This window comes from Campylobacter sp. RM9333, from assembly GCF_020137705.1.
Classification (GTDB): domain Bacteria; phylum Campylobacterota; class Campylobacteria; order Campylobacterales; family Campylobacteraceae; genus Campylobacter_E.
Map to the genome: position 1 here is coordinate 1 of NZ_JACGAY010000007.1, position 57,671 is coordinate 57,671.

General features: G+C 26.8%; 56 protein-coding genes and 1 pseudogene (1 of these 57 running past the window's edge). 29 read left to right on the top strand and 28 right to left on the bottom strand.

Annotated elements, in window-relative coordinates; translation table 11 throughout:
• Nucleotides 1-454 (top strand): autotransporter outer membrane beta-barrel domain-containing protein (locus tag AVBRAN9333_RS03905; RefSeq protein ID WP_336609461.1); only part of this gene is annotated, 454 nt, incomplete at its 5' end.
• A gap of 32 nt (nt 455-486) precedes the next feature.
• On the opposite strand, the gene hemW is transcribed toward AVBRAN9333_RS03905, so the two are convergent.
• Together hemW and AVBRAN9333_RS03915 are read right to left on the bottom strand one after the other, a co-directional pair.
• Complete coding sequence (gene hemW, locus AVBRAN9333_RS03910; RefSeq protein ID WP_336609462.1) at nt 487-1,518, bottom strand: radical SAM family heme chaperone HemW; 1,032 nt, start codon at nt 1,516-1,518, stop codon at nt 487-489.
• Nucleotide 1,519: 1 nt separating this feature from the next.
• A complete protein-coding gene (locus tag AVBRAN9333_RS03915) occupies nt 1,520-2,101 on the bottom strand; it encodes a hypothetical protein (RefSeq protein WP_214119918.1) in 582 nt (193 codons plus the stop codon).
• Between the two features lie 122 nt (nt 2,102-2,223).
• Between AVBRAN9333_RS03915 and AVBRAN9333_RS03920 the strand changes: the two genes are divergently transcribed.
• The 17 genes from AVBRAN9333_RS03920 (at nt 2,224) to AVBRAN9333_RS04000 (ending at nt 17,762) form a co-directional block, all read left to right on the top strand.
• Nucleotides 2,224-2,691 carry an RNA pyrophosphohydrolase gene (locus tag AVBRAN9333_RS03920; RefSeq protein WP_214117753.1) on the top strand — a complete coding sequence of 156 codons (468 nt, stop codon included), beginning with the start codon at nt 2,224-2,226 and terminating at the stop codon, nt 2,689-2,691.
• A complete protein-coding gene (locus AVBRAN9333_RS03925) occupies nt 2,685-3,887 on the top strand; it encodes an aspartate kinase (protein WP_214117752.1) in 1,203 nt (400 codons plus the stop codon). The genes AVBRAN9333_RS03920 and AVBRAN9333_RS03925 overlap by 7 nt, the downstream gene beginning before the upstream one ends.
• The gene (locus AVBRAN9333_RS03930) at nt 3,887-4,414 is read left to right on the top strand and encodes a HobA family DNA replication regulator (protein WP_214117751.1); all 528 of its coding nucleotides are present in this window, start codon (nt 3,887-3,889) and stop codon (nt 4,412-4,414) included. Before AVBRAN9333_RS03925 ends, AVBRAN9333_RS03930 begins: the two co-directional genes overlap by 1 nt.
• A complete protein-coding gene (locus AVBRAN9333_RS03935; protein ID WP_214117750.1) occupies nt 4,411-4,989 on the top strand; it encodes a DNA polymerase III subunit delta' in 579 nt (192 codons plus the stop codon). Before AVBRAN9333_RS03930 ends, AVBRAN9333_RS03935 begins: the two co-directional genes overlap by 4 nt.
• On the top strand, nt 4,976-6,085 hold the full coding sequence (gene folP, locus AVBRAN9333_RS03940; RefSeq protein WP_214119920.1) for a dihydropteroate synthase: 1,110 nt from the start codon (nt 4,976-4,978) through the stop codon (nt 6,083-6,085). The genes AVBRAN9333_RS03935 and folP overlap by 14 nt, the downstream gene beginning before the upstream one ends.
• Complete coding sequence (ligA, locus tag AVBRAN9333_RS03945; RefSeq protein ID WP_336607221.1) at nt 6,082-8,013, top strand: NAD-dependent DNA ligase LigA; 1,932 nt, start codon at nt 6,082-6,084, stop codon at nt 8,011-8,013. Before folP ends, ligA begins: the two co-directional genes overlap by 4 nt.
• The gene (gene tlyA / locus AVBRAN9333_RS03950) at nt 8,010-8,705 is read left to right on the top strand and encodes a 23S rRNA (cytidine-2'-O)-methyltransferase TlyA (RefSeq protein ID WP_336607222.1); all 696 of its coding nucleotides are present in this window, start codon (nt 8,010-8,012) and stop codon (nt 8,703-8,705) included. Before ligA ends, tlyA begins: the two co-directional genes overlap by 4 nt.
• Complete coding sequence (locus AVBRAN9333_RS03955) at nt 8,668-9,546, top strand: bifunctional riboflavin kinase/FAD synthetase (RefSeq protein WP_336609463.1); 879 nt, start codon at nt 8,668-8,670, stop codon at nt 9,544-9,546. Before tlyA ends, AVBRAN9333_RS03955 begins: the two co-directional genes overlap by 38 nt.
• Nucleotides 9,536-10,246 carry a carboxy-S-adenosyl-L-methionine synthase CmoA gene (cmoA, locus tag AVBRAN9333_RS03960; RefSeq protein ID WP_214117745.1) on the top strand — a complete coding sequence of 237 codons (711 nt, stop codon included), beginning with the start codon at nt 9,536-9,538 and terminating at the stop codon, nt 10,244-10,246. The genes AVBRAN9333_RS03955 and cmoA overlap by 11 nt, the downstream gene beginning before the upstream one ends.
• A gap of 276 nt (nt 10,247-10,522) precedes the next feature.
• Complete coding sequence (locus AVBRAN9333_RS03965; RefSeq protein ID WP_214117744.1) at nt 10,523-11,473, top strand: methionine ABC transporter ATP-binding protein; 951 nt, start codon at nt 10,523-10,525, stop codon at nt 11,471-11,473.
• Nucleotides 11,470-12,210, top strand: a complete 741-nt coding sequence (locus tag AVBRAN9333_RS03970; protein ID WP_336609464.1) for a methionine ABC transporter permease — start codon at nt 11,470-11,472, stop codon at nt 12,208-12,210. Before AVBRAN9333_RS03965 ends, AVBRAN9333_RS03970 begins: the two co-directional genes overlap by 4 nt.
• Before the next feature lie 9 nt (nt 12,211-12,219).
• Nucleotides 12,220-12,990, top strand: coding sequence for a MetQ/NlpA family ABC transporter substrate-binding protein (locus AVBRAN9333_RS03975; protein WP_214117742.1), 771 nt, complete (start codon nt 12,220-12,222; stop codon nt 12,988-12,990).
• 9 nt (nt 12,991-12,999) lie between these two features.
• A complete protein-coding gene (locus tag AVBRAN9333_RS03980) occupies nt 13,000-13,761 on the top strand; it encodes a MetQ/NlpA family ABC transporter substrate-binding protein (RefSeq protein ID WP_214117741.1) in 762 nt (253 codons plus the stop codon).
• A gap of 62 nt (nt 13,762-13,823) precedes the next feature.
• Nucleotides 13,824-14,915: an ABC transporter substrate-binding protein gene (locus AVBRAN9333_RS03985; protein WP_336607224.1), complete on the top strand. Its 1,092-nt coding sequence runs from the start codon at nt 13,824-13,826 to the stop codon at nt 14,913-14,915.
• Nucleotides 14,902-15,948, top strand: coding sequence for a FecCD family ABC transporter permease (locus AVBRAN9333_RS03990; protein ID WP_336607225.1), 1,047 nt, complete (start codon nt 14,902-14,904; stop codon nt 15,946-15,948). The genes AVBRAN9333_RS03985 and AVBRAN9333_RS03990 overlap by 14 nt, the downstream gene beginning before the upstream one ends.
• A complete protein-coding gene (locus tag AVBRAN9333_RS03995; protein WP_336607226.1) occupies nt 15,941-16,735 on the top strand; it encodes an ABC transporter ATP-binding protein in 795 nt (264 codons plus the stop codon). Before AVBRAN9333_RS03990 ends, AVBRAN9333_RS03995 begins: the two co-directional genes overlap by 8 nt.
• An 85-nt stretch (nt 16,736-16,820) precedes the next feature.
• A complete protein-coding gene (locus AVBRAN9333_RS04000; RefSeq protein WP_214142811.1) occupies nt 16,821-17,762 on the top strand; it encodes a GGDEF domain-containing protein in 942 nt (313 codons plus the stop codon).
• 79 nt (nt 17,763-17,841) lie between these two features.
• On the opposite strand, the pseudogene AVBRAN9333_RS04005 reads toward AVBRAN9333_RS04000, so the two are convergent.
• The 9 genes and pseudogenes from AVBRAN9333_RS04005 to murJ all read right to left on the bottom strand — a co-directional run.
• A pseudogene (locus AVBRAN9333_RS04005) lies at nt 17,842-17,985 on the bottom strand (RIP metalloprotease RseP); the annotation flags it as partial.
• Nucleotides 17,986-18,105: 120 nt separating this feature from the next.
• Nucleotides 18,106-19,206 carry a M50 family metallopeptidase gene (locus AVBRAN9333_RS04010; RefSeq protein ID WP_336609465.1) on the bottom strand — a complete coding sequence of 367 codons (1,101 nt, stop codon included), beginning with the start codon at nt 19,204-19,206 and terminating at the stop codon, nt 18,106-18,108.
• Entirely contained in the window at nt 19,203-19,742 is a 540-nt protein-coding gene (gene pgsA, locus AVBRAN9333_RS04015; RefSeq protein ID WP_214117756.1) for a CDP-diacylglycerol--glycerol-3-phosphate 3-phosphatidyltransferase, read from the bottom strand. The genes AVBRAN9333_RS04010 and pgsA overlap by 4 nt, the downstream gene beginning before the upstream one ends.
• Nucleotides 19,742-20,524, bottom strand: a complete 783-nt coding sequence (locus tag AVBRAN9333_RS04020; protein WP_214117735.1) for an enoyl-ACP reductase — start codon at nt 20,522-20,524, stop codon at nt 19,742-19,744. Before AVBRAN9333_RS04020 ends, pgsA begins: the two co-directional genes overlap by 1 nt.
• Complete coding sequence (gene dapA, locus AVBRAN9333_RS04025) at nt 20,524-21,417, bottom strand: 4-hydroxy-tetrahydrodipicolinate synthase (protein WP_214117734.1); 894 nt, start codon at nt 21,415-21,417, stop codon at nt 20,524-20,526. Before dapA ends, AVBRAN9333_RS04020 begins: the two co-directional genes overlap by 1 nt.
• Entirely contained in the window at nt 21,414-22,643 is a 1,230-nt protein-coding gene (locus AVBRAN9333_RS04030) for a M16 family metallopeptidase (protein ID WP_336609466.1), read from the bottom strand. The genes dapA and AVBRAN9333_RS04030 overlap by 4 nt, the downstream gene beginning before the upstream one ends.
• Nucleotides 22,644-22,653: 10 nt before the next feature.
• Entirely contained in the window at nt 22,654-24,408 is a 1,755-nt protein-coding gene (locus AVBRAN9333_RS04035; RefSeq protein WP_214119930.1) for an ABC transporter ATP-binding protein, read from the bottom strand.
• A complete protein-coding gene (gene cysS, locus AVBRAN9333_RS04040) occupies nt 24,405-25,751 on the bottom strand; it encodes a cysteine--tRNA ligase (protein WP_336609467.1) in 1,347 nt (448 codons plus the stop codon). Before cysS ends, AVBRAN9333_RS04035 begins: the two co-directional genes overlap by 4 nt.
• Entirely contained in the window at nt 25,738-27,150 is a 1,413-nt protein-coding gene (gene murJ, locus AVBRAN9333_RS04045; protein ID WP_336609468.1) for a murein biosynthesis integral membrane protein MurJ, read from the bottom strand. Before murJ ends, cysS begins: the two co-directional genes overlap by 14 nt.
• Before the next feature lie 62 nt (nt 27,151-27,212).
• Between murJ and AVBRAN9333_RS04050 the strand changes: the two genes are divergently transcribed.
• Genes AVBRAN9333_RS04050 through AVBRAN9333_RS04090 form a run of 9 tightly spaced genes read left to right on the top strand, consistent with a single transcriptional unit; the run spans nt 27,213 to nt 35,538 of the window.
• A complete protein-coding gene (locus AVBRAN9333_RS04050) occupies nt 27,213-29,096 on the top strand; it encodes a flagellar assembly protein A (RefSeq protein ID WP_336609469.1) in 1,884 nt (627 codons plus the stop codon).
• Nucleotides 29,093-29,647: a Holliday junction branch migration protein RuvA gene (gene ruvA / locus AVBRAN9333_RS04055; protein WP_214117728.1), complete on the top strand. Its 555-nt coding sequence runs from the start codon at nt 29,093-29,095 to the stop codon at nt 29,645-29,647. The genes AVBRAN9333_RS04050 and ruvA overlap by 4 nt, the downstream gene beginning before the upstream one ends.
• Before the next feature lie 9 nt (nt 29,648-29,656).
• Nucleotides 29,657-30,673, top strand: a complete 1,017-nt coding sequence (locus AVBRAN9333_RS04060; protein WP_214117727.1) for a D-alanine--D-alanine ligase — start codon at nt 29,657-29,659, stop codon at nt 30,671-30,673.
• A complete protein-coding gene (locus tag AVBRAN9333_RS04065) occupies nt 30,673-31,167 on the top strand; it encodes a thermonuclease family protein (protein ID WP_214117726.1) in 495 nt (164 codons plus the stop codon). Before AVBRAN9333_RS04060 ends, AVBRAN9333_RS04065 begins: the two co-directional genes overlap by 1 nt.
• Nucleotides 31,164-31,316: a hypothetical protein gene (locus AVBRAN9333_RS04070; RefSeq protein WP_214119933.1), complete on the top strand. Its 153-nt coding sequence runs from the start codon at nt 31,164-31,166 to the stop codon at nt 31,314-31,316. Before AVBRAN9333_RS04065 ends, AVBRAN9333_RS04070 begins: the two co-directional genes overlap by 4 nt.
• Nucleotides 31,289-31,732: a hypothetical protein gene (locus AVBRAN9333_RS04075; RefSeq protein WP_214117724.1), complete on the top strand. Its 444-nt coding sequence runs from the start codon at nt 31,289-31,291 to the stop codon at nt 31,730-31,732. Before AVBRAN9333_RS04070 ends, AVBRAN9333_RS04075 begins: the two co-directional genes overlap by 28 nt.
• Before the next feature lies 1 nt (nt 31,733).
• Nucleotides 31,734-32,621, top strand: coding sequence for a polyprenyl synthetase family protein (locus tag AVBRAN9333_RS04080; RefSeq protein ID WP_214150441.1), 888 nt, complete (start codon nt 31,734-31,736; stop codon nt 32,619-32,621).
• The gene (gene hemA, locus AVBRAN9333_RS04085; protein WP_336609470.1) at nt 32,621-33,847 is read left to right on the top strand and encodes a glutamyl-tRNA reductase; all 1,227 of its coding nucleotides are present in this window, start codon (nt 32,621-32,623) and stop codon (nt 33,845-33,847) included. Before AVBRAN9333_RS04080 ends, hemA begins: the two co-directional genes overlap by 1 nt.
• The gene (locus AVBRAN9333_RS04090) at nt 33,844-35,538 is read left to right on the top strand and encodes a proline--tRNA ligase (RefSeq protein WP_214150443.1); all 1,695 of its coding nucleotides are present in this window, start codon (nt 33,844-33,846) and stop codon (nt 35,536-35,538) included. Before hemA ends, AVBRAN9333_RS04090 begins: the two co-directional genes overlap by 4 nt.
• Nucleotides 35,539-35,587: 49 nt before the next feature.
• Here the strand turns inward: AVBRAN9333_RS04090 and AVBRAN9333_RS04095 are convergent, their stop codons facing one another.
• The 15 genes from AVBRAN9333_RS04095 to ileS all read right to left on the bottom strand — a co-directional run bounded on the left by AVBRAN9333_RS04095 (nt 35,588) and on the right by ileS (nt 54,302).
• Entirely contained in the window at nt 35,588-36,217 is a 630-nt protein-coding gene (locus AVBRAN9333_RS04095; protein WP_336609471.1) for a hypothetical protein, read from the bottom strand.
• 45 nt (nt 36,218-36,262) lie between these two features.
• Nucleotides 36,263-36,769, bottom strand: coding sequence for a hypothetical protein (locus tag AVBRAN9333_RS04100; protein WP_336609472.1), 507 nt, complete (start codon nt 36,767-36,769; stop codon nt 36,263-36,265).
• A gap of 305 nt (nt 36,770-37,074) precedes the next feature.
• Complete coding sequence (locus tag AVBRAN9333_RS04105) at nt 37,075-39,171, bottom strand: peptidase domain-containing ABC transporter (RefSeq protein WP_336609473.1); 2,097 nt, start codon at nt 39,169-39,171, stop codon at nt 37,075-37,077.
• Between the two features lies 1 nt (nt 39,172).
• Nucleotides 39,173-40,438, bottom strand: coding sequence for a TolC family protein (locus AVBRAN9333_RS04110; RefSeq protein ID WP_336609474.1), 1,266 nt, complete (start codon nt 40,436-40,438; stop codon nt 39,173-39,175).
• Entirely contained in the window at nt 40,435-41,733 is a 1,299-nt protein-coding gene (locus tag AVBRAN9333_RS04115; RefSeq protein ID WP_336609475.1) for an HlyD family type I secretion periplasmic adaptor subunit, read from the bottom strand. Before AVBRAN9333_RS04115 ends, AVBRAN9333_RS04110 begins: the two co-directional genes overlap by 4 nt.
• A gap of 71 nt (nt 41,734-41,804) precedes the next feature.
• Nucleotides 41,805-44,591, bottom strand: coding sequence for a VWA domain-containing protein (locus tag AVBRAN9333_RS04120; RefSeq protein ID WP_336609476.1), 2,787 nt, complete (start codon nt 44,589-44,591; stop codon nt 41,805-41,807).
• Nucleotides 44,588-45,649 carry a hypothetical protein gene (locus tag AVBRAN9333_RS04125; protein ID WP_267523974.1) on the bottom strand — a complete coding sequence of 354 codons (1,062 nt, stop codon included), beginning with the start codon at nt 45,647-45,649 and terminating at the stop codon, nt 44,588-44,590. Before AVBRAN9333_RS04125 ends, AVBRAN9333_RS04120 begins: the two co-directional genes overlap by 4 nt.
• Before the next feature lie 117 nt (nt 45,650-45,766).
• Nucleotides 45,767-45,916, bottom strand: coding sequence for a hypothetical protein (locus tag AVBRAN9333_RS04130; protein WP_336609477.1), 150 nt, complete (start codon nt 45,914-45,916; stop codon nt 45,767-45,769).
• Nucleotides 45,917-45,936: 20 nt separating this feature from the next.
• The gene (locus AVBRAN9333_RS04135) at nt 45,937-46,965 is read right to left on the bottom strand and encodes a hypothetical protein (RefSeq protein ID WP_336609478.1); all 1,029 of its coding nucleotides are present in this window, start codon (nt 46,963-46,965) and stop codon (nt 45,937-45,939) included.
• 129 nt (nt 46,966-47,094) lie between these two features.
• The gene (locus AVBRAN9333_RS04140; RefSeq protein WP_336608735.1) at nt 47,095-47,226 is read right to left on the bottom strand and encodes a hypothetical protein; all 132 of its coding nucleotides are present in this window, start codon (nt 47,224-47,226) and stop codon (nt 47,095-47,097) included.
• Between the two features lie 12 nt (nt 47,227-47,238).
• On the bottom strand, nt 47,239-47,817 hold the full coding sequence (locus AVBRAN9333_RS04145) for a hypothetical protein (RefSeq protein WP_336608734.1): 579 nt from the start codon (nt 47,815-47,817) through the stop codon (nt 47,239-47,241).
• Nucleotides 47,818-47,956: 139 nt separating this feature from the next.
• On the bottom strand, nt 47,957-49,087 hold the full coding sequence (locus AVBRAN9333_RS04150) for a hypothetical protein (RefSeq protein WP_336609479.1): 1,131 nt from the start codon (nt 49,085-49,087) through the stop codon (nt 47,957-47,959).
• An 87-nt stretch (nt 49,088-49,174) separates the two neighbouring features.
• Nucleotides 49,175-49,795 (bottom strand): hypothetical protein, encoded by a 621-nt coding sequence (locus tag AVBRAN9333_RS04155; RefSeq protein WP_336609480.1) that lies wholly within the window; start codon nt 49,793-49,795, stop codon nt 49,175-49,177.
• A 318-nt stretch (nt 49,796-50,113) separates the two neighbouring features.
• On the bottom strand, nt 50,114-51,475 hold the full coding sequence (gene gatA / locus AVBRAN9333_RS04160) for an Asp-tRNA(Asn)/Glu-tRNA(Gln) amidotransferase subunit GatA (RefSeq protein ID WP_336609481.1): 1,362 nt from the start codon (nt 51,473-51,475) through the stop codon (nt 50,114-50,116).
• A gap of 94 nt (nt 51,476-51,569) precedes the next feature.
• Complete coding sequence (gene ileS / locus AVBRAN9333_RS04165; RefSeq protein WP_336609482.1) at nt 51,570-54,302, bottom strand: isoleucine--tRNA ligase; 2,733 nt, start codon at nt 54,300-54,302, stop codon at nt 51,570-51,572.
• 75 nt (nt 54,303-54,377) lie between these two features.
• Between ileS and AVBRAN9333_RS04170 the strand changes: the two genes are divergently transcribed.
• Both AVBRAN9333_RS04170 and AVBRAN9333_RS04175 read left to right on the top strand, forming a co-directional pair.
• Nucleotides 54,378-55,463: a CinA family protein gene (locus AVBRAN9333_RS04170; RefSeq protein ID WP_336609483.1), complete on the top strand. Its 1,086-nt coding sequence runs from the start codon at nt 54,378-54,380 to the stop codon at nt 55,461-55,463.
• Nucleotides 55,460-56,125 (top strand): uroporphyrinogen-III synthase, encoded by a 666-nt coding sequence (locus AVBRAN9333_RS04175; RefSeq protein WP_336609484.1) that lies wholly within the window; start codon nt 55,460-55,462, stop codon nt 56,123-56,125. The genes AVBRAN9333_RS04170 and AVBRAN9333_RS04175 overlap by 4 nt, the downstream gene beginning before the upstream one ends.
• Here the strand turns inward: AVBRAN9333_RS04175 and AVBRAN9333_RS04180 are convergent.
• Both AVBRAN9333_RS04180 and lepA read right to left on the bottom strand, forming a co-directional pair.
• Complete coding sequence (locus AVBRAN9333_RS04180) at nt 56,122-56,961, bottom strand: DUF535 family protein (protein WP_336609485.1); 840 nt, start codon at nt 56,959-56,961, stop codon at nt 56,122-56,124. The genes AVBRAN9333_RS04175 and AVBRAN9333_RS04180 overlap by 4 nt on opposite strands.
• Nucleotides 56,961-57,671 carry the end of a translation elongation factor 4 gene (gene lepA / locus AVBRAN9333_RS04185; RefSeq protein ID WP_214117702.1) on the bottom strand. Its footprint extends 1,077 nt past the window's final position, so 711 of the gene's 1,788 nt are visible here — the last part of the coding sequence; its start codon lies off the right edge, out of view — the gene reads right to left on this strand; it ends in the stop codon at nt 56,961-56,963. Before lepA ends, AVBRAN9333_RS04180 begins: the two co-directional genes overlap by 1 nt.

The following is a 57,671-nucleotide window of genomic DNA, read 5'->3' on the forward strand; positions in this document are numbered from 1 at the left end:
TACTACTAATTACTTAGACTTATATCAAATAGGTTTAGGCTTAGGACATAGATTTAGTATAAATAATAATTACTTAGAGCCTAATATTAAATTAATAGCTACTAGATTTAAGGACTTGGACTTAAAAGGAACTAATGCAAGTATAGAAACTAAAAAAGGTCTTCAAGCTAGTATAAAAGCAGGAGTTAAAGCAGGGGTTGAGTTTAACAAAAACTTTAGTTTAGTTACTGAATTACAATACTTTAAAGACCTAAATGCTCTTTCAAAAAGTAAAGTAGTAGCTCTTTTAGAAAACAATTTTAACAATATCCAAGATAGTGGCTTGAATGCTAAAATAGGATTTTTAGTAAAACCAAATTCTAATTTAGACATTAATGCTGATTTTACAAAGAATATTTCTAATGAGTTTGATACAGGATATAGATTAAACTTAGGATTTAGCTATAAGTTTTAATTAGAACTTTATAAGTTCTAATTAACTTAGCTTTATTCTAAATACAAAGCTATTTCATCTGATATTAAATAGTTTTTATTAAATACTTTATTATCTTTTATAAAAACCAAATCTTTTAAATCATCTAATTTCTTTTTATTTTTAATAAGATTAATATCTACTCCTACATTTGATCTAAGTCCTAGAAAAATGCTTTCTAGTCTAATGTCATTTGGGCTTAAACTTTCTTTAATTCTAAAATATGGATTTGCTATATATTCATTTAGGTTTGAACTTGCTGTATAGCGAATATTATCGCTAGTGCCAACGCTTGAAAGTCCAATGCCTAAGTAATTTTCTTTACTCCAATAAGCTTTATTATGAGAGCATTCATATTCGCTAGAACTTGCAAAATTACTTATTTCATAAGCTTTTAACCCGATTTTTTGCAAATTTTCATAAAAATAGCAATTTAACTCATCATCTTTTTGAATATATTCGGTTTTATTTTGAAAAGGGGTATTATCTTCTAAAATTAAAGTATAAGCACTAAGATGATTTAATTCTAGGCTTTTTATGACTTTTAATTCATCATTTAGCATATTTAAATCATCTAAATAAGTGCCATAAATTATATCTATACTAAAAGATATTTTTTCATTTTTTAATAGTTTGATTTTTTCTATAGCTTGTTTGCTAGAATGAGCTCTGTTTAAAAATTTTAATTTCTCATCATTAAAGCTTTGCACCCCAACGCTTATGCGATTTAATCCATAATTACGCATAGTATTAAGCCAATTTAAGCTTAAAGAATTTGGATTTGCTTCAGCACTGATTTCTGTATCATTATTAATATAAGGCTTTAATAATTTAAAAATATTTTCATAGTATTTTGCGTCTATAAAGCTTGGAGTTCCACCCCCAAAATATATGCTTTTTATATCTTTAGAAAATGGTAAAAACCTTGCTAAATCTAATTCTAAGGCTTTAAAATATTCGTTTATTTTTTGCTGATTTGTAAAACTAGCAAAAGAACAATAAGAGCATTTGCTAGCACAAAATGGAATATGAATATAAATTCTCATTTTATGCTTTGAAATTTAATAAATTTTCGCCTAGTTTAGCGATTTGCTCATCTATCATTTTGATAGCATTATCAAGAGTTTTATTAGCTAAACTCATATAATCATCACCGAAATTAAATCTTTTTAATGCTTCATTAAAGCCACTTAATAATCCATCTTTACCTAATCTTAGTTTATTAGCATCATTATTTGCATTTTTTAGGATTTGCTCTGCCATTCTTTTTGCAGTATTTTTTGAACCAAATTCTGCATTATCTAATAATAAATTTTTAGCACTATTGCTATCTAAATTATCATTAACTAAATCTTTAAAATTATTTAAAAATTCTTTAATATTACCCCTATTATTTGCAATTTCGTTTAAATTACCTTGAATGCTAATTTCTGTGATACTAATCTCAAAACTCATTGCAAAAAAACTATCATTTTCGCCTTTTGCTGTGAGTTTGTCTAATTCTTCGTTGCTAAGATTTACGCCGTAGTTTTTTAAGCTATCTTTAATGTTTTTTTGTGCTTCATCTTTACTACTAAAAGAAGCTGCTGCTTGATAAGATAAAGTTATATTTCTAGCACTTATTTGCATTTTTTCTCCTTGAAAATCATAAGCTTCATATCGGCAAAAAATAATTATTTCTTTAGTAAAAATGTTGCTTTTAATTAAATTTTTCTTGATAGTATCGTGTGAAATTAATTTTAGGTTATTTGATGAAAAAAAGATTTAGAAAAAATGTAGCAGCTATTGTTTTGTCTCAAGAATACCCATTAAATTGTAAAATTTTAGTGGCTTTAAGACTTGATATTGATGTTTGGCAATTCCCGCAAGGTGGGATTGATGATGGAGAAAGCCCAAAAGAAGCATTAATAAGAGAGCTTGAAGAAGAATTAGGCACAAAAGAATTTGAAATCATTGCTGAATATCCTGAATGGTTAAGCTATGAATTTCCTAACGAAGCTGTTAAGAAAAAATATAATTTTGATGGGCAAACTCAAAGGTATTTTTTAGTTAAAGTAAGAGATAATAACTTGATTAATTTAAATACCAATGAACCTGAGTTTAAAGAGCATCTTTTTGTGGATTATAAGGATATAAACCCTTATATTAATCATTTTAAAAGACCACTTTATACCAAAGTTTTAAAGTATTTTCAAAAAGAAGGATTTATAGGATGTTAGTTGTTCAAAAATACGGAGGCACAAGCGTTGGCAACCTTGAACGCATAGAAAATGTTGCAAATAGGGTTATTAAGTCTAAAAAGACTTATAAAGATATAGTTGTGGTAGTTTCTGCAATGAGTGGTAGAACAAATCAATTAATTGATAATGCTAATTTTTATTCAGAAAGTCCAAATAAAAAAGAATTAGATATGTTGCTTTCTTGTGGTGAGAGAGAAACTGCTGCTTTACTTGCTATTGCACTTATGTCAAAAGGATATGATGCGATTTCTTTAAGTGGTAAAGAAGCTGGGCTTTTAACTACAGATGATTATACAAACGCAAAAATCATTGATATTGATGCAACTAGAATTAAAAAAGAACTTTCAAGTGGAAAAATAGTTGTAATAGCTGGTTTTCAAGGGTATGCAGCAAATGGAAATACTACTACACTTGGTCGTGGGGGAAGTGATTTGAGTGCTGTTGCTTTTGCAGGGGCTTTAAATGCTGATTTGTGTGAGATTTACACAGATGTTGATGGGGTTTATACTACTGATCCAAGAATTGAGCCAAAGGCTAAAAAACTTGATAAAATTTCTTATGAAGAAATGTTAGAACTTGCTAGTTTAGGTGCTAAAGTTTTACAAAATAGAAGCGTTGAATTAGCAAAAAAATTAAATGTAAAATTAGTTACTAGAAGTAGCTTTAATGAAAATAGTGGAACAATTATAACAAGCGAGGAAAAAATGGAACAAGCATTAGTTAGTGGAATAGCATTAGATAAAAATCAAGCAAGAATAGTTTTAAGAAGAATTGAAGATAAGCCAGGAATTGCTGCTAGTATTTTTACAACTTTAGCAAAAAAAGACATTAATGTTGATATGATTATTCAAAATGTAGGTCATGATGGAACTACTAATTTGGGTTTTACCGTGCCACAAAATGAATTAAAAAATGCAAGTGAAGCTATGAGAGAGCTTTTAGGTAGTGATGTAGTAATAGAAAGCGATAGCGATATAGTTAAGGTTTCAGTAGTTGGAGTTGGTATGAAAACTCATTCAGGTGTTGCTAGTGCTGCATTTGAAGCATTGGCAAATGAAGGCATTAATATACAAATGATTTCAACAAGTGAGATTAAAATTTCTATGATTGTTAGCTCAAAATATGCTGAATTAGCAGTTAGAACACTACATAAAGTTTATAAGCTGGAAGATTAATGCAGGATTTTTTAAGTTTTGTAAAAGACTTTATCCAAAAAAAAGGTATGCTTTATAGTTGGCTAGATAGCGAAAGGTTTAAGATAAGCCCTTTGCTATCTTCTAGGCTTAGCTATTTACTAGATGGGAAAAATTTTATAGTAATTTGCGATGATGAAAGAGCTTGGTTTGAGGAGTATTTTTTAAGTCTTGTAAATGCAAAAAGTGCTAGACCATTGTTGCCATTTTTTAGCTTAAAAGGTTTTAAACTTGATAATTATGATAAGAATGAAGATTTACTTGATGATGTTTTAAGTCTAGCATATCCTAATGGTTATATTTATATTTATTTTGGTAAGGATAGTTCAAAAATGGCAAAACTTGCTAAAAATAAAAAAGATAGCTTAATGTTTATATTAGATGAAGAATATGATAATTCTTTTTGTCTTAAGTCAAGTGATGAACATTTAGATATTAAACTAATAACTATTGCTCAATTAATTAACGCTTGTTTAGACGCTATTATTTTTGCAAAGGTTAAGATTTGAGAAGTGAGATAATAATCACTCAAAGCCCTGATGATTTTATAAATGATTTAAGGCAAAAAACCAAAATCTGCAAGGTTTTTAGTGGTGATGAGTTTTTATTAGATGATGCAAAAGCGATTATGCAAAATGCTTATTTGATTGAAGAATATGACAAATATTTCGTATTATCATATAAAGAATATAGCATACAAGCTCAAAATTATATGCTAAAACTACTAGAAGAGCCACCTGCTAATGTGTATTTTAAGATTTTAGTTAGTTCAAAAAATCTTTTATTAGCAACTATTAAATCAAGATTAATTTCAAGAAAATTAGAAAATTATAAAAATAATTATGAGATTAAATTAAATCTTAAAAATATGTCGTATTTAGATATTGTAAATTACGATGTTGATAAAGCGAGTTTGAGTGAATTTATAAGTGCATTAGCTAAAGAATGCTACAAACAAGGCATAAATATTAGTAGTGATTTATTAGAAGAATTTTATAAATGCTATGAATTATCAAAGCTTAATTCAAATTCTAAAATTATAATTTCAAGGTTATTATTAGGAATAATGCGTGAGAGAAGCTAGTTTTTATTTACTAGATGAAAACTCGGCTAAAGATATTAATTCAAGTGAGTTTGCACTAGATAGATTTTTAAAAAGAAGTAATCATCAAATAATTTATATAAAAAATATAAGCACAACCGCTGCAAATATTTTAAAACAAGACGCAATTAGCGTAGGTGCAATTGTTTTAAATCACAAAAATACAATTTTAGGCGGAGAGTATAAATACGATAGCATTTTGCTAGTTGATAGCATTAATGCAAAGGATTTAGCTAATAAGCTTAAATTGCAGCAGTTTTCTTGTATAAGACTTAGTAAATTTTTAAACGAATTAAAAATAAGCAAAAAATATCCAAAAATTATGGGTATTATGAATATTAATGATGATAGTTTTTATGAAAGTTCTAGGATTAGCGAGAAGGAATTTTTAGCTAAGGCTTATGAGTTTATTGAAAATGGTGCAAGTATTATTGATATCGGTGCTATGAGCTCAAGACCTAATTCTACTTATTTAGGAGCGAAATTAGAGCTTGATAGATTAAAGCCTATTTTTAATTTAATAAAAGAACATAAATTATGCGATAAGATAGATTTTAGCTTGGATAGTTTTGATGAGATTTGTTTAACAAATGCTCTTGATATTGGCTTTAAATATATAAATGATATTAGTGCTAATACTAAGCTATCAAAACTAGCTTTAAAATACGACGCTACTTATATTTTAATGCACTCACAAAATAATTATTTTGATAATTATATAAATAATACTGGCTTAAACAACTCAAATTCTAATTCTAAATTCTTTATTTTAGATAGCGTTTATGAGTTCTTTTTAAATAAATTAAGCGAAATAGAAAGTAAAGTAATAATTGATGTTGGAATAGGTTTTGGCAAAAGTGAGTATGAGAATTTAGTTTTAGTAAAATATCTAAATCATTTTAAGACCTTAAATAAACCTATTTTATTGGCAGCTTCAAATAAAAGATTTTTAGGTGAGCATAAAGAAGCTTTAAGTTTAATCACTCACGCTAATTCAAATGCTGATTATATTAGAGTTCATGATGTAATAGGGCAAAATGCAATGATAAATTATCTTAAAAAAATGGAAAGTATATGAAAGAGTATTTAGAAAATATTAAATTAGCAAATAAATGGGCAAAGGCTTATTATTTAGGAGAAAATCCACTTGCAAGTGATGCTGAATACGACGCACTTATGAAAAAAATAAAAGATTATGAGAGTTTAAATCCAAATGATATAAGCCCTGATTCTCCAACACAAAAAGTATTGCCAATCAATCTAAAAGATGTAAATGATGGCTTTAATAAATTAGCTCACCTTAGCAGAATGTATTCTATGGAAGATGTTTTTAATGAAGATGAATTACGCGCTTGGATAAAAAGAGCAAAGGCAGAAGATGAAGAATTTTTCATTGAGCCAAAATTTGATGGAGCTAGTTTAAACTTAATTTATGAAAATGGTAAATTAATTCACGCAATTACTCGTGGAGATGGTAGTGTAGGCGATGATATTACTCTAAATGCTATGCAAATTACTTCAATTCCTAAGAGTATTGCTTATAAAGAATTGATTGAAATTAGGGGCGAAATTGTTATTTTAAAAGATGATTTTTTGAAGTTAAATGAAATAAAATTAGCAAATAATGAAAGCTTATTTTCAAATCCAAGAAATGCTGCAAGTGGTTCATTAAGACTTAAAGAACCAAGCGAAGTTGCAAAGAGAAATTTACAATTTTATCCGCACGGAATAGGGCAAAACTCACTAAGTTTTACAAAACATAGCGAAGCAATGGAATTTATTAGAAGTTTAGGTTTTTTAAAAGATGATTTTTGCAAGGTTGTTAGGGCTAATAAATTGCAAATTGAGTATGAGAATTTACAAAATGATAGATTAAATAAAAAAATGATGTTAGATGGTTTTGTTTTAAGGATAAATGATTTAAGCAAATGCACTGAATTTACAAGCAAATTTCCAAAATTTATGGCTGCTTATAAATTTGAACCTTTAGAGCAAATTACAAAATTAATTGATGTTAGTTATCAAGTAGGAAGAACGGGAGTAATAACCCCTGTTGGAACACTTGAGCCTACTAATATTGATGGAGCTATAGTTAAATCAGTAACTTTACATAATTACGATGAGATAACTAGGCTTGATTTGATGATTAATGATAGCGTTAGCATAATTAGAAGTGGAGATGTTATACCAAAATTAACTCGTGTTTATAAAGAAAGAAGAGATGGCACACAAATTAAAATTCCAAAGCCAATAAATTGTCCATCTTGTAATGAAACTTTATTAGATGATGGAGCTTTAATTAAATGTATAAATCTTAATTGCAAGGCAAAAATGCTAAATCAATTAATATATTTTGCGAGTAAAAAATGCCTAAATATAGATGGTTTAGGGGATAAAATTATTGAATTGTTATTTAAACTTGAAAAAATCAGCACATTTGAGTGTATTTATGAGCTAAAATACGAAGATTTTCAAGGTCTTGAGGGTTTTGCTGATAAAAAGATAACTAATATTTTAACTTCTATTGAAAAATCAAAAGATTGCGAATTAGCAAGTTTTATAAATGCTTTAGGATGTGAGCATATTGGAGAAGTAGCTGCTAGCAAGGTTGCTAGTGAATTTGGATTTGATTGGTATTTAAAAGATGAGATTGATTATTTAAAATTAGATGGATTTGGAGAGCAAATGGCTAAATCTATTGCTAATTTTTGCGTGATTAATAAAGAGCTAATTATTAGATTTTATGAGATTTTAAGGCTAAAAAATACAAATATAAAATCTAGTGATAAATTTGCAAATACGACTTTTGTAATAACTGGCACACTTAGTAATCCAAGAGAATATTATGAAAATATAATCAAAGAAAACGGCGGAAAAACTAGCTCAAGTGTTAGCAAAAAAACTTCTTATTTATTGTGTGGAGATGATGCAGGAAGTAAGCTTACTAAAGCTAAAGAATTAGGCATTAAGATACTTAATGAAGATGAGTTTAAGGCACTTTTATGAGAGCTGATTTATTCGTAGCAAATAAATTAAATATAAGCCGAAATAAAGCTCAAGAATTATTAGAAAATGAAAAAGTATTAATCAATAATGAAGTAAAAAAGGCAAGTGATAAGATACTGCAAGATTATGAATGTAAATTATTAGATGAAGTTTATGTTAGCAGGGCTGCTTATAAATTAAAAGGATTTTTAGAAGAATTTGAATTAAAAATTAGCGGAATTGATTGCTTAGATGTTGGCTCTAGCACGGGTGGATTTACCCAAATATTACTTGAAAATAATGCTTTAAGTGTTACTTGTGTAGATGTTGGAGATAAACAATTGCATAATAGCTTAAGAGCAAATCCAAAGGTAAAAGCATTTGAAAATACAGATATTAGAGATTTTAAATCAGCTCCGTTTGAAATAGTAGTGTGCGATTTAAGTTTTATATCAGCTAGATTAATTATAAATGATTTAATAAGACTAAGTAGCAAGTATTTAATTATTTTATTTAAACCACAATTTGAAGTGGGAATTAATGTAAAGCGTTCTAAAAATGGTGTGGTAAAAGATGAAAAAGCTGTGCTTAAATCTTGCGAAGAATTTGAAAAAGAAGTAATAAGATTAGGTTTGATTTTACTTAAAAAATCAAAATCAAAACTTAGCGGAAAAGATGGAAATTATGAATATTTTTACGCTTTTTCAAAATGAAATAATAAAAGCAAAAAAATGTGATTTAGAAAATATTACAAGTTTAGCAATAGGGTGTTTTGATGCTTTACATTTAGGGCATTTTGAGCTTATAAAAAGGCTTGATGATAATGGAGCTTTATTAATAATATATAAAAAAACAAGAGAATTAGTTCCGATAATTTATAAGCAAGAATTGCTAAATTGCAAAATATTTTTTGTAAATCTTGATGAGATAAAAGATGAAAATGCGTATAATTTTACACAAAATATTATGTATAATTTTACACAACTTAAATATTTTGTAGCAGGATATGATTTTCATTTTGGTAAAAATAGACAAGCTCACGCAAAAGAATTGCAAGAATTTTCTGGGTTACGATGTATTATCGTAGATGAATTTAAAATAGATAATATAAGCGTTCATTCAAGTTTGATTAAAGAATGTTTATTGAATGCTGATTTAGAAAGTGTGAATAAATTTTTAGGTAGAAATTATTTCATTCAAGGAAGACAAATCAAAGGTCAAGGTTTAGGAGCTAAATTTTTTGTCCCTACTATTAATGTAGATTATGATAATTATTTTTTACCAAAAGAAGGGGTTTATTTTACTAAGGTTTATTTAGATAATGAGTGTTATTTTGCAGCTACTTTTTTAGGCAAACGCTCAACTGATTTAAATACGGCTTTAGAAGTGCATATTTTAAATAGTTCAAATTCCTATTTTAAATTCTACAAAATTAAAATAGAGTTTTTAGAATTTTTTAGAGAGAATAAAAAATTTGATAATTTTGATAGTTTAAAAGAACAAATCAACTTAGACATAAAAGCTCTAAGTTTAAAGGCTAAAGATGAAAGATGAAGTTTTTAACGAAGAATTAATAAAACAATTTGAATTTGATGAAAAAGTGGTGCGTGTGTTTGATGATATGGTTACTCGTAGTGTGCCGTATTATTTGCAAAATCAAGAATTAATTTTTAAAATTCTAAGTCAGATTTTGCCAAAAAATGCAAAGGTTTTAGATTTAGGTTGCTCAACTGCAAATACACTTTTAGCACTTTCAAAAAGAGATGATTTAGAGCTTTTTGGGCTTGATAATTCAGAGCAAATGCTAAATAGGGCTAGAATTAAGGCTAGTGATTTAGGTGTTAAAATTAATTTGATTAATAAAAATATAGAAGATATTTTAAGTCTTAATGATAGTTTTGATGCGATAATTTGTTCTTATACCTTGCATTTTATTAGACCACTTTTAAGAGAAGATTTATTACAAAAAATATATAAGTTATTAAATAAGAATGGGATTTTTATTTTATGCGAAAAAGTGCTTTATGAAAATAAAATTTTACAAAAAAATATAATTGATATTTACGAAAATTATAAGGAATTGCAAGGATATTCAAGATATGAAATAGCTCAAAAAAGAGCTGCTTTAGAAAATGTTTTAATACCTTTTACTTATGATGAAAATATAAAAATTTTAAGCAATGCTAATTTTAAGCAAATTGATTGCTTTTTTAGGTGGGCAAATTTTTGCTCTTTTATAGCTTTTAAGCTTTAAATGTTACGAAATGTAACAAATAATATAAAATTATTTTAAAAATATCTTGACATCAAAAATATTTTTTGCTTTAATCAACAAATATTTTTAAACAAAGGATTTTAAATGATGATGCAGATGCGCTAGCGTCTGGCTTTTAAAGACTTTCTTTTTTAGCTAGACGCAAATTAATTATATTAAAGCAAGCAAGCTAAAAAAGAAAGATAAAATATTTTTGCAACTTACAAAACTCTCAAAAATTTTTATTTTTCTTTAAATTAAATTTTAAGGAAAGTTATGATTGAAATTAAAAATCTTAAAAAGTATTACGGAAATACTTGCGTAATAAACGATGTAAGTCTTGATATTAAAAAGGGCGAGATTTATGCTATTGTCGGACAAAGTGGAGCTGGTAAAAGCACACTTTTAAGATGTATAAATGCACTTGAAAGCTATCAAGCAGGTTCATTAAAAGTATTTAATCAAGAAATTAAAGACCTTAAAGAAGAAGAGTTAAGAAAATTAAGAACCGAAGTTGGAATGATTTTTCAACATTTTGCTTTAATGGGTAGAAAGAGTGCTTATGAAAATATTGCAATGCCTTTACTTTTACATAAAAAAGATAATGTGGATAAAAGGGTTAAAGAATTGCTTGATTTGGTTGGATTAAGCGATAAGGCTAATTCATATCCTGCTAATCTTAGTGGTGGCCAAAAGCAAAGAATTGCAATAGCAAGAGCACTTGCACTAAATCCTAAGATTTTATTAAGCGATGAAGCAACTAGTGCACTTGATCCTGCTACTACTAATCAAATCTTAGATTTATTAAAACAAATAAACAAAGATTTAGGCATTAGCGTTGTATTAGTAACTCATGAAATGGACGCTGTTAAAAGAGTAGCTGATAAAGCTTGCTTGTTAAGTGGTGGAGAAATCATTGGCAATGGAGAAATTAGCGAAATATTTTTAAAACCAAGTAAGAAGATGAGAGAATTCTTAGATGAGAGTGATTGTGTGCCAGAAAGTGGGCTTAATATAAGATTAATTTTCCCTAAAGAAGTAGCACTTGATGGAGTAATTTCTAAAATGGCAAGAGAGCTTAATATTGATTTTTCAATAGTTTGGGGAAAAATTGAAAAGCTAAATGATATTGCACTTGGTTCACTTATTATAAATATTAATCCAAGTGATAAACAAAGAGTGTGTGAATATATTAATAAAAGTGGCGTTTTATGGGAGGAAGTATGAATTATTTTGATAATTTTCTAAGTCATTTTGACAAGATTTTATATCCTGCATTAAAAGAGACTTTATATATGAGTATTAGTGCTACTATTATTGGTTTTGCACTAGGACTTGTTTTAGGAATATTTCTTTTTGTTAGTAAAAAGGGTGGTTTGTATGAGAATTTAGGCTTTTATAGAGTGCTTGATTTTGTTGTAAATATATTCCGTTCTTTTCCGTTTTTAGTATTAATTATTGCTTTAATTCCTTTTACAAAGTTTTTAATAGGAAAAAGCATAGGAACAACAGCGGCTATTGTGCCACTTACAATTGGAATTGCTCCATTTATTGCAAAATTAGTGCAAAGTGCTTTAAATGAAGTAGATTACGGAATAATTGAAGCGGCTAAGAGTTATGGTACTAGTAGAATACAAATTATTTTTAAGGTCGTATTGTATGAAGCATTACCTGCGTTAATTAATGCAGCAACGCTTACTTTAATAGTAGTCATTGGATATAGTGCAATGGCAGGAATTGTAGGAGGTGGAGGACTTGGCGATGTTGCTAATCGCTATGGTTATCAAAGATTTAAAACAGATATTATGGTAGAAACGGTTATCGTTTTGATTGTATTGGTTCAAATCGTTCAGATTTGGGGGGATTTAGTTGAAAAAGCTTTAAGAAAAGGTAAGGATAAATATCTTTATATTTCAATTTTAGCTTTAGTTATTTTATTTATTTATTCAGGAAATTTTATTTAAGGAGATATTATGAAAAGATTGTTTAGTTTAGCTGCTTGTTTGGCTTTAAGTGCAAATTTATTTGCTGATGTTATTAGTGTAGGTGCAACGCCTGTTCCACATGCTGAAATTTTAGAAGAAGTTGCAAAAATTGTTAAAGAAAAAGGGCACGAGTTAAAAATCGTTGAGTTTAATGACTATGTATTGCCAAATCTAGCGGTTGATGATGGCGAAATAGATGCAAACTTTTTCCAACATAAACCATATTTAGATGAGTTCAATAAGCAAAAAGGAACAAAATTAACTCCAGTTGCACCAGTTCATCTTGAGCCAATGGGAGCATATTCTAAAAAGATTAAAGATATTAAAGATTTAGGAGATAAGGCTTTAATTTATATTCCAAATGACCCAACAAATGAAAGTAGGGCTTTAGATATACTTGAAGCTGCAGGGCTTATTGAACTTGATAAAAATGTAGAGCTAAAAACTCCACTAGATATCGTAAAAAACCCTAAAAATCTTGATATAAAAGAGTTAGAAGCTGCACAATTACCAAGAGTTTTAGATGAGTGCGATTTAGCTGTGATTAATTCAAATTACGCATTAGCAGCGAAGTTAAATCCTACAAAAGATGCGGTAATTATTGAGGGTAAAGATAGTCCATATACTAATGTTTTAGTAGTTAAGACTGATAATATTAATAGTGATAAGACAAAGGTTTTAGTTGATTCTATAAATGATGCAAGAATTAAAAAATTTATAGAAGAAAAATATAAGGGCGAAATAATCCCAAGTTTTTAAGGAGAAAATATGAAAAAATTAGCTTTAAGTTTAGCATTTTGTTTATACGCTAGTGCGGAGATTTTAAGAGTAGGGATTACTCCATATCCAAATGCTACTATTTTAGAAAATGTAAAAGATGATTTAAAAGAGCTTGGATATGAGTTAAAAGTTGTAGAATTTAATGATTATATTCTACCAAATCTTGCATTAAATGATGGGGAATTAGACGCTAATATGTATCAACATAAGCCTTTTTTAGAAGACTTTAACGAGAGTAAAGGCACTGATTTAGTAGCGGTTGCTAATGTGTTTTTACCTCCAATGGCAGCATATTCAAAAAAGGTAAAAGATATTAAAGAATTAAAAAATAATGCTTTAGTATATATCCCAAATGACCCAACAAATGAAAGCAGGGCTTTAGACATACTTGAAGCAGCTGGACTTATTAAGACAAATAAGGAAGTAAAATTTAGAAGTGTTATTGATATTACGGAAAATCCTTTAAATCTTGATATAAAAGAGTTAGAAGCTGCACAGGTTCCAAGAGTTTTAGATGAGTGTGATTTGGCTGTAATTAATACAAATTACGCATTAGCAGCGAAGTTAAATCCTACAAAGGATTCTATAATATTAGAAGATTTAAATAGCCCTTATGTAAATGTTATTGCTGTTAAAAAAGGCAATGAAAATAATGAAGGGGTAAAAGCTTTAATAAAGGTTATAAAAACAGAAAAAATTAAGAAGATACTTGAAGAGCAATTTAAAGGTGCTATAATCCCAGCATTTTAATGATTAGGAATTTGCTTTTGGCAAATTCCTTTTTTTATTTCTTTAAAATTTAAGGAGAAGTGTTGAGATTTATTCTACTATTTTTATTATCATTTAGCTTGTTTGCTAAGGAAATTACTTTCAAAGATGTAACAGGAAACGAAATTACTTTAAATACCCCAGTTAACAGAATAGCTTTAGGTTTTTACTATACAGATTTTTTAGCAGTTGGTGGAGAAAAATCATTTGATAAGGTTGTTGGTTTTTCAAAAGCAGTTTGGAGTGAATGGAGTCCAATTTCTTGGCAAATGTATTTAGATGTAATGCCTAATTTAGACAAAATTGCAGATTTTGGTGAAGCAGAATCAGGCACATTGTCAATTGAAAAAATATTAGAATTAGAACCTGATGTATTAGTTTTAGCTAAATGGCAATATGATACATTAAAAGATACTTTAAATCCAATTAAACTAGCAAATATCCCAATAATAGTAGTAGATTATCACGAAGGAAAATTACAAAACCACGAGATAAGCACTAAAATTTTTGGAATTTTAACCAACCAAGAAAAAAGAGCTGAAGAAATTATGAATGATTATAAAAGTCGTTTAGAATTAATTCAAACAAGAACTAAAGATATTAAAAATAAAGTAAAAGTTTATATAGAATACGGAATTAATGGCCCTAGTGATAATGGAGTTACATATTCACATTATATGTGGGGAAGTTTGATTGATAAAGCAAATGCTAAGAGTATTGCTGATGGGCTTATTAAGACTTGGGGAGCTATTAATCCTGAAGAAATCATAGTTCAAGACCCTGAAGTAATTATTATAGCAGGTCGTGAAAGTGAGCTTAAGAAAAATAAAACTTCAATGGTAATGGGTAATAATATTAGTTTTGATGAAGCAAATACTAGATTAAGAGGATTTTCTAATAGAACTACTTGGCAAGATTTAAACGCAGTAAAAAATCATAGAATTTATGGTGGTTATCATAGTATGCTAAGGACTTTGGGGGATATTTTTATGTTAGAATTTGTAGCAAAAGCTGCTTATCCTGAGTTATTTAGTGATATTAATCCAAGTGATGATTATATTAATTATCATAAGAAATATTTGCCGATTATTCCTGATGGAACTTTTATGATAAAGCTTGATGATGAGAAATTTTAGTAGAGAAATTCTTTTATACAAATCCACTATTTATAAGAGATTGGGATTTTTACTAATCTCTTTTTTATTAGCATTAGTATTTTTTATACTAGATATTTCTACAGGACCAGCTCAACTTGATTTAATTATTGTATGTAAAGCTTTATTATCTAAAGCACTTGATATAGATATACAAAAGAATTTCGTTAATATTGTTTATAATTTAAGATTACCTATGGCATTAATGGCACTTGTTGTTGGAGCTTCATTAGGACTTGGCGGAGCTTTAATGCAAACTATTTTAAATAATTCTTTAGCTAGTCCATATACTTTAGGTCTTAGTGCTGCAGCTGGCTTTGGAGCTTCATTAGTAATTGCATTTAATATAAGTTTTATAAGTTCTTTTATTAGCATTCCATTAGGAGCATTTTGTGCTAGTTTGTTAAGCTCTGCAATATTATTTATTTTTGCTAAAAATAACAAATATAACACTCAAAGTTTAGTTTTAGTTGGTATTGCTTTATTGTTTTTATTTCAATCTTTTTTATCTTTAGTGCAATTTTTATCAAGTCCTGAAGTATCTCAACAAATATTATTTTGGCTATTTGGAAGTTTGCAAAAAGCTAATTATACGAATATTTTAATAGTATTTTTGGTTACTTTATTTTGTTATTTAATTTTATTAAAAGATAATTGGGCTTTAAGTGTATTTAGGCTTGGGGAGAAAAATGCTAAAGTTTTAGGGGTTAATTTAGTATATTTAAGAATTAAAGTTTTATTATGTGTTTCTTTTGTTAGTTCTGTTGCTATTTCTTTTGTGGGCGTTATAGGTTTTATAGGTCTTGTTGCACCACATATCGCAAGGCTTATTATAGGAGAAGATCAAAGATTTTTCTTACCAGCTTCAATGATAATAGGGGCTTTATTTTTAAGTTTAGCTTCTAGTGTTTCAAAATTGATAATTCCTGGTAGTTTATTTCCAATAGGAATAGTAACTTCTTTTATTGGTGTTCCTTTTTTCTTTTTTATTATATTAAGGAATAAAAATGCTTAAAATTAATAATCTAAGTATTAAAAAAGGAAATAAGACTATTTTAAATAATATCAACCTAGAATTTAAATCAGGTAAAATTTATGCTATTTTAGGTGCTAATGGTGTAGGTAAAAGCACATTGTTAGATGCTATTTTTCAACTTGATAAAAAACATAATATGACTTATCGTAATATTAATTCAGATAATATTAAAAAATGGCAAAGCAATATAGGTTATATGTTACAAAGTTTTCATACTCATACAAACCTTAGTGCTTTAGAAGTAGTTTTACTAGGTGCTTATAGTGAATTAGGTTTAAAAATAAGCGATGAAATTTTAAATAAAGCAGTTAATGTTTTAAAGGAATTTAAAATTTCGCATCTTGCTAATATTAATATTAAAGATTTATCTGGCGGTCAAAGACAAATGATAGCTTTTGCTCAAGTTTTGCTTAAAAACCCAAGTATTTTATTACTTGATGAGCCTGTAAGTGCATTAGATATTAAACACCAATGTATTTTATTAGAAGCTTTAAAAAAGATTACAATTGAAAATGATTTAATAAGCATAGTTGTTTTACATGATTTAAATTTAGCGAGTTTATATTGTGATGAAGCAATTTTTTTACATAACAACAAGGTTTATAAAAATGGAAAGATTAACGATGTTATTACACTTGATTTAATACGAGAAATTTATGAAATCAAGGCAAATTTAAGTATAGTTGAAAACAAGAAATTTATTCAAATATTAGGTTCATTAAACAAGGAAAATTATGACAACTCAAATCAAGCAGTTAATATCTAGACTGATTAATTTTTATGATTATATTTATTTAATCATACTTTTGGCGACAATTTTACATGTGTCCTTTTTGTTTATATTTTATTATATGAAAATATATGAGCTATTTTATGTAAATATAGTCTCAACCTTAATTTATGTATTAATAATTACAAATTTTAGTAGCGATAAAATAAAAATTTATTATGCTGTTGTATATTTTGAAGTTTTAATCCATCAGCTAATCGCAATTTATTACTTAGGTAGTGCTAGTGGATTTGACTTGTTATTATGTTGTTTGATACTTGTGCAATTTTTATTTTTTAAGAAAAGCACCTGTTTTGTATCAACAATTTTAATTATTTTTTTAATTTATCTTAGTTATTTTCAAGCAGATTCTATTGTGCTACATAGTGATAAATTTTTTGAAATTAACGAATATAAAAATGCAAATATTGTTCTTTATCCAATCAATTTAGCGGTTTTATTGGTATTTTTAGTGGTTTATGGTGTATTGGTAACCGTTATTCCTAGTAAAAAAATTAACGATTTAGCTCAAATTGTATATAAAGATTTTTTAACAGGTTTATATAATAGAAAATATATGGAAGATGTTGTGTTATCAAAATATAACAAACAAAGAATTTTAATTGCGGTATGTGATATTGATAATTTTAAACATATAAATGATACTTATGGTCACCAAACCGGAGATATTGTGCTAAAAATGTTGGCTATAGTTTTAATCAATAAGTATAAAAAATATTCTGATTTTAATATTAATATTTGTAGATGGGGTGGGGAAGAATTTTTAATCATTGCAGATATTGATAATAAAAAAGATGCTGAAATATTTTTAAATGACATTAGAGAAGAAGTGTTTAAATTAAAGATAAGTGATTTGCAAGAAACAATAAGTATTACAATAGGTGGATATATAGCTAATTTTAATCAAAAAGATTATAAGCAACTATTTGAAATCGCTGATAAGAATTTGTATCTTGGCAAGAATACGGGTAAAAATAAATGCGTAGTGAGTGTTGAAGAATAATAAAATTATGTAAGTTTTGCCTAGTTTTATCTAGTGAGCTTTAATTATTAGAATTAAAAAACCAATAAAATATAATACTTTATTGGTTTTCAATAATTCTTGTTATATCATTAAATGTAGCAAATATCATTAAAGAAAATAATAAAAACATTCCAATATAACTAAGTGTAATAAATACTTTTTGATTTACTTCTCTTTTAAAAACTAACTCATATAAAGAAAAACTACAAGAATAAGAAGTCTAGTTTAATTAAAAATATTGTAAGTAAATTAGAGATTTGAATTAAGCACAATATCTAGTGAGCTTTAATTATTAGAATTAAAAAACCAACAAATATTATATTTATTGGTTTTCAATAATTCTTGTTATATCATTAAATGTAGCAAATATCATTAAAGAAAATAATAAAAACATTCCAATATAACTAAGTGTAATAAATACTTTTTGATTTACTTCTCTTTTAAAAACTAACTCATATAAATTAAAAACTATATGCCCGCCATCAAGCACAGGAATAGGTAAAAGGTTTAAAATCCCAAGATTAATTGATAGTAAAGCCGTGATTATTAGCAGTTTTGAAATTCCAAGTGTAGTAGCCATTGTGGTTGTGTCGGCTATGCTTATAATCCCACCTATATTTTTAGGGCTAACTTCAGCTAATATTAATTTTTTAAGACCTTCAAGGATTAAAAAAGCCCCATCTAAACTCTCTTTAAAAGCCCAAACAAACACACTAAAATCTCTATGATATTCTATAAAAGTCTCATTTTTAGGCACAATTCCTAATAGTGGTTTTGTGATGATTTCTCCGAAAATATTTTGAGTTTTGCCTTCGTAAGTTTTAATATCAAGTTCTAAAATTTCATTATTTCTTAATACTTTTACATTAATACTACTATCATTTACGAGTGGTTTTATATCGTAAAAATTATTAATTTTAGTGCCATTGATTTTTAGTATTTTATCATTTACTTTTAGTTTTGTATCAGCATATTCGCTAAGCGCACCAATAGTCGGACTAAGCCTTTCAACCCCTATAAAACCTAAACTTATATAGATTAAAAATGCTAAAAGTAGGTTAAAAAATGGACCTGCAAAAAGAATTAAAATCTTTTTAAATGGGTGTAATACCGAATAGCTATCATAATCATAATTTTTAAGAGTAGGGTCGCTATCATCTTGACCTTTCATCTTGACATATCCACCTAAAAACACGCTTGATATTTGATAATCAGTGCCTTTATAATGCTTCACATAAATTGGCTTTCCAAATCCTATGCTAAATGTTAAAACTCTAATTTTAAAGTATTTTGCAGCTAAAAAATGCCCTAATTCATGAAAAAATATCAAAAAAGAAAGTATTAAAATAGTGCCTAAAAAACTAGCCCCATAATGCCAAAAGCAAAAAGCTAAAACAATAAAAGTTAGAATTATATTCTTCATTTTTTTGCCTTAGCATATTCTATTACATAAATAGCCCCAGAATAAATAGTAAAGAAAAAGCATAGATAAAATAAAATATCTTTTCCCCACCAATCCATTAGTAAAAATCCAATTGCTAACATTTGAAATGTTGTTTTGATTTTACCACTCATATTTGCAGCGATTTTAAGCCCATCAGCTACTATCATAACTCTTAAACCAGTTATAAAAAACTCACGAACTAATATAAAATAAACTAGAATTTCATTAACCCTTCCCATCATCATAAGTCCTAAAAACGCTGCTAAAGTAAGCATTTTATCAGCCAAAGGGTCTAAAATCTCTCCTAAAATTGTTTTTTGATTCCAAGACCTTGCAATATATCCATCAAAAAAATCAGTTATAGAAGCAATGGTAAAAATAAGAGCTGCTAAATAATTTATCCAAGAAATATGTATATTGTGAGTATTAACCAACACATTTGAGTGCGTTAATAATATAAATAAAATTGGTGCTAGGACTATCCTAGCACTAGCCAAAAGATTAGGTAAATTCATCACTTGAATGTTGTTCCACCATCTACAATGAATGTATGTCCTGTAACCCAACTAGCTTTATCGGTGCATAAGAATAAACAAGCACCTGCTAAATCTTCAGGTTGTCCCATACGATTTAATGGGCTTAAATTCATTGTAGCTTGTTTTACTTCTTCATAATTAGTAAATGCTTTTAGAGCATCAGTATCAATTGGACCACCACTTACAACATTTACACGGATATTTTTCTCGCCTAATTCAGTTGCTGCATATCTAGCCATTGCTTCAACAGCAGCTTTTGCTGTCCCATGACCTGCATAGTTTTCAATATGAACTAAATTCCCTGTGCTAGAAATTGAAATAATACTTCCACCGCCAACTTTTTCCATTCTCTTAGCTGCTTCTTGAGCACCACAAACAAAAGCATTAACGGTAGCTGTAAAGATATTATTAATTCCGCGAGGTTTAAGTTTCATAAACTTAGTATATCCACCTACAACTGCACGACCTGTAATAATTGCATTTGAGATAAAGAAATCAACTCTATCAAAATCTTCATCAATTTTTAAAAATAAATCTTTATAAGTTTCAGGCTCAAGTATATCAAATGGATAGCATTTAGCTTTAACTTTGTAAGTTTTTTCAATATCAGCAACGATTTCTTGTGCGATTTGTTCGTTTGAATTATAAGTAAATGCAACATTACAACCTGCTTTTGCAAATTCATACACAATAGCCTTACCTATACCACGAGTTCCACCGCTTATTACTAATACTTTATCTTTAAAATTAATCTCTTGCATTAAAATCCTTTTATATCATAATTTTTCATAACTTCTTCTATTCTTTTTAGATTTTCTTTACTAGGAGCGCAAAGTGGCAAACGATATTCAAGACTAGGAAGTAATCCTGCTATAAACATTGCTGCTTTTATTGGAATTGGGTTGCTCTCACAAAATAAAATCTTATTTATATTATAAAGTTTATCGTTAATAGATTTTGCATTTTTATAGTTTTCTTTTAAAGCTTCGTGAGTTAAATTAGCAATTTCATTTGGTAAAAGATTTGAAGTAACGCTAATTACACCACTACCACCATTGCTTAAAATAGGATAATTTATACTATCTTCTCCACTTACAAGTCTTAGTTTTGGCTCGTTTGCTAATAAATCTACGCATTTATCTATATTTCCACTTGCTTCTTTTACTCCGTAAATATTAGGACAATTTCTAAAAAGTTCAATTATAGTTTGACTAGCTATTTCACAACCTGTTCTTCCTGGAACATTATAAAGCATAATAGGAATATCAATTGATTTAGCAATAGCTTCATAGTGTTTATATAATCCACTTTGCATAGGTTTATTATAATATGGAGTAATGCTTAAAATCCCATCAGCTCCACACTCTTGAGCAAATTTTGCTAAAGATATTGCTTCGTGAGTTGCGTTTGAACCTGCACCTGCTAAAACCTTAGTATTTGTTCCTTTACAAACACTTACTGCGATTTCTATACATCTTTTATGCTCTTCGTGAGTTAAAGTTGGGCTTTCTCCTGTGGTTCCAACAGGAACTACGGCATCAATTCCATTTGCTATTTGTCTTTTAACTAGCTTTTCATAACTAAGTTCATCAATTTTATCATTTTTAAATGGTGTTATTAAAGCTGTCATTGCACCTATTATTTCTTTTTTCATACTTTCTCCTTTAAAATTATTTGAGTTAAATTGTCATCTTTTAGATATTTTTTAAAAACTTGGTTTAAAATTTTATAATCTAATTCTTTTGAAGTTAGAGAATTTAAAAATACATTTACATCTCCAAAACATTCAAATTTACCAATTCCACTCGCTAAAGCACTTGGGTTGGATTTTACTTGATTTATGCTTAATTCTAATTGATTATAAATTGTTCTTGTATCAAATTTATTAAATTTTGTTTGATTAATTAATTTTTTTAGTTGCTTTATTACTGATTTTGTATTTACTAAATCATTACAAACTCCAAAAATTATAAATAAATTTTCATTCTTAGAGCTTTGCGCGTAAAAGTCCAAATCAGCACATAGATTATATTCATTTATCATTTTATTTTTTATAATTGAGTTTTTATCAAGATTTAAAAATATTGAAATAGCCTTTAAATACTCAAAATCTTCGTGATTAAATGCAGGTATTTTATAAGCACAAGCAAAAATATTAGAATTTAGATTAGGAAAACTAAGTTCTATTTCTTTTAGACCTGTTCTATCTGGTTCATATACTTTATTTTGTGTGATTTTTTTTGCTGATTTTTTACTAAAAATCTCTTCGCACATACTAAAAATATCAATATTAGCTAAATCTCCGCTAATTACTATACAAGCATTATTTGGTGCATAGAATTTAGTATAAAATTCTTTTACAATTTTAGGTGTAAGATTTGCTATATCATCAGCAAATCCAATCGGCGTCCAATGATAACTAGTCTTTATAAAAGCGTAATTATAAATAGCATTATATAAATACCCAAAAGCATCATTTCCTACTCTTAATCTCTCTTCTTCAAGGACTACATCTCTTTCTTTATAAAACTCATCTTTATTAAACAATAACTCACTCATCATACTAGAATATAATTCTAAAACCCTTTTAATATGAATATTTGCGATATTTACATAATATTGAGTGTAATCAAAACTAGTGCAAGCATTATTAACTCCACCTAATGCTTTTATTATCTCATCAAATTCTCCAGCCTTATGAGTTTTTGTGCTTTTAAAAGATAGGTGTTCTAGCAAATGTGCTATACCGCTTTTGCCTAATTCTTCATAACTTGAGCCTACTTTATAAAAGATATTTACACTAGCTACACCTGAATTATCATTTAGATTTACGGCATAAATTTTTAAGCCATTTTTTAATACTTTACTTTCTATATTCATTTTATCTCTTTTAACATTCTTCAAATTTTTCTTTTAATTTTTTATAAAATTCATTATTTTCTAAGCTTTTATCGTTTCCAAATCCCACCATTTTAGAATTATCTAAAATCAAAATATTATCAGCAATTGCAATAGAATTTAATCTATGTGCTATTAGAATAATTATCTTATCTTGCTTAATATTTACTAAGCTTTTTGATATTAAATTCTGACTTTCATTATCTAAAGCACTTGTTGCTTCATCAAAAATTATTATTTCAGGATTTTTATAAAACGCTCTTGCAAGTGCTAGGCGTTGTCTTTGGCCGCCGCTAAAATTATTACCTTTTTCACTTAGTTTAGTATAAATTCCATCAGGCATAGCACTTATAAAATCATAAGCATTTGCAAGTTTTAAAGCATTAATAACTCTTTCTTCATCAAATTCATTTGCATAAGCAATATTATTTGCAATAGTATCGCTAAATAAATAAATATTTTGTGTAACTATTGCTATTTTTTCTCTTAAGCTATCTAGTGAATAATTTTTATAATTGTTATTGTTTATTTTAATTTCTCCAGAATTTAGCTCATAAAATCTTAAAATAGTATTTACTAAAGAGCTTTTTCCACTACCACTTCTTCCTATAATTGCGGTAATTTCGCCTTTTTTAAACTCTATACTAACATTATCTAAAGCTAATTTATTATCGTATTTTAAACTAGCATTTTGTAATTTTAGGCTTTTAATTTCTTGATTTAAATTCTCATCTCCACCTTTAATCTCTGGCTCAAGGTCAAGTAAATAAAAAGTCCTTGTGCTAGCCGCTAAGTTTGTTTGAAGACTTGCATAAAGACTTGTAATTCTTTTAACAGGAGTATATATTAAAAATAAAGCCGTTAAAAATGAGAAAAAATTGCCTATTTGCATAGAGCCATTTATAACTTCCATTCCACCTATTATTATAGTTGCCGATACGCCTAAAGCACCAAAAGTTTCCATAATAGGGCTTGTAAAGGCATTTATTTTAGTTCCACGATAGATTAATTTCGCTACATTTTCATTGCTATTTTTGTATTTTTCTAGTTCTAATTTTTCAGCATTTGATGATTTAACTAGCTCAATATTGCCTAAAATCTCATTTAGTCTTGAAGTAAGCTCGGCATAATTTTGTTGTGTTGCTATTCCTATGCTTTTTAGTTTTTTTATGAAATATCTAATAGGAAGCATAGCAGCAGGTAAGATAATAAATGCAAAAAAAGCTAATTTTGGGCTTTGAGAAATCACTACATAAAGTAAGCCTAAGGTTGTAATTATTTCTCTTGTAATATCAGGAATGAAATTAGTAAGCACATTTTGAAGACTTCCAATATCATTTAAAGAGCGTGATATTAGCTCTCCACTAGGGTGTTTTTGAAAGAATTTCATATCCATTACTATGATTTTTTTTAGGATTTTTTGCCTTAGTCTTTTTGTAATTTCTATACCTATAAAACCCATATTAATTGTTTGCATATAAAGACCTAAATTCTTTATAAAATATAAAGCAAACACACCTAAAGGTAAGATATATAATAATGTTACATCTTTTTCTACAAAGATTTTATTTAAAATCGGTTCAATAATCTTAGCACTACCAGCAGTTCCAGCTGAAGCTAAAATCATACCTATTATTGCTAGAAAAAATCTTATTTTATAATCTTTAAAATAGTGCTTAAACCTTTTTAATACATAAGATAATTTTAATTGGGATACATTTTGATTTTCTATTTCTTTTAAATTCATAAAATCTCCCAATCAACACCATTAGCGCTATCTTGAATGCTTACGCCTAAATTACTTAATTCATTTCTAATACTATCGGCTTTTGCGTAATCTTTATTTTTTTTAGCTTCATTTCTTTCATCAATTAATTTTAGAATTTGAATACGGAATTTCTCATCACAATTTTGCAAATATTCATTAGGATTAATCACTCCAACTCCTAATAATTCAACAATAGCTAAAAACTCATTTTTAAGCTCATCATTAGCTTTTATAGTATTTGCATAATTTACCCATTCATCTACAATTGCAAGTGCTTTTGAAGTATTTAAATCATCGCTTAAAGCTTCAATTAGTTTTGATTTTAGCTCACTATTAGGTGCTATTGTTTTTAAATCTAGTTCATTTAAATTAAGCTTTTTTTTCACTCTAAATATTTTATCAAGGCGTTTTTTAGAAGCTTTTAAATCAGTAATTGTGTAATTAAAATCTTGTCTATAATGAGTGCTTAGTAAATAAAATCTAAGTGTTTCTCCGCTAAATTCTTTTAAAGCGTCTTTTACAAAAAAGCTATTATTTAGACTTTTACTCATTTTTTCGTTATTAATATTTACAAAGCCATTATGTAGCCAAAAAGTAGCTAGTTCGTTTTTAGTTGCTAAACGACATTGACAAGCTTCGTTTTCGTGGTGTGGAAACAACAAATCAGCCCCACCACAATGAATGTGTAATTTAGGAAAAATATCTAAAATCATACAAACACATTCAGTATGCCAACCAGGACGACCTGTGCCAAAACTTGCTTTATAATAATTCTCATCAAATTTCCATAATACAAAATCACTTGCATTCTTTTTATCTACTTCATTTTCAAGTCTTGAGATAGTATCATCTTGAGGTTTGTTTGAAATACTTAAATAAAGTTTATCTAAACTTGTATTTAAATATATTCCATCATCTAATCTATAAGCATATTTTAATTCAAGCAATTTTTCAATAAAACTAATCATTTGATTAATATATTCAGTTGCTCTTGGGCTAATATCAGGCTCTAAAACATTTAAAGCTTTCATATCAGCTTCATAACTTTTAATATAAGTTTCGCTAATTTCAGCTAGACTTTTGCCACTTTCATTCATTTTTTTGATTAATTTATCATCAATATCTGTGTAGTTTTTCGCTAATTTTACTTCAAAACCATTTGCTTTAATTACTCTTTTTAATAAATCAAAACTTATGCTTGACCTTGCATGGCCTAAATGTGCGTCATCATAAACGGTTGGACCGCAAACATATATATTTATACATTCATTTTTATATGTAAATTCTTCTTTTTTTCTAGTTTGTGAGTTAAAAAATTGCATTTAAAAATCCTTTTAAATATATTAAAACATAAGCAAATATTACACTAATAAAGATAATTCCTAAGCAAACGCTAGGTCTTAAAATACTAAAAAATCTAGCATAAGAAAATACAAAAAGATAAGCAAGTAGTATAAACCAAGCAGAAATATTAGCACTTATACAAAAGGCTAAAATACCAAAATCTTTTATCAAACATAAACTTGCAATTATACTTATAAAACAAGATATTATTGAAATCTTAGCAGCAATTGAGTGTAAATAATTTGCATTTATCCAAGCTAAAAATAATTTTGAAATTCCAAGTGGAACTATACATAATATATAAAGTCTTAAGACTTTAGCGCATTCAAGTGTGTTTTCATTTGTAAATGCTCCACGCTCAAATAAGAGTTTAATTATCTCTTCGCTTAAAATATAGCCTGTTAATGCAGCAAGTATTAATAAAAGTAGCATTAATTCAAATATTTTTTGAATACTTAAAATAGCATTTTGAATTTTTCCTTGTTTAATATAAACAATTAAGCTTGGGAAAAATACTTGAGTAAAAGCTATAGCAATTAAGGCTAATGGGAGTTGATAAAGTCTAGTTGAATAATTAAGATATGAAATACTTGCGTGAGCTAATGAACTAGCTAGAGCAATTTCAACCAATGAGTTTAATTGCGAACTTGATGAGCCAATTAAAGATGAGCTAAAATTTTTAAAAAAGCCTTTAAGAGAAGTTTTTTTATTTTTATGATTTAAATTCTTTACATAAATTATCATAGAATGAAAGATTTTATTATCTTTTAAAGCAATCATTAAAATAATTACTTGAATAAAAGCACTTATTAAAATAAAATAAGTAATCATTTTAAGCAATTGTAATTTTTCTAAATCTTTAAATATTAAAAGAGCTGCTACACAGGCAAAATTAAAAATAGAAGCACTTATGCTAGTTATAAAAAATCTACCTTTATAATTAAGTAAAGACGCAAAAAACGAAGCACAAAAAATAATCACTAAATACCAAATATTAAGCCCGATTAAAGGTGCTGATATTTTTTTAATCTCATCATCAAAACCATAGGCTATTAGATTAGTAAAGATATTAGAAAACATAAAAACAATTAAGGCTATTAAACTAAGTATAGCTATAAAAATTATAAGTATCTTTACACAAAATTCGCCTTTACGATTAGTTTTGGCTAGATTTGGTAAAAAGCTTTGATTAAATGTGCCTTCGGTAAATAAAGTTCTAAAAACACTCGGAAGCTTTATCATTATAAAAAATATATCAGAATAAATACTAGCCCCTAAAAATCTAGCTAGTAAAAAATCTCTACAAAAGCCACTTATTCTTGATATTAAAATACCAAAAATATTGAAAAAATATTTTTTTATTAGTTCTTGTTTCATTCATTTTACTTTTTTAATTTATTTTTAGGTATATTAACGAAAAAAAATAAAGGCTTTACAATTTGGAAAAATACATAATCAAAACAGATAAACCTTATGATGAATTAACAAATTATGCAAATAGATATAGAAAAGATATAAATAATTTAGATTTTAAGGTTCTTCATTATGAGACAATAATTACTAAAGATGGAATGTCTCAAACCCTTTTAGAACACGAATTAGAAGTATTTAACGATGATAAATTCTTTAATGACGATATGGAAATTAAACAAATATATGAAATAGAAATAATAGATAATATTGTTCCATTAATTGATTTTAAGATAGGAACAAATAAAAATCTTACTAAGGTAGTAGCAAATTTTAGTGCTATAAATTATGATGATAAAATAGAATTTGCTGAATATATAGAAAATATTAGAGATTTAATTAATAAAAAATTTATAAAAGCAGGTTTATTACTAGGCATTAGAGAATTTACTTTTCAAGAGCAGCTTGTAAAAATGCTAAAGGCATTTGAAAGTAAGCAAATTATGGAAGCTAGTATAGTTTTAGCTAAGGGGATTGAGCCAATTAATGCTATTAATTCAGAAACCAAGCTTTATTATAAAGATAAAAAAGTAGATGAAAATGCTAAAATTGATTATTCTCAGCGTGGTTTTATAAATGCTATTAGTAAAGATGAATTAATAATTGAATTTATTAAACCAATAAAGGCTGTTAATGGTAAGGATTTAAAAGGAAATATCATTAACGCTACTAATTCTAATATTATAAGTGAGCCTGATTTTAAAGTTAGTGAAAATATTAGAATGCTTGAAGATGATTTGAGTATAAAGTATTATGCAAATATAAATGGCTATGTAACTTTTGTTTATAGAGATAAATTGTATGATATAAAAGATAGTGTTAGCGTTCAAGCTGTGGAATTTAAAACAACAGGTTCAATTGATGCAGGTATTAATAAAGATATTACTTTAAATGTTGATGAACAAGATTATTTAAAAGACGCAGTAGGGGCAAATCTTAGTATAGAAGTAAGCACACTTAATGTAAAAGGAAATATCGCTCAAAATTCAGTAGTAAAAGCAAAAATTGCAAATATAGGCGGACAAACTCATTCAAAAAGTAAGATTTATGCAAAAAAAATCAATATAGAAGTGCATAGGGGTTATTGCGAAGGCGAAGATATAGAAGTAAATAGGCTTGAAAATGGCGTTATTATAGGAAAAAATGTAAGAGTAAAACACGCATTAGGCGGTAAAATCATAGCAAATAAAGTAATGATAGACACGCTTACAACTAATACAACTATAGAAGTTAGTGATATTGCAGTTGTTAAAGAATGTTTAGGAGAAAATAACAAATTCTTAGTAAGTGCTAGTAAATCTCCAATAATTGTTAAAAGTCTTGAAAAAACTTTAGGTCAATTAGCCGAAGTAAATAAAAATCTATTATCTTTACCAAAAATTATAGATAGTAAAAAATCAATCATAGACGCTAATAAAGATAGTATTATGCAAATTAAACAAAGATTAGCAGAGATGAAACAAAGTAATATTATTCCACCTACTGCATTTTTGCAAAAAATTAGAGATTACCAAAATGTTGTGCTTGAATATAATGATTTAATTACTAAATTAAAAGATTTTAAAGATAAGCATAAAGATTTAGAAGATGATTTAAAAAGATTGCAAAATAAAGTCTATGAAGCAAAGGTTATAAATACTAAAAGATGGGCGAATTTAAATGAAATTAAATTCAAATTACTTTATCCTGATATTGAACTAACTTATAATACTAAAGAATATGAAGATTTATATTGTTTAAAATTAGAAAGAGTTATGATAGGTGATGAAGAAAGTGCAAAAATAGTAAAGCTAAAAAGAACAGAAGTTAAAAATTACGAAGATGAATTTATGGAAGAAAAGGAAGATTATTGATAGTTTATTTAGAAGGTGAAGTTATTAAAAAAACTCCTGCGTTTATAATTTTAAAAACTTATGGAGTAGGGTATGGAATAAATCTTAGCTTATTAAGTGCTGCTAGGATTAATAAAGGAGATAAAGTAGCTTTATTAATTACTCAAATTATTAAAGAAGATTCAAATAAATTATATGGCTTTTTAGATGAAAGTGAGCAAATATTATTTGAAGCCTTAATAAAAGTAAATGGCATAGGTGCTACAAGTGCTATGGCACTTTTATCATCAATGGATGTAGCGAGTTTGCAAAGTGCTATTATTAATGAAAACGCAAAAGCTTTATGCAAAGCTCCAGGAATTGGTGCTAAGAGTGCAAGTAGATTAATATTAGAATTAAAAGATAAAATAATCAAATTAGGAATAAGTGCGGAGAATAATTATTATTACGAAGCTAGTGAAGCTTTACTTGCTTTAGGCTTTAAACAAGAAGCTGTGATTAAAGCTTTAAAAGATATTAATGCAAATAGTGTTAGCGAAGTAATAAAACTAGCTCTTAAAAAATTAAGTTAAGGAAAATAAATGAAATACGCAATGGTTTTTGGTGGGAATTCTTACGAGCATGAAATAAGCATAGTAAGTGCTGTAACTGTGGCAAAATTATTAGATGATGTAATTTTTATTTATGTTAGTTTTGATAATGAGTTTTATCTAATAGATAAAAATAATATGAATGCAAATTATTTTGCAAAAGGCGGTTTTAAAAACCTTAAGCCTTTAGTATTAAAACAAGGTGGCTTTTATCTTAAAAAGCTTTTAGGCGAAGAAAAAGTAGAATTTGATATAGCTATTAATATAGTTCATGGAAAAGATGGCGAAGATGGGAAATTAGCCTCTATGTTTGATTTTTATAATATAAAATACATAGGCCCTAGAACTGCTGCTTGTGTGCTTAGTTTTGATAAACATTTAACTAAACTTTATGCAAATGAAGTAGGGGTTAAAACAATTGCTTATAAATTATTAGAAAGCAAAAATGATGAGGTTGAACTACCTGTTATTTTAAAACCAGCTAGGCTTGGAAGTAGTATAGGTATAAATATAGTAAAAAATAAAGAAGATTTTGCTTATGCGTATGATAGTTCGTATGAATTTGATGACAAGATTTTAGCAGAGCCTTTTATTGAAAATATTCAAGAAGTAAATCTAGCAGGATTTTTTGATGGCGAAAAAATTGTATTTTCAAAGATTGAAGAGCCTAAGAAAAATGGTCATTTAGATTTTGACCAAAAATATCTAAGCTTTAAACAAGAAAAAATAGAAGAAGTAAAACTTAATGATGAGTTAGTAAATAAATTAAAAGACGCTTTTACTAGACTTTATTTGCCGTTGTTTAAAGGTGCTTTAATTAGATGCGATTTTTTTATTAAAGATAATGAGATTTATCTAAATGAGATTAATCCAAATCCAGGTTCTTATGCTAATTATTTATTTGATGATTTTAAATCTTCTTTAGAAAAATTAGCAAAATCTATTGAAAGTGATTTTAAAATTAAAGAAAATTTCACATTTTTAAATAAAATTGTAAGAGCTAAATAATGAGATTTGTTTTGATATTCTTGCTAAGTATTAATCTATTTGCAGGAGAGTATTTTGTATCAAAAGTAATGGATGGAGATACTATTCAAGTAAGAAAAGGCAAGAAAAAAACAAAAGTTAGATTATATGGCATTGACGCACCTGAAACAAGTCAGAATTTTGGTGCATATTGTACTAGGGTTTTGTCTTCTAAAATAATTGGCAAAAAGGTTGATTTGAAAATCAAAGGCAAAGATAAATATAAAAGAACCATAGCAATTGTATATTTAGATGAGGTAGATATAAATCGCTATGTAGTTCAGCAAGGTTGTGCTTGGGCGTATTCTTATTATACAAATATGTATAAAAGCGATGAGTTAAAAGCAAGACAAGAATTAAAAGGCTTATGGATAGATAAAAACGCTCAAAATCCTTATGAATGGAGAAAAAAGCATAAAAATAGAAGAAGTGAAAGTGAAGAGCTTAAAAAATTATTTCAATGGTTGATAGCATGAAAAAATTGATTGTTTTAATAGCTATTATTTTTAGCTCGTGTGCTAGTAAAGATGGAATTAGGCTTCATTATTATGAAGATTGTAATGAATATTATGACGCAGCTGGGGTTTATCATAAAGAATGTCCAAACAATATTATAGATTTTTAATACTGATTTTTTTTAGTATTAATTTATTTGCGGGTGTGCCTAATTTTGCTTATGAAAAAGAATATATTTTAAAAAAAGATGAATTAGAATGGTTTTTCATAAGTCCTAAAGGTGAAGAAAAATGGCAAAAATATGCCTTTAGATGGACGCATTTTGATAATACGAATTTGATTTTGCTAACTAATTTTAAAGATTATAAAAATTATAGAAAACAATATGTATTATCTCTTAGAAGGGGGCTTGATTTTGTTAAAGAACAAATTTTGCCTAATTACAAAAATCCTAGCATTGATAAAGTTACACTTTTTTTAGAATTTAAGGATTTTAAAGATAATAAAGCTAAAATAAAAGTTTTAGTTATTGATAACGATGGAAGAGTAGATATTGAGTTTAATAAGAATTTAAAAGGGAAGTAGTATGGAAAAGATAGATTTTTATATAAATGAATTTATAAAAGAGTTAAAGCATCCTAGTATTTATGAGTATTTAGCCAAGGTAAATCACGGCAAAAGATTACGCTCAAAACTGATTTTAAAAATAGCTGGAGTTAGTGATGAAGCTTATAAATTATGTGCAGTAATTGAGTGTATTCATCTAGCATCACTTATGCACGATGATGTAATAGATGAAGCACTAACTAGAAGAAATGCTCCAAGTATTAATGCAATTTATGGCGATAAAACTGCTATTATGCTAGGCGATATTTTATATTCAATTGCGTTTTATAATTTATGCTCTTTTAAAAGTGAAATAGCAGCCTGTGTTGGTCGTGCAGTTGCCTTGCTTAGTAGTGGCGAATTGCTTGATGTAGAGCTTGGAGAAAGTTTTAATGAAGATGAGAGCAAATATTATGAAATGATTTATAAAAAAACTGCTTCATTAATAGAAGCAAGTGCATATGCAGCAGCACTTTTAGCTAATTATCCTAACGCTAATGACTATAAAGAATTTGGTAAAAATCTAGGAATTGCCTTTCAAATAGTTGATGATATTTTAGATATTACTCAAGATGAAGCTACTTTAGGAAAGCCAAATCTAAATGATTATAAAGAAGGCAAAGTTACTCTTCCATACATTATGCTAGATAAAAAATTGCAAGGCGATGATAAAGCAAGGCTAAGGTCTTATTTTTGTAAGACTTTAAGTAAAGATGAATTATCGTGGATAAAAGAGCAATTTTTAAAATACGATTTAATAAATGCAAGTATAAATGAAGCTAAAAATTACGGAGAACTTGCATTAAAATACGCAAGTAGCGATGAATTAAAAGAAATCGTTAAAAAAATGATTTTTAGGGAGTTTTGATGCATTATTTTAGCGTTAGTTTTACTCATAAAAATACAAGTATTGAAGTAAGAGAAAGACTAGCTTTAAGTGATGAATTTAAGAAAAAAGAAATTTATAAATTAATCTTAGCTAATGATTACATAGAAGAATGCGTGATTTTAAGCACCTGTAATAGAATAGAAATAATGTGTTATATTGAAAACCAAGTGGGTGTTTATGAATACATAATAAAGTGCTTATGTTTAATTTGTAAGATTGATGAGCAACTTATCAAAAATTCTCCTGATATTTACGAAGGCAGTGGGTTTATTCATCATCTTTTTAGTGTTTCAAGTTCACTTGATAGCCTTGTAATAGGGGAAACTCAAATCACAGGTCAATTAAAACAAGCCTTGCAAAGTGCTAATTATTCTCCTAATTTAGAAGTAGCGATTAATTATTCTTTTAAATGTGCTGCAATGGTTAGAAATAAAACCGCTATTTCAAAAAACTCTGTATCAGTAAGCTCTGTTGCAGTAGCAAAAGCAAGAGAGATTTGTGATATTAAAACTAAAAAAATCCTTTTAATAGGAAGTGGTTTGATGATAGAATTAGCTGCAAAACACTTGCTAAATCATACAAAAGGAAATATTGCGATAATTTCAAGAACCAAAGCAAATGCTTTAAAACTAGCAAATGAACTAGATTTAATATGCTTAGATTATGAAGATTTAATCTCTATTTTAAATTCTTATGAGCTTATATTTTGTGCTACTAGTTCAAATGAACCTATAATTACTAAAGATATTATAAGTCCGGTTGAGTTTAAAAGGTATTTTTTTGATATTGCTGTGCCAAGAGATATTGAGCTTGAAAATAGCGAATTGATAGAAGTTTTTAGCGTTGATAGTCTAAATGAAATAGTTAAGAAAAATATGCAATTTAAAGATGAAGAAGCAAAAATTGCTTTTAGTGTAGTTGCAAAAATGGTTAATGAGTTTTATAAGGATTTAAATGTAATTCAAGTAACTCCTATAATAAAAGCTATGAGAATTAGAGCAGATGAAATCATAAATCAAGAATTAGAAATAGCAATTAAGAAAGGTTATTTAAAAAATAGTGATAATGAAGAAGCATTGAAATTCGCAAAACAAGTTATGAAGTCTTATTTGCACGAACCTACAATAAGACTTAAAAATATTGATGATGAAGGTTTAGAAACGCAAAGTTTAAATTATTTATTTAATGTGAAGGAAAACGAATGAGATTTTCAAAATTATACGCACCAACGACAAAAGAAGCACCAAGAGATGCTATCTTAAAAAGTCATATTTTACTTAGTAGAGCAGCTTATATAGAGCAACTTGGCTCAGGACTTTATAGTTATTTACCATTAGGGCTTGAAGTATTAGAAAATATTAAAAATATTGTAATTAAGCATATGAAAAATGCAGGAGCAAACTATTTAAATCTTAGTTTTGTATGCCCGTTAAATTATTGGGATGAGAGTGGAAGAAGTGCTAAATTTGGTAAAGAATTGTTAAGGTTTAAGGATAGAAAAGAAAATGATTTTATCCTAAGTCCGACAGCAGAAGAAGCAATAGTTGCACTTGTGCGTGGAAAAATTACAAGCTATAAACAATTGCCTATTAATTTATTTCAAATTCAAACTAAATTCCGTGATGAAGCAAGACCTAGATTTGGACTTTTTAGGGCTCGTGAGTTTATTATGAAAGACGCTTATAGTTTTCATGATTCGCTTGAGTCTTTAGAAGCTGAGTTTTTAAATATGCAAGAAGCGTATTGTAAAATTTTTGATGAATTAGGGTTAAATTATGCGATTGTAGAAGCAGATAGCGGAGCAATTGGTGGAAGTGGTTCAAGAGAATTTATGGTAATTAGTCCTAGTGGAGAAGATGATTTGGCTATTTGTGAATGTGGATATTGTGCTAATATAGAAACAGCAAAAAGAGCTAAAAGAAAATTTATTAAAGAAATAGAAGCTGATTTTGCAAAATTTCACACTCCAAATGTAAAAACCATAGAAGATTTAGCTAAATTCTTTAAATGCAAAGAGCATAATTTCATAAAAGCAGTAGCAAAAAAAGCAATATATGTAGATAAAGAAGAAATCATAGTATATTTTATAAGAGGTTGCGATGAGCTAAATGAAACTAAGGCTTTAAATGCAGCTAATGCACTTGATTTAGTAGATGCAAGTGAAGAAGAATTAATAAAAGCTAATTTAGTTCCAGGATTTATTGGGCTTAAGGATTGTCCTGTTAGATTTTTCATAGATAGCGAGTTAGAAAATGAAAGCGATTTAATTTGTGGAGCAAACGAAAAAGACTATCATTATGTAGGATTTAAGGTAACTAGCTTTTTACAAGAGCGTTTTTATGATTTAAGCTTGGTTAAAGAAAATGATGAATGCCATAAGTGCAATAAAGCTTTAAAAATTACAAAAGGCATTGAAGTAGGGCATATATTTAAATTAGGCGATAAGTATTCAAGTGCTATGAATGCAACTTATCTTGATAATAATGGCAAGGCAAAACCTTTTATAATGGGTTGTTATGGTATAGGAATTAGCAGGCTTTTAGCAGTAATTGCTGAATGCAATAATGATGATTATGGGCTTATTTTTGATAAAAATATTTCAGCATTTACATTACAAATCATAATATCAGATATTAAAAATGAAGAGCAAGTTAAGTTTGCAAATGATATATATGAGTATTGTTTGGCTAATGGTATTAAGGCTTTATTAGATGATAGAAATGAGCGTTTTGGTGTAAAAATGAGTGATTATGAGTTAATAGGCACACCTTATGCTATTGTAGTGGGTAAAAAACTTGATGATAATTTGGTAGAATTTAGAGCTCGTAAAACACTTGAAAAACTAGAATTAAACTCAAACGAAGTTAAAGATAAATTATCAAATCTTTTAAAATAATTTTATTCATTTAAAACTATAAATAATATTTATAAATTATTTATAGTTTTTATAACCTAAATCTACCTTTAGAACTTATTGCTTTATATCTATTTTCAATATAACCACAACTATCTATGAAAAACTCTTCACTAACTTCTTTAAAATCATTATTTTCATCAAAGTAATAATACTTCACAAACAATCTTTCAGATTCAAAAACAAATGAAGCTTCATCATAAAAATATTTATCATTTTTTATTACTAGCTCATTATTAAATTTATTTATTTTTGAAGTTTTTAATAATTCTTTGCTAAATTCTTTTATTTCTTTTATTTCATCTATATTTTTATAATTTTGAACTTTTTCTAATTTTTCTACATTTGCATGTCGATTAAAATAATCTTTTATAGCGAGTTTTTGTCGTTCTAGGTATTCAATTCTACACTTATAGCCGAATTTATTATAATCTATTTTATAAGTTTTATCAGTATTAAAATCATAATAGCTCAAATTATTCTCACTTAGGTCTGCTTCAATTCTATATAATTTTGATTTAAGTTCATTAAATTCTTTTAATGGGTCGGTGTTATTACTTATAAAATAAGTTAATGCGAAATAACACAAAGCAAGTATTAAACATAATAAACCTATAACAAATATCAGTATTTTTATTAATTTAACTATTCTAAAAAACATTTAAAATCCTAACAATTATTAATTACTTTCATACTAACTCTTTTACTACATACGCTCAATATAACCACAATCATCTATTAAAAACTCATAATTTTCTTCAAGCAAATTATTATTAAAATTAAAGTAATAATATTTTACAAATAATTTTCCATCTTTAAAAATAAAAGAATTTTTATCATAAAAATGCTCAAAACCATCAATTGTTAGCTCGTAATTAAATTCATAGATTTGTGAAGTTTTTAATAAATCTTTGCTAAATTTTTTTATTTCTTTTATTTTATCTATACTTTTATAATTATTGATTTTTTCTAAATGCGTTTGTAGGTATCTCACAAAAAAATTTTGAATAGCGTATTTTTGTTTTTGTAACTCATCAATAATGCAACCATATCCAAGTTCATTGTAATTTACCTTATATGTTCTTTTATCACCAAAATCATAATATGGTTTATATCCTTGCTTTAATAAAATTTCTTCAACTTTTTTTAATTCCTTTGTTACCTTAACAAAATCACTATAATCGTAAGGTTGAAAAAAATTATATATCGCCATAGAAACAATACCAATCATTAAAATTATTAATGCAAAAAGAAGTACAAACAAATAATATAATGATTTTTTTATAAACTCTATCAGCTTAGAATACATTTATCGCTCCAAATATAAAACAACTTTTATGGTTTAGTATAGCAAATAAACAATAAAAATTCATAAAATTTAAAAATATTTATTAAAATTATGTTACTTTTCGTAATAAATAATATTAAAAAATATTTTTTGATTTAATTTCAAATCCCTAATTCAAATTCTTTTAAAACTATAAATAATATTTATTAAATTATTTATAGTTTTAGTGTTTATAGATTTTGCTGTTTGTATAAATGTGCGTAGTATCCATTAAGCTCTATTAGTTTTGTATGATTTCCACACTCAACCAAATTACCCTTATCAAGGACTAATATCTCATCACAATCTTTAACCGTGCTTAATCTATGTGCTATTATTATAAAGGTTTTGTTTTGTTTGATTAGTGATAGATTTGATGTGATGATTTTCTCGCTTTCATAATCAAGTGCCGAAGTAGCCTCATCAAATATTAAAACCTTTGGATTATGTAGCAAGGCTCTTGCTATTGCTATTCTTTGTCTTTGACCGCCGCTTAATGCAGAGCCTCTTTCTCCTACTAAAGTATCATAACCTGCACTAAGTTCGCTTATGAAATCGTGTGCTCCTGCTATTTTGCATACATTTATTATTTCTTGCATTGATGCACTTGGCTTTGATAGGCTTATGTTTTCTTTGATACTACCGCTAAATAAATAATTTTCTTGTAAAACTACGCCTAAATTACTCCTTAAAACATAAGGATTTAAATGTCTTAAATCTATTCCATCTATATAAATAGAGCCTTCGTTTGGGATATAAAGTCTTTCTATGAGTTTTGTTATGGTGCTTTTACCACTGCCACTGCGTCCTACTATTCCTATGCTTTTATTTGCTTGTAGGTTAAAGCTTAGATTATTTAAGACATAGTTAGAATTTGGGCTATATTTAAAGCTTACATTATCAAATTTTATATTACCTGATACTTGATTTAGCGATATAGGTTTATTTGTAGTTTGCTCTTGCGGTGTATTTAAAATATCTCCTAATCTATCTACGCTTAAAATGGCTTGTTGTAATTCATTCCACAAGCTTACAAGTCGCATAATAGGAGCGCTAAATTGATTGGCAAACATCTGAAAGGCTATTAATTGTCCTACGCTTAAACTCCCATCAATTACTAATCCTACTCCAAAATATAAAATTGCTAATGTCATAAGCTTTTGTAAAGAATTAGCAAAAGTGCTTGCGATATTGCTTAGATTACTTAAATTAAAAGATGATTTTAAATATTTTGCTAAATAATCTTCCCAGTATTTTTTCATACTACCTTCAATGGCTAGGGATTTTATGGTTTGCATTCCTGTTATGCTTTCTACTAGATATGAATTAGATGCTGCTCCCATTTGGAATTTATCTTCAAGCCTTGCTCTTAAAATAGGCGTTATAAAAAAATAAATCAAAGCAATACAAATCACAAAAGCTAATGAAACAAATGTTAGCTTCACGCTATATAAAAGCATCATCAAAATAAAAACTATACTAAATAATAAATCTAAAATCACGCTTACTGATTTGTTGGCTATAAAATCTCTTATATTATCAAGCTCTCTTATTCTAGCTGCTATGTTGCCTACTTTTCTATTCTCAAAATACACCATAGGTAACAATAATAAATGTGTAAATAACTCACTGCCTAATTTTGCGTCAATTTTTGTGGTAGTATGAGTAAAGATATAATTTCTACTAAGGCTTAATAAACTTTCAAAAACAATAACGCTAAAAAACGCAAAAGCGATTACATTAAGTGTGCTTATACTATGGTGCAACAAGACTTTATCAAGGACTACTTGGGTAAATAAAGGTGTAACTAAGCCAAATAATTGCATAACAAAACTTGCTAATAAAATTTGTAATACAATACCCTTATAACTTAGCATTCTTTTATAAAACCAAGAGAAGCCAAACTTTACACTATCGTTTAATAATTTGTGTGCTAGGATTAAGATTTTATCACTTGATAAATTATGTAATTCTTCATAGCTAATTTGCCTTGCTTCTTTTCCACCATCAAAAATAAGAGCTTGTTGATTATTAAAATCAAGTTTTAAAACTACAAAATATGTTAAATCTTTTTTCAAAAATATAAAAGGTGCTTTATATAAATGAAGGTTTTTTAAATTAAGCTTTTTGATTTTTACTTTAAAATCATTATCTTTAGCGATTTTTGCTAGTTCGTAAATACTTGGCTCGCTATCTTTTAAAGCGTATTTGTTACAAATCGCATTAATATCTATTGAAATATTTGCAAATTGTGCACAAAGTGATAAGCAACCTAAGGCTGTATGCATATTAATATCCTTTTTTACAATTATTAAATTGATTATTTATTAAATTAATTTTAATAGCGTTTGCATTTGCATTTATTATATATTCATTTAAATTTTGGAGTTTTTTATAGTTTTCTATACTTGCATTTATGACTTCAAATTTTGATTTTTCACCAGTTTTGTGTAGTTTTTGTATATAAAGCTCATTTGTATTTGCTTCTTTGCTTATTATCTTTAAGGTTTTTATTATTTCATCTTTGTTTTGTATGAAAAATATAAGCTCGTTTATTTGTTTTTCATATTCTAGCTTTGCTTGTATTAGCTCTTGATTTAATTTGTTTATTTCTAATTGTTTTAACTCTTTAGATGAACTTGTTTTAAATCCATCAAATATAATATAGTTAATCCCAATTCCTACTAAATACCCGTGTTTTTTAGAACTATCGGCAAGGTCTTGATAATTATTTTTGGTTTTATCATAAAAATCATATCTTGAATAAAGGCTTATTGTAGGGTATTGATTTAGGGATTTTAGTTCATACATTGAGCTTTTTATTTTAGAATTTAATTCTAAAAATTTATTTGTTTTTTCAAATTCTAAAAAGTCTAAAGCAATTTCATCAATTTTACTAAAATCATCTATTTTATCAATATTAAGATTTGATAAATACGATATATATGATAAATAATTTCTTAATTCAAATTCTAGTTTTAAAATCTGTGTTTTTGCATCGCTAAAGTCCAAAAAATAAGAATTTACATTGATTAAATCTAATTCTCCAACTTTATTTAATCTCTTTGATAATTTATATAAACTTTCATAAGCAAGGCTTAAATTTTTATATGTTTTTAATTTATTTTCACTTAATAGTGCGAGTTTGTAGTATTCTAATAAATCTAGTGATAATTGCAATTCCTTATAGCACTTATTGTAATTACTTGTAGCGATATTCTCTTTGGCTGATTTGATTTTATAATAATCATTTCCAAATTTGAATAAATCATATTTTAATATAAGTGATATTGTGCTTTGATGATTGTTATAATCGCTAAAAAGCTCTCTTTTATAATCATTACTTTTTGTATTTGAATACTTAAAATCTGCATTAAATGATAATTCTGGATACAAATATGATTTATAAAAATCATAATTATAATTAGCACTTTTAATATCTATTTTTGCGATATTTATGATAGGAGAATTTTTAAGTGCATAGTCTAGTATGGTGTAAAAATCTTTAGCTATTGATGTGCTAAGCATTATAAGAAAAACAAAAATAATTCTCATCTAATACTAAGCCCTTCATCAAGATATCTAATAATAGGATATATGAAAAACTCTATTACTCTTCTTTTGCCAACCTTTACTTCAGCTATTACTTGCATTCCTGGTTCTATCTCTTTTACTTCCCCATCTACTATCAAATGATTTTTTAAAGGTTTTACTTTAATTTCAAAAATATCTCCTAATTTTTCATCTTTTATAGCATCGTTTCCAATATGTTCTAAAATTCCATCTAGTTTGCCGTATTTTTGAAAATTAAATGTGGTTATTTTGATAGCTACATTTTGCCCTTTTTTAAGATATCCTATATCTTGATTTAATACATTTGCCTTTATTATAAGTGGCTTATCAATTGGGATTATTGATATTAATTGCTCATTGCTTGATACAGAACTTCCTTCAGTATTTACAAATAATTTTCCTACATATCCATCAACTGGTGATGAAATAACTTGCCTTAGGCTTTGAAATTCTATCGCGTTTATATCTGCCTTTAATAATGCTATTTCATTTTTAGTTTTTAAGAGTTCATCATAATTTTTAGCAATAAAATTTGCTTTAAAACTCTCAAGTTCTTTTGTGAGTTCGTTTAATTTATTTTCTAATTCTAAAGATTTGTTTTTATTTACAAGTATTTGTAATTGTAAATCTTGCTTTGTTTTTAATAAATTTTCATAATCTTTATAAGCGATTATATCTTTTACCTTGCTAAGTCTATTTAATTTTGAGCTTGTGTATTTATGCTCTATTTCTAATCTTTTTAATTCTTCTTTATTGGCTTGTAATGAATTAATAGTTTGTTTGATTTTAAATTCATAAGTGTTTATGCTATTTTTAAAGCTATTTAATTGGTTTTGATATAGGCTTAATTCTGCATTACTAACATCTTTTAATTCGCTCTCGTTACTTAGTGCATTTAATCTTTTTAAACTATCTTCTAAAGCTTTTAAATTCTCTTTTTTACTTTCTAAATTGACTTTAGATACACTTGGGTCAACTAGTATTAAAGGCTCATTTGCTTTTATTTTATCACCTTCTTTTACAAGAATTTTATAAATTACTCCGTTTTCTAAAGGTTTGATTATTTTAATTTCTCCATCAGGAACTATTTTACCACTAGCACTTACTACTATATCAACCTTAGCTAGTATTAGCCAAGCAATACTAAAAACTATTACAAATAAAACTATATATAAAATACTTTTACCTAATGGATTTTGCGGTCTATCTTCTAACTCTACTAAAAGTGGTTTAAATTCGTGTGTATCATCATCAAATTTTTTAAAAATTTTAAACATATTTTACCTAATTAATATATTTTTTAAATACTTAAATAATAATTACCCTAAATTAATTTAGGGTAATTTGCTTAATTCCAAGCACTCATATAGATTTGATTTAATCTATCATCGTTTATATGATTAATATTATGAATATCTATGCCGTTATTTTTAGCAAATGCACTAGTTTGCTCTATTAGTTTATCTATTGTTTTTGTATTGATGAATTTATTATCATCAAGTTCTATTGTGTTTATTTGATTGTGATAGCCAAATTTCCAAGCAAAGTGATGTGCTACTCTTATGCTATTTGTATCATCATCTTTAAACTTTATTAGCAGGTCTTTACCATCTTTTATTAAAAATATTTCATCAGCTTTTAAATTTTGTAATTTTAAAGCATCTTGCCCACCATCATCATAGATTAAATCATTTCCATCACCTTTTCTATAAACATATATATCATTACCAAATCCACCATATAACTTATCATCTCCTTTACCACCGATTAAAGTATCGTTTCCTAATTTGGTTGATATAATATCGTTTTTATTACTGCCTATTATTACATCATCTTTATAAGATGTGCTTATATTGCTTGCATTATCTTGATAGGCTACTGCAAATGTTGATGTAGCAAAATTAGAAAAGCTAAAATCTTTTTCTTTTAAGAATACTATTGCTTCTTTGTTTGCTTGCATACTTACGCTTCTTTTGATAGCTAGTTCATCTAATGTAACATCACTAAAGCTTATGCTACTAATTTTACTTTCATTATTGGTATTATAAAAATCTTTTATTGTTACGCTATTATCTTTATTAAGTGTAATTTTTAAATCATTTAAATCTTTTTTAAATCTTACATCTTTATAGCTTACATCTTTAAAAATAATTGTATTTTTATCAATATTATTTAAATTGCTTTCTATTATGGTATCGTTACCAAAATTAAGCCCAGTAAATGTATAAGTATCGCTTCCAGCCTTACCTACTAGTGTATCATCTCCACCAAATCCATTAAGACTATTATCCTTATCATTGCCTTCTATCACATCATTACTTGAGGTTCCTATATTGCTTAATTCAAATAAAGCATCGCTAAGCTCTTCACTTGAATTTGAATTAAAATACATTCCATTAGTATTTTTAGCTAAATCTTTAAAATGCTCAAACTCATTACGAATAGCTATAAAATTAATTTTTACTGAATTATCTTCGTATTTATTGGTATTATTTGCATTTCTTAGACCTGCTACATAAAAAATTTTAGCTCTACCTTCTACTTCATCTCTTCTATGATTATCATCTCCAGGCTCATCTGTCATTACATACACTTCTTTACTCAAGTGATTATTTGGTGTAAAACGACTCATTCCTTCTAAGATAGCTGCCATAGTGTATTCTGTGCCACCATATTGCAAATTAACACTATTTATTCCACCTAAAAAACCTTGATAATCAGTGTAAGTTCCAATTGTTTTTATATCATTATCATTATAAGTAACTATTGATATTTTAGAATAAAAATTTTCTTTAAAGATATTACTAGCTATAATCTTTGCATTTGCTTTGCAAGTTGCTATATCATCTCCCATAGAACCTGTTGTATCTATTACTATAGCTACTTCTTTGCCTGGATTATCCTTTAAATTAATATTTAAAAATCCATCTTCGCTTTTTTTAAAATTGCGTATTGTTATACTACTATCGCCTTTAGTTACTATTAAATCATTATTGTCTTTAAGCTCATATGTAATACTTGTATCTTTAGCATCTATATATGCTTTCCTATCTTCATCATAAGAACCACCTTCTAATGTAGAGCCATTAAATACTACTTGACCTTTGCCATCCTTATCGTCTATTGTAACTTTACCATTACGAACATAATAAATATCATTACCGCTTATATCGCTAATCTTATGCTCTCCACCATCAATGATAATCAAATCATTTTTATTTAAATTTGTATTTTCACCTAATTTATTATGGGTATTATCAAGCAATATAATATCCCCACTAATTTGATTTTCATTAGTAAAATGTTTAAGGGTTGTAGAGATTTGGCTTTTAAAACTATTTGTACCTTGATAAGCTTCTCCTATTTTCTTACCATCATTTTCACTAGGTTCTTCTATGCTGGTTTCTTCTCCGATTATTTTATCTTTATAGTCAGCATACATTCTAACTACTTTCATATGATATTCTTCATCTACATTGCCATCAGGATAAAGCCCAAAAAAATCTGAAGTTCTTATTCTTCTTTGTGCAATTCCATAACCACTAGTTTTTCGTGATTTCCCGCCATTAGAATTATATCTTATCTCAAACCAAGCTCTAGCTCTATCACCTTCTTCAATAGCTTTAGATAAACCAGGTCCTATTAATTTTTTACCCCCATTGTACGCTAAATCAATAAGAGTTATTAATTCTTTGCTATCTTTTAGATATTTATACATTTCTTCACTAATTCCTTGATTAGGATTATTACTTGTTTTAATAATCATTTTTTTATAATCTGGCAATATAGTATAAAAAAGTTCTTTTGCTTCTTTTTCGTTAGTTAGTTTTATGCTATTTTTATTGTTATAATACTTTTCAATAATACGTTTGCCTTCATCTTTAGACTTTACTTTAGATAAAGCAGATATTAAATTATTAAAATCATTAGCTTGTTCATTGCTAACATTAAGTTTGATTGTTTTAAAATGTTCTCTCCAAGTATTTTTATGAGAAATTAATTCATAACCAACACCAATTGTAGGTCTAAGTTTACTATCAAGATAAACTTTTACATCAAAACCTTCATTATTCTTAATATTATTATATAATTCACTACTAAAGTTTTTTACCCTATGTAAACCACTTAAACTCATTTTTTCTCCTTTTTTAGATTTGTTTCACAACCAAAAATTTTAAATTTATTACATCTATTAAGAGTTTTTTCTGAATATGGTTGATAAATTACATTAGATACCATATCTAAAATATCAATAAAAGTTATATTATAATAACTGTCATATCTAATATGATTTAAATTATTAAATTTATGATAATTTAAAATATAATCACTACCCTTATACTCTATAATAAAAGTTTCTTTTGCTTCTTCGTAATATTTATTTGACATTTTCATTTTATTAGAATTTTTTAAAAGTTCTAATAGATTTTTATTCTTCATAGGATGATTGCAAAAATCTTTTTCTATAAATAATATATTTCCAATTTCACCTGATAAAGCTAAGTAATTTTTATCATCTAAAACTACATCACTTATAGTTATACTTTTATGTTTTTCTATGTATTTTTTACCTTTAATTTTACTTATAATATAAAGCTCATTATTTTTATCAACTTCATAAAAAGAATAACTCACATCATTATCAACACCATAGATATTATCACGCCCTATATCTTTATAAACTTTTCTATCAAGCCCTAAATCCCAGCAGTATTTAAGAGTATCTTTTACTTCTTGGCTTGCGTAAGGCTTAGCATCTACAATTTTTGGCTTTATTTTTATATCCTTATATCTAAAAAAATCTTGCCAAAAATTATTGAGTTTTAGTAATTTTCTACATTTTTCTGGCTCATCAATAAATCGTCCATGCTCATATCGCATATAGTTATCTTTATTGCATTCTATTGAGTTTTCTTGAATTATTTTTATATGTTCTATTAGTTCTTTAGGATAGGTTTTTGAGTTTTCAAGACTAGTGCTAAGCTCTTTTATTCTAGCTTTATAAGAACTTATAATACAATTATTATCATCTTTGCAATTACTAATGATTTTTATAAACTCATTTTGGTCTTGTTTTATCTCTTTTGTAATATATGCAAAGCTTTTATAAATACTATCTAGCTCTATTTTTAACTTATTTATTTGATATGAATAAATATTTGTAATTAGTAAAATAGCTAATATTTTAAACATAACTCTCCTTTATTTTTCATATCATAGCATTTACTTAAATAAAAATATCAAAAAACTTTATTAAAATTAATTATTGTGTTACTTTTTGTAATATTTTTAAATCCTTATTTCAAATTCTCATAATTTTTTAAAGAATTTAAAATAAGAATTATAAGTTTTATAATTTGTAATCTCATCTTTACTAGGAGCTCTTTTTTGTCCCCACAAATACAATGATAATATTTCACTTGTAAAATCACCATTTAAATCTAATCTAAAATTTGCCATGTTTTCTCCTTTTTATAATTTTAAATACCATTGTAGATCTCAATTGCTTCTTTTTCTGGATTAAAATTTGAATAACCACAATTATCAAATTTGCGTATATAACTACGTTTTTCCTTTATATCAGCTTCGTATGATAAAAGCTGATGATTAAAAACTCTAAGTCTATATTTATATTCTTTTTCTTTATCTTCACGCTCATCAAATTCATCAATAAGATAAAAGCTATAGGTTCTATATATATTATCTTTAAATTCAAAGGCTATATCCGTATAAACTGAAATTGAAACAGAAGCACCCCATCCAAGTAAAATAATAGGTTTAGTAAATCCAACTATATTATTTTTAACTACTAGATATTTAGTGTAATCAACCGGTTCTAATTCATCGTAATTAACATATCTTTTAGAATAAATATTTTTTCTTAAGTAATCTTTGTAATTATCTAGATTTATATCTTTATGTATCTCATATTCATGATTTGTAATGCTATTATAAATCATTTTATAAAGAATATCTTTACGTACTAATAACTTTGTAAAATCATCAACCACTACTCTTTTATAAAGCTCATCTTTAGGTAATATCCTATCTTCTTTTAAGCAATAGCCTTGCTGATATTTTTTATAATCACTTAGAGTTACTATTTTTTCGTGAGTTTTACTTGAGTAATCAGGTATGGTTCTAAAAAAATAATTATATAAAGTAAATATTATTATCATAGGTATTATGCTATATTTAAAAGCTATTTTATTATTAAATCTTTTTCTTAATTTAAAGAAAAGTATTATAAAAAATATAATTATAAAAACTTTAAGATATATTAGTGGATAAAGTATAAACCCCTCATAAAATAAAATTATTATTTGACTTAAATTTTCATAAATAAAATAATTAGCTGCAAAAAAGCAAACAATAATTGAATAAATTACATTTACATCTGAGCCAATGCTAAAAATAACACCAGCAAAAATTGAGTAAAAAGCAATCACTATTTCAATTATTATAAAAATCTTAAAAAGTATTTTTAAGATTTCTAATGTTTTTTTCATAATATAACCTTAATTGTTTTTTATATCATAGCATTTACTTAAATAAAAATATCAAAAAACTTTATTAATTTTTATTAATTGTTACTTTTTGTAATATTTTTAAATCCTTATTTCAAATTCTCATAATTTTTACAAGAATTTAAAATAGTAATTAGAAGTTTTATAATTTGTAATTTTATTTTTATTAAGAGTTTTTGTCCCAATGGGTATAACGATAATATTTGTAAAATTACCATTTAAATCTAATCTAAAATTTGCCATTCTTTCTCCTTATTAAACTTTTCTTCTATTAACTGTAATTGCGATTTTTGTAAAATCACCCCTTATATTATCATCATCTATTAGATTTGTAATGACTGCTTTATATGTTTTATTCTCAGGTACAAAATAAATTCTAGAATGTCTTTGTACCATTCTGACTTCTTCACCTTTAATATTCATAATTGAACTACCTATTACGTATGTATCATCATTTGGTGTAGCGACTTTATCAAATACTAATATCTCATTACCATCTTTAGTAAGCTCATATATTTTAATATCAAGTGCAAGTGGATAATAAGGATTATCTCGTATATTATCTACTATTTTTTTGTCATATAAATTAACTATACGATAATCCTTACTGCCTATTTTACCATAGCAAAAATACGTAGGATAAAAAACATAAAACCCTAAATGTTTTCCTATATCTTTTCTTTGTGGTTTAAAGATTATTTCAATTTTAGATCCTTTTTTGCTTAAATTAAATAAAGTATATATAGGAGTTTTTGGTATTTTATCTTTATGAACAAATTCAAAAGCATTTAAACTAAAAACTAGCATAAGTAATAAAGAAATTTTTTTAAGCATTTATTCTCCTTTATTTTTCATATCATAGCATTATTTAAGAATATTTTTTGGTTTGTAAATGTATTTTAGAGTTGAAATATAATTTTTAAATTCTTAGAATTTAAATATTTTTATTGCTTTATTTTGCTATATGTAAAAATTACTTATTTTTCATCTCATTATTATTAATAAAATTGTCTATAAATATATCATTGCATTCTTCGCCACCACGCACACTTATATTTTTATTGCATAATTCTACACCAGCTGCTCTCTGAAATGGAGAAGTTTTGTCAAAGATTATAGCATATAAAGAAAAAGGTGTGCCGGTTTTATAAGCAAGAATACTCTGAGCTATTTTTTTATTATTAATCCTATCTTTTATATAAGCAAAGTATTCAAATTTAGTCCAAAGTTTATCTTTTATATCAGGATAATCACATATATATTCATAATCAGAATTAGTGCATTTTACATATTCATATCTTGATAATTCATTTTTATCTATTTGCTCTCTTGCTATACATTTACCTTTGTAGAATTCTTCAATTTTGGCACTCATTTTTCTATAGTCTTCCATCATATATATAATTAGATATCTTATTCTATCTTCTGGCATATTATGTTTTTGTATTAAATATTTTATTAAATCTTTTATTTCAGTAGGAATTTTTTCATGAAACATATTTTTTCTTAAATAATCTTCCCAAAAAACATTGCTATTACCTGCTAAATATTTTTTATAATATTTATTATATAGTTCTAAAAATTCTTCATACTCTATAAAACCTTTAGTTCCATCGCTTCTATCATATTCCAATGTAAACAATAGCTTATACTCTAAATCTTTTGAAACCATACAATTTTTATCATCTTCATTACTTGAATAAAATCTAAAATATTTTCCATTATTTATAGGATGGTCGCTTATTTCCTTATATTCAATATATTTTATTTTATTATCCAAAAGTGATCGCATATAAAAATCTGGTAATATAGAGCCAATCCATCCTCCTATATAATATTCGCTTATTTTATACCTCTCTTTATCCATAAGATTAACCTTATATTCACCAATATATAGCGAATTTCCTTTAAAAGTCTCAAGGTATGTATTTGTAGCATATTTATTTGCATTGTAATAAAAAACAATATTTGTTATAAATATATCACCAAAAAATGCAAAAAACCAAATAGCAAACCACATTAGTTTTCTTTTAAAACCTTTTGGTTTAATTAAAACAATAAAAAATGTAATAAGCACAATAATATGCAATAAAATAAATTCCATTTTCAACACCTAATTATTTTTCATATCATAGCACTAACTTAAATAAAAATATCAAAGTTATAGAATTTAAATTAAGTATTTTAGTTTTTAAAGCTTTTCATAAACATAACCATATTTATCAAAATAAATTTTAAGCTCTTTTATATTGATATTATGATTATCTTTAAAATACTTTTCAAGCTCGTGATATTTTTCAATGCTTAATATATTTATAATCTTTTCATCTTGCAATAAAATTACCGAATCCATTACCTTATAGTATTTTAGTTTAAGCGTAAATATGTAATAAAATAATTTAAGAATAAAATTTATAAAGTATTGTAAGATAGTAGCAGGTAGTAAAAAAATCCATAAAATTTGAATTACTTCATGGGGTTTTTGTGATTTGTGATGAGCTACCGAAAAGCTTTTATATATCTTAAAAGACTTATTTAAATCAATACTTTCTAACACTTCGCCATTATTTAGATAATTAATGGTATTTTTAGTAATTATGATTTCTCTTTTACATTTTATAAAAGGTCTTATGTAAGGTAGTGCTAAAAATGGCATAATTATAAAAACATTTCTATGAAGTGAAGAGCTAGGATTATCTGTTAGAAAATACGCAATATAACTTATTATCATACAAACAAAAGCAGGTAAAAAATCAAAAAATGTATTAATATCCTTGATAACTACCGGCTCTTTATCGTAATCTCTTTGCATATCATCTAACCTTTTTTTAATAAATTTATATGGTGCTATATAGCACAATCAATGTCTTAAATTAAAACCACAACTAAAAATAGTAACATTCCAAATTTTAAGCATTCAAATTTCTTTATTTTTCATATCATAGCATTTACTTAAATAAAAATATCAAAAAACTTTATTAATTTACAATTTAACCACTATTTAGATAGTTAATTTACGACAAAAAAAGATAGAAAGTATAAAAATTACATAATATAAATATTAGGTGAAGTGCTAAAAGTGATTAAAATCTATTTTAAATTCTTAGAATTTAAAATAGAATAGGGTAGGTTATTTAACAGTGTTTTCCAAGCTTAATGCTGCATTTAATAAGTTTTGCTCATCAAATCTTTTTGCTACTAATTGAACGCTCACATTTAAATTATCTTCAGTTTTAGCAACAGGCACGCTAATACCTGCAAGTTTTGCAAGATTAACTGAAATAGTGAAAATATCTTCTAAATAGCTTTCAACAGAACTAGTCTTCGCATCAAATGATTTTGGAAGACTTGGTGCAACAGGCATTAGTATTAAATCATTATCGCTTAAAATTTCATTGTATTTTCTAGTGATAACTTCTCTTACTAATTGAGCTTTTTTATAATATGCGTCAATATAACCACTTGAAAGCACGAATGTTCCTAATAAAATTCTCTTTTGAACTTCAAGCCCAAAACCTTCGCTTCTAGTATTTACATATAACTCGTTTAAATCTTTAAATTCCTTAGCTCTATTGCCATATCTAATCCCATCGTAACGACTTAAATTAGCACTTGCTTCAGCACAAGCTATTATATAATAAGCAGCTACATCGTATTTACTATCAGCAAGGCTAACTTCACTTATGGTATGACCACAAGCTTTTAATTTATCTATAGCTTTATAAGTTTGTGTTTTTATTTCATCAGAGCATGAATCTATATAATTTTTAATAATTGCGATTTTATATTTTTTATTAGCGTCTAATTTATCAAATGTAGGCACAAATTGAATATCAGCACTAGTGCTATCAAACTCACAATGACCTGCAATCGCATCGTATAAAATACTAGCGTCTTTTACATTTTGAGTTAATACTCCTATTTGGTCTAAACTACTTGAATAACTAGCAAGTCCATATCTGCTAACTCTTCCATAACTTGGCTTAAAACCTACACAACCACAAAATGCAGCAGGCTGGCGAACACTTCCACCTGTATCGCTTCCTAATGCAGCAAGAGCTATTTTTGCACCTACCGCAGCAGCACTACCACCACTACTTCCACCTGGGACTAAAGCATTATTTAAAGGATTTAGGGTTTTTCCATAAAAGCTTGTTTTTGTAGTATTACCCATAGCAAACTCATCCATATTGCATCTTCCAAATGGTGCGAATTTGTGTTTTTTCATATTGCTAATCACACTTGCATCATAAGGTGCATAATATCCTTGCATTATTTTTGAACCATTTGTAATGCTCCAGCCCTTAACTTGAATATTATCTTTAATAGCTACAGGCACTCCTAGATAATCAACATCATCTAAAGGAGTATTGATTAATTGCTCTACATAAGCTCCTAAATGTTTGCTTTCTAATGCTAATTTATTTAGTTCTTTTTTTAATTCTATTAATTCATTATCACTTAATTTTAATGCTTGTTCTAAAGTTATCATTTCTTTCCTTTATTTACTAAAATTACTCCAATAGCACTAATTATAGCTAATACTATAATAGTGCCGACTATTAGCTCTAAGCTAACAGGTTCGCTCATTTTAACACCCTTTCACATCTAGGACATAAGCTTTCTTCGCTTAGGCTTAAGTATTTCCAACATCTAGGGCATTTGCATAGATTTGATTTTATGATTTTGTATGTTTTATTATCAATTTCAAAACTTGCCAAAGCTTCGTTATTATTTAAAGCTTCAATTTTACTTAATGAATAAAAATCAGCTGCTTCTTCATAATTTAATATCACTTCATCATTAGTAGCTAGATTTAGCTCTAATGTGCTTTTGATTATTTTATCTTTTTTTAATATATCAATTTGCTCATAGAATTTAACACGAGTTTTTAATAAATATTCATAATCGTTTTTGCTTGGTGTGATTTTACTAGCAAAATCAAAATCTTCTAAATCAAAAATACTCTTAATATCGCCTAATATAAATTTGTTTGCGTGTTCGCAAGCTTCATTTGTAGTATGAGTTAATACAGGTGCTAGTAAAACTAATAATTTTTTAAGTATTAAAGCCATTGCAGTAATTGACGCTGTTCTTTTGCTATCTTCTTTAGCATCACAATACAAGCTATCCTTACAAATATCAAGATAAACACCGCTTAAATCAGCACTTAAAAATGTGCAAAGTGCATTCATACCTTTAGCGAAATCATATTCTAAGAATGATTTTTTGTAAAGCTCAAACACATTATTAGCTTTATTTAAAATCATTTTGTCTAAATCACTGAAATTATAATTATAAGCTTTTAAATCGCTAGTATTTGCTAATAAAAATCTTATTGTATTTCTTATTTTTCTATATTGCTCGCTAGTTTGTTTTAATATGCTTTCACCTAATTTAACATCAGTTGAATAATCACATAATGTTATATAAAGTCTAAAGATTTCTAAGCCATAATTTTTTGCAATTTGTTCTGGTGCTATTACATTGCCTAGACTTTTACTCATTTTTCTACCTTTTTCATCAACGGTAAATCCGTGAGTTAAAACTGCTTTATAAGGTGCTTGTTTGTTTAAAATAACGCTTAATAATAATGAGCTTTGAAACCACCCACGATGTTGGTCGCTTCCTTCTAAATACATATCAGCTTGAGTTGTTTTGATATCGTAATTTCCACTAGCTAAAACAGCGTTAAATGTAGAGCCACTATCAAACCAAACATCTAAAATATCAGTAACTTTTTCTAATTCATCTGCTTTATATTTTGAATTAGCTGGTAATAAATCTTTAATATCTTTTTGCCACCATACTCTTACGCCTTCTTTTTCAAATATGCTTGCAAGGTGTTCGTAAAGTTCAAAATCCATAATCAAATTCCCTGATTTATCATTAAAGAATGCTAAAGGCACACCCCAAGAGCGTTGTCTTGAAATACACCAATCAGGTCTATTACTAATCATAGTTCCTATTCTATTTCTTCCTGCTTTTGGATAAAAACTTACTTCATCAAGTGATTTTTGAGCTAATTCTCTTAAAGTCATACCATTGTAAAATTCTTTATCCATAGCTATGAAAAATTGTTTAGTAGCTCTATAAATTATTGGTTTATGAGTTCTCCAACAAAATGGATATGAGTGTATAAATTTAGAGCATTTTAAAAGACTTTCGCCCAATAATTCAATAATTACTTCATTTGCTTTAAATACATGCATTCCTAATAATTCAGGTTTATTTGGCACTAATCTTTTGATATTTTCATCATAACAACCATCATCTCCTACAGGCATTTCTACTTCAATGTTATATCTTAAACAAGCATAATAATCATCTTCTCCGTGTCCTGGTGCAGTATGAACTAAACCACTACCGCCATCCATTAAAACATGCTCTCCTGTTATGAATTGAGATAGATTATTGTTTAAAGGATTTAATGCGTTTGTATTTTCTAAAAAATCTCCTTTAAACTCAAGCACAGGTTTAATATTAAATTCTGCTAAATCTTCTAATCTTTTTTTAGCTACGATAAGACCATTTTCTCCTAAAACATATAGCTCATCTTTATTTAATGCGATTGCTTTATTTGCTGGTAAAGTCCAAGGAGTAGTAGTCCAAATAACAGCTCTTGCATTGTTTAAAATACTATCATTTGCTCCTAAAGATTTAAGTTTTGCTTTTGCATCATCGTTTAGTTTGAATGCTACGAAAATTGAATAATCTTCCTTATCTTCATATTCAACTTCTGCTTCAGCTAAAGCACTTTTAGCAGCCCAACTCCAATAAACTGGCTTACTTCTTTGAATTAATAAACCATTTTTAGCTACTTCTAAAAGAGTTTTGTAAATATTTGCTTCAAATTTAAAATCCATAGTCAAATAAGGCTTGTCAAAATCTCCAATTATTCCTAAGTCTTTAAATTCTTTCATTTGAATACCTATGAATTCTTTTGCGTGTTCTGTGCAAGCGTCGTGAATTTCTTTTATACTTGGATTTTTATCTTTTAATTTGATTTCAACTTGTTGTTCAATAGGCAAACCATGGCAATCCCAACCAGGAGTATATGAAATTGAATTATTAGCTAGAAAATATCTAGTTTTATTAATCATATCTTTTAAGATTTTATTTAAAGCATGACCTATGTGTAAATGCCCGTTAGCATAAGGAGGGCCATCGTGTAGGATAAATTTAGGTGCTTTTTTATCTCTTAATTGTGCGTATGCAAATGATGAAAATTTTTCAAAACTTTTTTTCTCGTTTTCATAAAGATTTGCTCTCATCTCAAAAGTAGTATTGGGTAATAATAATGTATCTTTATAATCCATAAATGTGCCTTTAATATTTTTTGATTGTTAAAATGCACTTATTTTGCTATACTTTTTTAAATAAAAGGATAAGAAATGAAACATTTATTAATATATTTTACAAAAGATTTGAGTTTTAATGGTAGTTTTTGTGAATTTGTAGATAGAAGTTTGGCTAAGAAGAATTTGTTTGCTAATACTATCATTAAGCTTAATGATGATGATTCTAAATTAAATACTCTTTTAGAAATAGATGTTAAAAAATATGAATTAGTAACGATAATTGCTGATGAGCATTCTTTTTCTATGATTAATAAAATCCTAGCTACACTAAAAGAATGTGAATTGAGTTTAATTGATGATGAGTTTATAGTAGAAAATCCTAAAGATTATAAGAAAAATTCAGTTTTAATAGATTTAAACGGAGTAATGATTAATATATTAAAAGCTAGTATGTTTTATCTACCTGAAATTTTGCATAACACAAAACAAAGTTATGATTTTTTAATAAGTGATTTGGATTTAGAAAGTGCTGAAATATTATTAAATACTAGCGTAAAGCCTTATGGAGTAAGTCTTAATATTTATTCACTACTTGATAATTTATTATATGTTAAAGTAAATACTAATGAATATTCAGATGAAATAGGGCTTTTAAATTCCGTTAAATCATTATTCCCTAAAAAAGTGATTTTTGCTGATAATTTATATGAGCATATAATTAAAAAATTAAAAGAAAATAACAAAAAATTAAGCTTTGCAGAAAGCTGCACTGGTGGATTATTGGCTAGTAATTTTACTAAAATTAATGGCTCAAGTAGTGTTTATGAAGGTAGTGTTATAACATATTCAAACAAAAGCAAAAAAGCTTGGCTAAATGTAGAAGATATTCATTTAGAAAATCAAGCAGTTTATTCTCAAAATTGTGCTTTAGCAATGGCTACGGGGGTATTAAAATTAACTAAGGCAAATTACGCTATAACTTGCACGGGGGTTTTAGGAGATAGCGATGATTTAGGTGTTAAAAGCGGTGTAGCTTTTATATGTGCTATTAGTGATACAGGCTTGATTTTACACGAGAGATTAGAATTACTTGGAGATAGGATTTATAAGCAAAATCAATGTGCTTTAGCCTGTGCTTTATTGCTTTGCAAACTTGAAAGAGAAGTGTTTTTTGAATGATTTATGTAGTTGGTTTAAAAAACGAAACAAATATAAAGAGTATTTTTGTAAATGAAATAATTTTTAATGATTTTAGCATTAATGATGATTTTGATGCTTGTATTTTTACTAGCAAAAATGCCGTTAAATCTTGTGTATTAAATAATATTAATCTAAAAAATAAAAAGATTTTTAGTATAGGTTTAGCAACTACGAAATACCTAAATAGTTTAGGCTTAGATGTATTTTATACAGGTAAATCAGCTCACGCGAGTGAATTTAAAAACGAGATATTGCCACTACTAAATAATTTAAAATGTGTTTATTTTAGGGCTTTAAATATTATAAGTGATTTAGATGAGTTTTTAGATTTAAATAATATTAGCCTAAGGTCTGTAATAGCATATAGTAACGCTAGATTAAATATGCCTTTAGATAATGATTTAAAGCCTTTTATAAAGTCAATAAATAATGAAGATATATTGATATTTTTAGCACCATCAGGAGTGCGTGATTATGAATATTTTTTCAAAACTTTTCCAAAAAATATAATAGCAATAGGAAAAAGCACTGAAAATGAATTAAAAAAATATAATGTAAAAAATATCTTTGTTTCAGACTATCCTACTTTGCAAGATTGCTTAAACCTAGCTAATAGTTTAAATAAAATTAAAATAAATTAATTGTTTAATATTAAATTATCTAAAAACATATATCTTTTTTTATACATTGAACGTTTATTACTAGGTATTTCATTAATTGGAGTAGTTTTAAAAGATAATTTTTTATATCCTTGAAATTGTTCAATAACTTCACAATTTTCTTTAAAAATTTCATCAAGGTTGTGAATATTTAAAATTTTTCCTTTTCTTTTTTTACCTCTTTTAAAACTAGATATTGCATAAAAATCATCCACTCCATAAACATACTTTAATTTAAGCTTTTTAATAAAAATAAAAGAATAAAAAATCATGAATGTTATGGGTCTTAAACCAAAAAAACATTTTGTAAAATTTTTAATATATTCTTTTATATTATTTCCACTACCGCAACCTTGCAAACAAGTAATTAATATTCCATCATTTAGGGTAATAAAATTTAAATTATAAATTGGTTGATTTTTGTAATGAAGACTTAAAAAAAATAGTCCTTCGTTAATCATATTAGGGGTATTTTTTAAATATATAATATAGTCTTCATTTAGATTAATTACAGGAATCATACGAGTTTTAAAAATATTTGGATAATATTCATTAATAATAGATAAATCTCTTTCAAAACTTATATATCCTTGATTAAAGTTGAAGTTTCTACAACCATATTGAATGTGTAATAAATCAATAGCTAACAAATTATTATTCTGAAAAAAATTAACTATATTATTTGAGTTGTTAAAACAAATCTTATTTAGACGTTCATAATTATTTTTATAATAAAATTTTCTAATATTGAATTTTATTATTCTAATAATATTCTTAATAATACCATCTTTTCTAATATAATTATAATTTAAGCTCATTAGTCAATCTTTAAAATACTTAAAAATGCTTCTTGTGGTAAAGATACTTTACCTATTGCTTTCATACGCTTTTTACCTTCTTTTTGCTTTTCAAGTAGCTTTCTTTTTCTAGTAATATCCCCGCCGTAGCATTTAGCAGTAACATTTTTACCCATTGATTTTACATTTTCACGAGCTATGATTTTATTGCCTATACTTGCTTGAATTGCTACTTCAAATAATTGTCTAGGCACAATATCTTTCATAGCTTTTACTAAATCTCTACCTTTGCTTAAAGCCTTTTGATTTGGCACGATAATGCTTAACGCATCAACTGCTTCTCCAGCCACTTTTATATCAAGCTTTACTAAATCTCCCACTCTATAATCACAAAATTCATAATCAAAACTAGCATATCCACGAGTAAGTGATTTTAATTTATCATAAAAGTCCATAATAATCTCATTCATAGGTATATCGTATTCAAGCAATACTCTATTTTCTGTTATATAATCCATTTTTGTTTGTATTGCACGGCGATTATTTAAAAGAGTAATTAAATTTCCTAAAAACTCGCTAGGAGTTATTATGGTAGCTTTTACATAAGGCTCTTTTATGTGGTCTATTTTATTTACAGGTGGTAAGTCGCTTGGGTTTTGAATATTTAATACACTTCCATCGGTTAAATTAACTTCATAAGTAACACTAGGAGCGGTTGCTATTAGATCCAA

What these genes read in the sequence shown, in the direction of transcription:
- AVBRAN9333_RS04175 (WP_336609484.1), top strand. Translation starts at nt 55,460, where the DNA reads ATGATTTATGTAGTTGGTTTAAAAAACGAAACAAATATAAAGAGTATT.
- hemA (WP_336609470.1), top strand. Translation starts at nt 32,621, where the DNA reads ATGCATTATTTTAGCGTTAGTTTTACTCATAAAAATACAAGTATTGAA.
- AVBRAN9333_RS03920 (WP_214117753.1), top strand. Translation starts at nt 2,224, where the DNA reads ATGAAAAAAAGATTTAGAAAAAATGTAGCAGCTATTGTTTTGTCTCAA.
- AVBRAN9333_RS04125 (WP_267523974.1), bottom strand. Translation starts at nt 45,649, where the DNA reads ATGTTTAAAATATTAGCTATTTTACTAATTACAAATATTTATTCATAT.
- AVBRAN9333_RS04155 (WP_336609480.1), bottom strand. Translation starts at nt 49,795, where the DNA reads ATGCAAAGAGATTACGATAAAGAGCCGGTAGTTATCAAGGATATTAAT.
- AVBRAN9333_RS04035 (WP_214119930.1), bottom strand. Translation starts at nt 24,408, where the DNA reads ATGAATTTAAAAGAAATAGAAAATCAAAATGTATCCCAATTAAAATTA.
- AVBRAN9333_RS04150 (WP_336609479.1), bottom strand. Translation starts at nt 49,087, where the DNA reads ATGGAATTTATTTTATTGCATATTATTGTGCTTATTACATTTTTTATT.
- AVBRAN9333_RS04065 (WP_214117726.1), top strand. Translation starts at nt 30,673, where the DNA reads ATGAGATTTGTTTTGATATTCTTGCTAAGTATTAATCTATTTGCAGGA.
- AVBRAN9333_RS04090 (WP_214150443.1), top strand. Translation starts at nt 33,844, where the DNA reads ATGAGATTTTCAAAATTATACGCACCAACGACAAAAGAAGCACCAAGA.
- pgsA (WP_214117756.1), bottom strand. Translation starts at nt 19,742, where the DNA reads ATGAATTTACCTAATCTTTTGGCTAGTGCTAGGATAGTCCTAGCACCA.
- AVBRAN9333_RS04000 (WP_214142811.1), top strand. Translation starts at nt 16,821, where the DNA reads ATGAAAATATATGAGCTATTTTATGTAAATATAGTCTCAACCTTAATT.
- ileS (WP_336609482.1), bottom strand. Translation starts at nt 54,302, where the DNA reads ATGGATTATAAAGATACATTATTATTACCCAATACTACTTTTGAGATG.
- AVBRAN9333_RS04010 (WP_336609465.1), bottom strand. Translation starts at nt 19,206, where the DNA reads ATGAAGAATATAATTCTAACTTTTATTGTTTTAGCTTTTTGCTTTTGG.
- AVBRAN9333_RS04060 (WP_214117727.1), top strand. Translation starts at nt 29,657, where the DNA reads ATGAAATACGCAATGGTTTTTGGTGGGAATTCTTACGAGCATGAAATA.
- AVBRAN9333_RS04140 (WP_336608735.1), bottom strand. Translation starts at nt 47,226, where the DNA reads ATGGCAAATTTTAGATTAGATTTAAATGGTAATTTTACAAATATTATC.
- AVBRAN9333_RS04145 (WP_336608734.1), bottom strand. Translation starts at nt 47,817, where the DNA reads ATGCTTAAAAAAATTTCTTTATTACTTATGCTAGTTTTTAGTTTAAAT.
- AVBRAN9333_RS04115 (WP_336609475.1), bottom strand. Translation starts at nt 41,733, where the DNA reads ATGTTTAAAATTTTTAAAAAATTTGATGATGATACACACGAATTTAAA.
- AVBRAN9333_RS04095 (WP_336609471.1), bottom strand. Translation starts at nt 36,217, where the DNA reads ATGTTTTTTAGAATAGTTAAATTAATAAAAATACTGATATTTGTTATA.
- ligA (WP_336607221.1), top strand. Translation starts at nt 6,082, where the DNA reads ATGAAAGAGTATTTAGAAAATATTAAATTAGCAAATAAATGGGCAAAG.
- cysS (WP_336609467.1), bottom strand. Translation starts at nt 25,751, where the DNA reads ATGCAATTTTTTAACTCACAAACTAGAAAAAAAGAAGAATTTACATAT.
- tlyA (WP_336607222.1), top strand. Translation starts at nt 8,010, where the DNA reads ATGAGAGCTGATTTATTCGTAGCAAATAAATTAAATATAAGCCGAAAT.
- gatA (WP_336609481.1), bottom strand. Translation starts at nt 51,475, where the DNA reads ATGATAACTTTAGAACAAGCATTAAAATTAAGTGATAATGAATTAATA.
- AVBRAN9333_RS04170 (WP_336609483.1), top strand. Translation starts at nt 54,378, where the DNA reads ATGAAACATTTATTAATATATTTTACAAAAGATTTGAGTTTTAATGGT.
- AVBRAN9333_RS03915 (WP_214119918.1), bottom strand. Translation starts at nt 2,101, where the DNA reads ATGCAAATAAGTGCTAGAAATATAACTTTATCTTATCAAGCAGCAGCT.
- AVBRAN9333_RS04120 (WP_336609476.1), bottom strand. Translation starts at nt 44,591, where the DNA reads ATGAGTTTAAGTGGTTTACATAGGGTAAAAAACTTTAGTAGTGAATTA.
- AVBRAN9333_RS04075 (WP_214117724.1), top strand. Translation starts at nt 31,289, where the DNA reads ATGTCCAAACAATATTATAGATTTTTAATACTGATTTTTTTTAGTATT.
- AVBRAN9333_RS04135 (WP_336609478.1), bottom strand. Translation starts at nt 46,965, where the DNA reads ATGAAAAAAACATTAGAAATCTTAAAAATACTTTTTAAGATTTTTATA.
- AVBRAN9333_RS04100 (WP_336609472.1), bottom strand. Translation starts at nt 36,769, where the DNA reads ATGGCGATATATAATTTTTTTCAACCTTACGATTATAGTGATTTTGTT.
- AVBRAN9333_RS03970 (WP_336609464.1), top strand. Translation starts at nt 11,470, where the DNA reads ATGAATTATTTTGATAATTTTCTAAGTCATTTTGACAAGATTTTATAT.
- AVBRAN9333_RS04030 (WP_336609466.1), bottom strand. Translation starts at nt 22,643, where the DNA reads ATGAATATAGAAAGTAAAGTATTAAAAAATGGCTTAAAAATTTATGCC.
- AVBRAN9333_RS03995 (WP_336607226.1), top strand. Translation starts at nt 15,941, where the DNA reads ATGCTTAAAATTAATAATCTAAGTATTAAAAAAGGAAATAAGACTATT.
- AVBRAN9333_RS03955 (WP_336609463.1), top strand. Translation starts at nt 8,668, where the DNA reads ATGGAAATTATGAATATTTTTACGCTTTTTCAAAATGAAATAATAAAA.
- AVBRAN9333_RS04105 (WP_336609473.1), bottom strand. Translation starts at nt 39,171, where the DNA reads ATGCATACAGCCTTAGGTTGCTTATCACTTTGTGCACAATTTGCAAAT.
- dapA (WP_214117734.1), bottom strand. Translation starts at nt 21,417, where the DNA reads ATGAAAAAAGAAATAATAGGTGCAATGACAGCTTTAATAACACCATTT.
- AVBRAN9333_RS04020 (WP_214117735.1), bottom strand. Translation starts at nt 20,524, where the DNA reads ATGCAAGAGATTAATTTTAAAGATAAAGTATTAGTAATAAGCGGTGGA.
- AVBRAN9333_RS03980 (WP_214117741.1), top strand. Translation starts at nt 13,000, where the DNA reads ATGAAAAAATTAGCTTTAAGTTTAGCATTTTGTTTATACGCTAGTGCG.
- AVBRAN9333_RS04130 (WP_336609477.1), bottom strand. Translation starts at nt 45,916, where the DNA reads ATGGCAAATTTTAGATTAGATTTAAATGGTGATTTTACAAGTGAAATA.
- AVBRAN9333_RS03925 (WP_214117752.1), top strand. Translation starts at nt 2,685, where the DNA reads ATGTTAGTTGTTCAAAAATACGGAGGCACAAGCGTTGGCAACCTTGAA.
- AVBRAN9333_RS03990 (WP_336607225.1), top strand. Translation starts at nt 14,902, where the DNA reads ATGAGAAATTTTAGTAGAGAAATTCTTTTATACAAATCCACTATTTAT.
- hemW (WP_336609462.1), bottom strand. Translation starts at nt 1,518, where the DNA reads ATGAGAATTTATATTCATATTCCATTTTGTGCTAGCAAATGCTCTTAT.
- AVBRAN9333_RS03965 (WP_214117744.1), top strand. Translation starts at nt 10,523, where the DNA reads ATGATTGAAATTAAAAATCTTAAAAAGTATTACGGAAATACTTGCGTA.
- AVBRAN9333_RS04080 (WP_214150441.1), top strand. Translation starts at nt 31,734, where the DNA reads ATGGAAAAGATAGATTTTTATATAAATGAATTTATAAAAGAGTTAAAG.
- murJ (WP_336609468.1), bottom strand. Translation starts at nt 27,150, where the DNA reads ATGAAACAAGAACTAATAAAAAAATATTTTTTCAATATTTTTGGTATT.
- cmoA (WP_214117745.1), top strand. Translation starts at nt 9,536, where the DNA reads ATGAAAGATGAAGTTTTTAACGAAGAATTAATAAAACAATTTGAATTT.
- AVBRAN9333_RS04110 (WP_336609474.1), bottom strand. Translation starts at nt 40,438, where the DNA reads ATGAGAATTATTTTTGTTTTTCTTATAATGCTTAGCACATCAATAGCT.
- AVBRAN9333_RS04180 (WP_336609485.1), bottom strand. Translation starts at nt 56,961, where the DNA reads ATGAGCTTAAATTATAATTATATTAGAAAAGATGGTATTATTAAGAAT.
- AVBRAN9333_RS04070 (WP_214119933.1), top strand. Translation starts at nt 31,164, where the DNA reads ATGAAAAAATTGATTGTTTTAATAGCTATTATTTTTAGCTCGTGTGCT.
- AVBRAN9333_RS03975 (WP_214117742.1), top strand. Translation starts at nt 12,220, where the DNA reads ATGAAAAGATTGTTTAGTTTAGCTGCTTGTTTGGCTTTAAGTGCAAAT.
- AVBRAN9333_RS03930 (WP_214117751.1), top strand. Translation starts at nt 3,887, where the DNA reads ATGCAGGATTTTTTAAGTTTTGTAAAAGACTTTATCCAAAAAAAAGGT.